The sequence below is a fragment of the Haemophilus haemolyticus genome, from assembly GCF_003493605.1.
Lineage (GTDB): Bacteria > Pseudomonadota > Gammaproteobacteria > Enterobacterales > Pasteurellaceae > Haemophilus > Haemophilus haemolyticus_J.
Genome location: NZ_QQKA01000001.1, coordinates 288358 through 343304, shown reverse-complemented (window position 1 = coordinate 343304; position 54947 = coordinate 288358). Strand labels below are relative to the sequence as shown.

Here is a 54947-nt window from a genome sequence, read left to right as displayed (position 1 = left end):
AACTATTTTTACCATTTTGAAGATAAAATTCGATGACTTGTTGCTTGAAAAGAAAATTGTATTTGGTCATAAAAAATCTGCACCTTAGTGAGTTGGTTATTTAGTCCAACTTTTGGGGTGCAGATCATATACGCCCTTTTTTATTAATAAGAATTCTATGAATTTTGTAAGGTGCCTTAGGTCTTGTGGGGTAGCATAGGTTTTGTAGGGTGGGCGTAAGCCCACGCAGTGTTCTATATTATAGGCTATTATAGGCTGGGCTAAATTATTATATTTCTCCCTTAATCATCAATTTAGGATTACCATCCCAATCTTCGGGAAAAATATCTCTTTTAACATCACGATGAAAAGATGAATACGCCCAATCTTTCACAGCTTGCACATAACCGTGTTTTACGGGATTGTAGTAAATATAATCCCAATGATTTACTAAATCTTGATCATCACGAATTAAATGTTCCCAAAAACGGCGTTGCCAAATACCAGCTTCTCTGCGTTTGATATGACTTGCTGTTGGTTGGCGACATTCTAAGGGTAAACGTTTTGTAAAATTTAATTTTAATAAACGTATTCGTTTAGAAAAATTCATATCATTTTCAGGTAGTTGCATAATCAAATGAAAATGATTGGGCAAAATACAGAGAGCGATAGTTTCAAATGGGCAATGTGATTGTGTTTCTTTATAAGCTGCACGAAATTCATCAATATAGCGGATTAAATAATTCGCTTTACGATTTTGCAAAACCGCTGTGATAAAATACATACCATTTTCAACTTTCATGCGTCGATACCGTGACATATCAAGTTCCTTATATATTTTATATACCCCTAAGGTGGGGGAGGTTTTGTAGGAAATATAGGAAAATATTATAACACAGGTATCAAGATTTTAACGCGTGGGCTTACGCCCACCCTACGTCTGCCATTTGATTTTCCTTAAAATTGTAGGGTGAGCGTAATCCCACGTTGAAAATACAGGAAAATATTTATAACACGAGCATTACGCTTTAACGCGTGGGTTTACACCCATCTTACGTTTGTTATTTGATTTTTCTTAAAATTGTAGGGTGGGCGTAAGCCCACGTTGAAAATATAGGAAAATATTTATAACACGAGCATTACGCTTTAACGCGTGGGTTTATACCCATCTTACGTTTGCCATTTGATTTTCCTTAAAATTGTAGGGTGGGCGTAAGCCCATGCGGGATATATAATAAAACCACTTAGAACCACTAAAAGGCAATCAACATGCTGTTTCCTTTGTCATTATCTTTTCCTCTCACACCAAGTGCGGTCAAAATTGAGCGAGAAAATCTCAAGCAATTTGAGCTCGAGAATTTTTCTCGTTATTCCATTTTTGCGCTTATTGAAAATCGCTGTGATTTTTATGATGCCTTATTGATTCAACTTTGGCATGAAATGGGATTAAGTGAACAACTGGGGATTTCTTTAATTGCTGTAGGCGGTTATGGACGGCGTGAGATGTTTCCTTTGTCGGATTTAGATTTTTTGATTTTAGTCGAGCAAACACCAATCCCAGAGATCGAAGAAAAGATTACCCAATTTATCCAATTTTTATGGGATTGTGGTTTTGAGGTGGGAAATAGTGTTCGAACCTTAGAACAATGCGAATCGGAAGGAAAACAAGATATTACGATTGCCACCAATTTATTAGAAGCAAGATTTCTCACTGGAAATCGACCGCACTTTGATGCGCTAAATGAATTGGTAAAACGTGCTGATTTTTGGTCGAAAGAAGGTTTTTTTAATGCCAAAGTGCAAGAGCAAATAGAACGTTATCAGCGTTATCACAATACGGCTTATAACCTTGAGCCAGATATTAAGTACAGCCCCGGTGGTTTGCGTGATTTGCATTTGTTGTATTGGGTAGCGTTGCACCATTCGGGGGCTTTGACCCTTGAAGCCATTTTACAAAGTGGTTTTATTTATCCTCAAGAATATCAGCAACTACAAGAAAGTCGTGCATTTTTATTTAAAGTGCGGTTCGCTTTGCATTTGATTTTGAAACGTTACGATAATCGTCTGTTGTTTGATCGTCAAATTAAAGTCAGTGAATTGTTGGGTTTTCGAGGGGATGGCAATCAAGCTGTGGAAAAAATGATGAAATGTTTTTTCCAAGCATTGCACCGAATTTCCCTTATTAGTAATTTGCTGATTCAGCATTATCGAGAAAATGTGCTTTCATTAAATCAGGCTACTGTGATTGAACAGTTAGACGATGATTTTCAACTGATTAACCAATGTTTATGTTTGCGTAATAGCCTTGTTTTTCAAGAAAAACCAGAGCGAATTTTAGATCTATTCTTTTATTTAACGCAGTACGAACAGGTCAATATTCATTCTGATACCTTGCGTCAATTACAAATTTCCTTAGAGCAATTACCACAAAAATTATGTGAAATTCCTGCGGCTCGTGAAAAGTTTTTACGTTTATTTAATCAACCCAATGCAATTAAGCGTGCGTTTATGCCGATGCACCAATATGGCGTATTAACAGCGTATCTTCCGCAGTGGCAAGCCATTGAGGGCTTAATGCAATTTGATTTATTCCATATTTATACGGTGGATGAGCATATATTGCGTGTGATGTTGAAATTGGAAAGTTTTCTGTCACAGGAAAGTGCGAAAGAACATCCTATTGCTCATCGAATTTTTAGCCAACTTTCTGACCGCACTTTGCTTTATATTGCGGCGTTATTCCACGATATTGCAAAAGGGCGAGGCGGTGATCACGCAGAACTTGGTGCAGAGGATGTGGCAAATTTTGCACAATTACATAATTTAGATCGTCGAGAAATTGATACTCTTGCTTGGCTCGTAAAATCCCATTTGCTTATGTCAATTACTGCACAACGCCGTGATATTCATGATCCTGAAGTCGTCATGAATTTTGCGGAAGCCGTGCAAAATCAAGTTCGATTAGATTATCTCACTTGTTTAACGGTGGCGGATATTTGTGCAACCAATGGTAATTTATGGAATAGCTGGAAACGTTCGCTTTTTGCCTCTTTATATGAATTTACCGAACAACAATTTGCACAAGGCATGAAAGAATTGCTTGATTACTCAGAAAAATCGGCAGAAAACCGAAAACTTGCACAACAAATTTTAACGCAGGATTATTCCGATATTACGCCAATCTCGATTGAGCAATTATGGGCTCGTTGTCCTGAAGATTATTTTGTGCGTAATACGCCAAAACAAATTGCGTGGCATACAAGTTTGTTGGTGGATTTCGCTGAGGCATTATTAGTGAAAATTAGTAATCGCTTTTCACTTGGCGGTACGGAAGTGTTTATTTATTGCCAAGATCAACCGCATTTATTTAATAAAGTGGTGAGTACCATTGGTGCAAAAAAATTCAGTATCCATGATGCGCAGATTATTACGACACAAGATGGTTATGTTTTTGATAGCTTTATCATCACAGAACTTAACGGGGAATTAGTGGAATTTGATCGTCGTCGAGAACTAGAGCAAGCCCTAACAGTAGCTCTTCAAAGTGAAAAATTACCCGTACTTTCTATTACGCCGAATCGTCAGCTTCAACACTTCACTGTACAAACCGACGTTCGTTTTTTACATGAAAACAAAAAAGAGCATACTGAAATGGAACTGGTTGCGTTGGATAAACCTGGGTTATTAGCGCAAGTGAGCCAGATTTTCACTGAGTTAAATCTCAATTTATTGAATGCAAAAATTACCACTGTGGGCGAGAAAGCCGAGGATTTTTTTATTTTGACGAACCAATTTGGGCAAGCACTTGCGAGAGAGGAAAGGGAAAGATTGAACCGTGTTATTATTCAGCAAATTAGGTAAATATCTCTATTTTATCAATGATATAAAATAACAAAGCAAAGGTTTCTTTTTAATGAATGGAAATAAATAGAGAAGAAAGTAAATTAAAACACATTTTTTATTCAGTTTTATGTTAGAATTCGCAGCCTTATTTTTACTTGACACAGGAAAATTTATTATGAAAATCGAAGCAAGCAAGCAAGCAAGCAAGCAAGCAAGCAAGCAAGCAAGCAAGCAAGCAAGCAAGCAAGCAAGCAAGCAAGCAAATAGTAATCGACTTTTAACTCGTCCACATCAATTATTTTCATTTATTGCAGGTATTTATGCTCTAAGCCTGCCCCATCTCGCCCTTGCTGACACCACAAGTGATTTAACAAAATATGTAAAAATTACCAATGATACTGATGTAACAGCTAGCGGAACAGCTCAAAATAATGACGCTAAAATTGAGAATTCTCGGTTAAGTATTGCTATTGGTCCTAATGCGTTAGTTAAAGATTCAGATACGAAATATACACACCCAAAGGATATGACAACTAATAATCCTGCTGCATCAATAGCTGTGGGGGCAAATGCTAATGTAACAGTATCTCCATACTCAATAGCCTTAGGTAAGAATGCCAAGGTTCTTAATTCTGAGTATAGTTTAGCTGCAGGAACTAATGCAAAAGTAGAAAAATCTGGAAAAATAGTGGCTTTAGGCTTAGATGTTAATGTAACAGACTCTCAAAATTCCGTTGCAATAGGCTGGCAAGCAACTTCTAATAAATCTTCTAATGCCTTTATTGGTGGTTATAACGCAACATCTGTTAATTCTGATAACACTGTAGTAGTGGGGGTTGGAGCTAATATAACAGGCTCTCACAGAGCAATTGCCACCGGTGCAAATGCAACCGTTAGTTCATCAAAAAATGCGATTGCAACTGGTTCAAATGCAACGATTAATTCATCAGAAAATGCGATTTCAACTGGTTCAAATTCAACTATTAGTTCATCAAAAAATGCAATTGCCACAGGTGTAAATACAACCGTTAATTCATCAGAAAAAGCGATTGTAACTGGTTTCAAATCAAAGGCAGATAAATCAGAAAAAGCCATTGTGCAAGGTGTTGAAGCTAATGCAACGAATTCAAATATTTCTATTGTTACTGGTTTCGCAGCAAAAGCAGTAAATTCCCAAAATACGATTGTATTGGGAAGTAAGACAGAATCAGAAAAATCAAACAAAGCGGTAGTTTTAGGGAATAGAGCTAGTGTGACAAGTTCTGATAGTGCTTTTGTTGGTGGCGATCACGCTTCAGCAACAACTTCTGCAGGAGCTTTAGTATTAGGAAATGGTGCTAAAGCGGAAAATGCAGCAGGTTCTGTAGTTTTAGGCGAAGGAGCTAAGAGTTCTATTTCAAATGGGGTGGCATTGGGGAGTGCTTCATCTGCGCAGGTGGATAGGTTAAAAGAGGGTTATGGCTTAACTGATTTAACTAATAATGAAATTCAAACTCAAGTGAAGAAATTTAAAGATGGCGAAGCACAGCTAGTAGCTGATTTACAAACAGCTAAACAAAATTATGAAACTAAAGAAAAAGCTTATGAAAATGAAAAACTGCTAGGATTTGGCATTCAAAATATACCTGGTTTAGGTGGTCTAAATCTAGGTGGACTTTTAGATGGTTTAGGCGTGTCCGCACCAGTAAGTAGCACTGCTAAAGTACAACGTGACGAAGCGAAAGTAACTTATGAAACCAAACAAGCAGAACTGAAAGCCAAACGTAAAGAAGTTAGCACTTGGCTTTCTACTGCTGCGGCAGTTTCTCTCGGCGATGAAGAAGAAGGAATTACTCGCCAATTAAATAATCTTGCTGCAGGGACAAAAGACACCGATGCGGTAAACGTGGCTCAATTGAAATCATTAAAAAACGCAGGTTTAACATTTGCGATGAATGATTATGATAAAACTAAAGATAGCACTCAAAATAAACTAATTAAAACAGAAATTGGTAATATTTTGCAGATTCAGGGCAAAAGTGGTTTGGTTTATAACGATGATAATAAAGCAAAGTACACTTCTGATAATTTAGTGACATTTAACGATAGTGGCGTATTGCGTATTGGAATGTTGAAATCCCCAAGTTTTACTGCTGTTACATTGGGAGAGGGCGATAAAACCGTTTCACTTACCGCTGATGATGGTGTGTTAAAGGCTAGCGGTAAAACCATTTTTACAGAAGATAACTTTAAAACGTTTTTTACAAAACTTTATACTTTTGAAGGCGGTTTGAAAGCAGAAGAAAAAGATGGAAAAACCGTTGTTTCATTAGATAAAGAAGCCATTAAGCAAATGCCTGAATTAAAAGGCGAACAAGGAGAACGAGGTCTTAAAGGCGAACGAGGCGAACAAGGAGAACAAGGTCTTAAAGGCGAGAAAGGAAAATCTGCTTATGAAAGTTGGAAAGAACTGCCTGCTAACCATGGGAAATCCGAAACTGAATTTGCTGAGATGTTAAGTAGCGGAGCGAGTAAAGCAGAGTTACAACAGCTTCGTACTGAACACGATAGTTTGAAAGCGCAAATCCGTAAAGATCAGCAATCTATTCAACAACTCGATCGCAATATGCAAAAAATGAACAAAGATTTGCGGGCAGGGATTGCGGGTGCGACAGCGATTGCTTTCTTGCAAGGGGGAAATTTTGCTGGAGAGTCTGCGGTTTCTGTGGCAGTAGGCACTTATAAAGGCGAGCACGCATTAGCGGTCGGTTATGGCAGACGTTTAACCAATAACAAAATTGAGGTTAAATTGGGAGCGAGTGTCAATAGCCGAAGTGATGTGAATGCGGGGGGAAGTGTAGGATTCCACTGGTAAAATAAAGGATAAAAGTAAAAGTGCGGTCAATTTTGACCGCATTTTTTTATAAAAATACGGGCGTTGAAGTGAAAAATTGTGGTTCTTGAAAAATATATTTCTAGGTAAATTTGCCTTATGTTATCCTTTGCAAAAAATTTTTAGGATCACATTATGTTGAGTATTTTTGTTACTTTTCTTGGCGCGTTTTTAACATTGATTGTGATGCGACCAATTGCCAATTGGATTGGATTAGTTGATAAGCCAAACTATCGTAAACGTCATCAAGGTGCAATTCCGCTAATCGGTGGCGTGTCGCTTTTTGTTGGAAATCTTTTCTATTACCTGATGGAATGGGATCAACTTCGATTACCGTATCTCTATTTGTTCAGTATTTTTGTTTTATTGGCGATTGGGATTTTAGATGATCGCTTTGATATTAGCCCTTTTTTAAGAGCAGGCATTCAAGCAATTCTGGCAATTTTAATGATCGATCTTGGGAATGTTTATCTTGATCATCTTGGTCAAATTTTAGGGCCTTTCCAATTAACGCTGGGGTCTATTGGGCTGATTATCACTGTATTTGCCACTATTGCGATTATTAATGCCTTTAATATGATTGATGGTATTGATGGATTGCTCGGTGGGCTTTCTTGTGTTTCTTTTGCGGCGATTGGTATTTTAATGTATCGAGATGGGCAAATGGATATGGCGCATTGGAGTTTTGCTTTAATTGTGTCGATTTTACCTTATTTGATGCTAAATCTAGGGATTCCATTTGGACCGAAATATAAGGTGTTTATGGGGGATGCGGGGAGTACATTAATTGGCTTTACCATTATTTGGATTTTGTTATTGAGTACGCAAGGAAAAGGGCATCCTATGAATCCAGTAACCGCACTTTGGATTATTGCGATTCCTTTGATTGATATGGTTGCGATTATTTATCGCCGTGTACGTAAAGGTAAAAGCCCATTCCGTCCAGATCGTTTACACGTTCATCATTTAATGGTGAGAGCGGGTTTAACATCAAGACAAGCCTTTTTATTGATTACGTTTGTTTCGGCAGTGTGTGCAACTATCGGTATTTTAGGGGAAGTTTATTATGTGAATGAGTGGGCGATGTTTGTCGGCTTTTTCATTTTATTTTTCCTTTATGTGTATTCAATTACGCGTGCATGGCGAATTACCCGTTGGGTAAGAAGAATGAAACGTCGCGCAAAACGATTGAAGAAAGCATAAAAATAAAGGCTTGTGTTATTAAATTACAAGCCTTTATTTTTTGAGAAAATTCACCGCACTTTAGAGTTTGGTCGATATGTTTTGTAGATAGAAAAAATCCCCAGCCTTTTGGCTAGGGATTGAAATTTGGAGCGGGAAACGAGGCTCGAACTCGCGACCCCGACCTTGGCAAGGTCGTGCTCTACCAACTGAGCTATTCCCGCAATAATGCTTTTATAATGTGAAATTGGAGCGGGAAACGAGGCTCGAACTCGCGACCCCAACCTTGGCAAGGTTGTGCTCTACCAACTGAGCTATTCCCGCAGTTCACATCAGTGAATGAGGTCGCATTATACAAATATTTTTAGGGCTTGCAAGGGCAATTTCATAAAAAGCAATTTTTTGTTGAAGTTTTCGTCAATCTAATTTCATGAAATGTTCGCGATAATAAGCCAACTCTTTAATTGATTCTCGAATATCATCTAGCGCCAAATGCGTATTCTCTTTTTTAAAGCCTTCTAAAATTTCAGGTTTCCAACGTGCAGCAAGTTCTTTTAATGTACTTACGTCTAAATGGCGATAATGAAAATAATCAGCTAAATCAGGCATATATTTCACTAAGAAGCGTTTATCTTGGGCAATGCTGTTACCGCAAATTGGCGACGAACCTTTTGGCACCCATTTTTTTAAAAAGTCTAAGGTTTGCAATTCTGCTGCACGTTCGGTGAGTTTGCTGGCTTTTACGCGTTCAATTAAGCCATTTTCACTATGTGTTTTTTGGCACCAATCATTCATTTTATTGAGTAATTCATCAGACTGATGAACCGCTAATACTGGGCCCTCTGCCAAAATGTTTAAATTTTTATCTGTTACGATAGTGGCAATTTCAATAATACGTTCTTTTTCCGGATCTAAACCGGTCATTTCTAAATCAATCCAAATAAGATTTTGTTTATCGAATGGCATAATATCAGGTATCCTATGCAAAATTTTTTTCATTTTACCAAAAACAAGGGAAAAAACGACCGCACTTTTATGGCTAAACGTAAATTAACTCAAAACCAAACTAGAAGAATTCAATCGAATAATGCGAAAACATTGCATCGCCATAAGAAAAAAGAGGCTGAATGGTCAGATGAAATGCTGGGCGAATCGCAAGAAGGCGTTGTGGTCACACGTTATTCTATTCACGCAGATGTAGAAAATGAACAGGGCGAAATTTATCGTTGTAATTTGCGCCGTACCTTGTCGAGTTTGGTGGTGGGAGATAAAGTTGTTTGGCGTAAAGGCAATGAGCAGTTACAAGGTGTGAGTGGCGTGATTGAGGCGATTCATCCGCGAGAAAATGAAATTTCTCGCCCAGATTATTACGATGGTTTGAAACCCATCGCGGCGAATGTTGATCGTATTATTATTGTATCAGCGGTGTTGCCAACGCTTTCCTTAAATATTATCGATCGTTATCTTGTTGTGTGTGAAATAGCTGAAATCAAGCCATTAATTGTTTTGAATAAAGTGGATTTATTGGCGCAGGAACAGCGTCAAGAAATTGAAGAACAACTTAAAATTTACCAAGATATTGGCTATGAAATTTTAATGCTTTCAGCAAAGAGCGGTGAAAATATGGAAAAATTAACCGCACTTTTGGCACAAGGCACGGCGATTTTTGTTGGGCAATCTGGTGTCGGTAAATCGAGTTTAATTAATCATATTTTGCCTAGCGTAAATGCTCAAGTGGGAGACGTGAGTGAAACATCAGGCTTAGGACAGCATACCACGACCTCATCGCGTCTGTATCATTTGCCACAAGGTGGTAATTTAATTGATTCACCAGGAATTAGAGAATTTGGGCTTTGGCATTTAGATGCGGAGCAAATCACAAAAGGGTATCGAGAATTTCAATATGTATTAGGCACCTGTAAATTCCGTGATTGTAAACATTTGAGCGATCCAGGGTGTGCGTTACGTGAAGCCGTCGAGCAAGGCAAGATTTCGCTTGTTCGTTATGATAATTATCATCGATTAATTGAAAGTTTAAGTGAAACAAAATCACAACGTCATTTTTCAGCAGTTTAACGATTGCGCAAGCTGGATGATAAATAAACAAATCCTGCGTTTTTTTATGATCTAATTCAATTTTTTTAGTGTTTATTCTTGATTATTCGCTTTTGAACAAGGATACTAAGGCGGATTTTATCTTTGTATTTTTTTAACTATTATTTAGTAGAGAGGTAGCATTATGTACTCAAAAGATGTTGAAATCACCGCGCCAAACGGTTTACACACTCGTCCAGCAGCACAATTTGTGAAAGAAGCCAAAGCATTTTCTTCTGATATCACAGTAACATCTGCTGGTAAGAGCGCAAGTGCAAAAAGTTTGTTTAAGCTACAAACACTAGGTTTAACACAGGGTACGGTGATCACCATTTCTGCTGAAGGCGAAGATGAGCAGCAGGCAGTTGAGCATTTAGTCGCTTTGATTCCAACTTTAGAATAATTCTTACTTAGCCATAAAATTGTGAAATTTTATGGCTATTGTTTATCTATTCCTTTTTAATTATTTCGGAAGGTATCTATGATTTCTGGTATTCTCGCATCACCTGGTATTGCCTTTGGTAAGGCACTTGTTCTTAAAGAAGAAAAGATTGTTCTTGATACACAAAAAATTACTGATGATCAAATTGACGCAGAAGTCGCTCGATTTTACGAAGGACGTAGCGCGGCGGTGGAACAACTTAATTCAATCAGAGAGCGTGCATTAATTTCTTTAGGCGAAGAAAAAGCTGCAATCTTTGAAGGTCACTTGATGATTCTTGAGGATGAAGAATTAGAAGAAGAAATTCTTGATTATCTTCGTTCAAATAAAGTTAATGCCGCAGTTGCAGCGAGCAAAATTATTGATCAACAAGTCACAATGTTGTCGGAGATCGATGATGAATATTTAAAAGAGCGTGCTGGTGATATTCGTGATATTGGTAACCGTTTAATTAAAAATATTTTGGGCATGTACATAGTAGATCTTGGCGATATTCAAGAAGAATCAATCCTTGTCGCTTATGATCTGACTCCATCAGAAACTGCCCAGCTTAATCTTGAAAAAGTATTAGGGGTTGTCACTGATATTGGTGGTAGAACATCTCATACTTCTATTATGGCGCGTTCTTTAGAATTACCAGCGATTGTAGGCACAAATAATGTGACCGAATTAGTCAATACGGGTGATTACTTAATTTTAGATGCCATAAATAATCAAGTTTATATCAATCCAACACAATCTCAGATTGATGAATTAAAAACACTTGAAGCTAAAATTTCTCAGGAAAAAGCCGAGTTAGCTAAATTAAAAGATCTTCCAGCAATCACCTTGGATGGACATAAAGTTGATGTGGTCGCGAATATCGGGACAATCCGTGATTGTGAAGGGGCAGATCGCAATGGTGCGGAAGGTATCGGTTTATACCGAACTGAATTCTTATTTATGGATCGTGAACAGCTTCCGACGGAAGAAGAACAATTCATTGCCTATAAAGAAGTGGTAGAAGCAATGAACGGGCGTTTAACCGTGCTTCGTACTATGGATATTGGTGGCGATAAAGAGCTTCCATATTTAGATTTACCAAAAGAAATGAATCCATTCTTAGGATGGCGTGCGATTCGTATTGCGTTAGATCGCCGTGAAATTTTAAATGCACAATTACGCGCGGTGTTGCGTGCTTCAGCATTTGGTAAATTGGCGGTGATGTTCCCGATGATTATTTCTGTAGAAGAAATTCGAGAATTAAAAGCGGTTATTGAAACATTAAAAGCGGAATTACGTGCGGAAGGTAAAGCGTTTGATGAGCATATTCAAGTGGGGGTAATGGTTGAAACACCGTCCGCTGCTGTAAATGCAAAATTCTTAGCAAAAGAAGTAGATTTCTTCAGTATCGGTACTAACGATTTAACTCAATATACTTTGGCGGTGGATCGAGGCAATGAGTTAATTTCGCATCTCTACAATCCGATGCAGCCATCTGTGCTTGGTCTAATTAAACAAGTGATTGATGCTTCTCACGCAGAGGGCAAATGGACGGGAATGTGCGGTGAATTAGCCGGTGATGAACGTGCAACCTTATTGTTACTTGGTATGGGATTAGATGAATTTAGTATGAGTGCGATTTCTGTACCTAGAATTAAAAAGTTAATCCGTAATGTGAATTTCCAAGATGCAAAAGCCCTTGCTAATGCCGCATTACAAAAACCGACCGCTTCGGAAATTGAGCAGTTAATCGAAGAATTTTTGGCGGAAAATGTATTAAATTAAACAAAATTGTTTGATTTTACGTTAAAATAACAGCCATCTATGAATTGATAGGAGATTAAAATGGGCTTATTTGACAAGTTATTCGGTTCAAAAGAAAACAAATCTGTGGAAGTTGAAATTTATGCACCTATCTCTGGTGATATTGTAAATATTGAAGATGTTCCCGATGTAGTTTTCTCTGAAAAAATCGTGGGTGATGGTGTTGCTATTCGCCCTACCGGTAACAAAATCGTTGCGCCGGTGGATGGTGTGATTGGTAAAATTTTTGAAACCAACCATGCTTTCTCAATGGAATCAAAAGAAGGTGTAGAATTATTTGTACACTTTGGTATTGATACCGTTGAGCTGAAAGGTGAAGGTTTTACTCGTATTGCACATGAAGGTCAATCAGTTAAACGTGGAGATACTGTGATTGAATTTGATCTTCCTTTATTAGAATCAAAAGCAAAATCTGTGTTAACTCCCATTGTTATTTCCAATATGGATGAAATTTCTTGCATCGTGAAAAAATCAGGTGAAGTCGTCGCTGGAGAGTCAGTGGTATTAAGCTTAACTAAATAATTTCTTTACGATAAAAAAGTCCGCCTTTGTGCGGATTTTTTATTTATTATAGTACCTAGGGTAAGTATACCCTAGGCTAATTTAAGTGCTACCCCGTTGGGGTAGTGTGAGGTTCCTCAAAGAGGAACGACTATAACTAACCGTGGGTATACTTACCCACGGTAAAAAAATTACGTTAGTTAAAATGGAAATAAACAATGATCTATAAACTCACTGGCTCACTCCAAAATTATGTATGGGGAGGGCATCAATATATTCCTCAATTACTGAATATTCCTGCAGAAGAAAATCAATATTATGCTGAATGGTGGTTAGGCGCACATCATTCTGCGCCTTCAACCATTGAAGTCGATGGTGAAAATGTATTATTTACTGAATTTTTACAGAAAAATCCTACCGCACTTGGTGCACAAAGCCGAGCAAGTTTTGGTGATGAATTACCCTATTTATTAAAAATTCTTGATGTAGCCCAGCCTCTTTCTATTCAACTTCATCCAACAAAAACGCAAGCTGAAATAGGCTTTGCGGAAGAAAATGCGAAAGGCATTGATTTAAAAGCACCAACACGTACTTATAAAGATAACAATCATAAACCTGAAATGATGATTGCTTTATCTGATTTCTGGTTGTTGCATGGTTTTAAAAATAAATTGGATATTATCAAAACTTTAGAGGCACGATCATCTTTAGTCCCGCTTGCAAAAAAATTGCATGAACAAGATTTACATGCTTTCTATGCCGATATTATGCAAGCAGAACAAGCTCAATTACACCAATGGCTTGCTCCAATTCTGTTAGAGAATCAAGCAGCTTATGAGGCTAATAATCTGGATTTAACTAATCCAGATTATTGGGTGCTTTACACCATTGATGCAATGAATATTTCTTTAGATAAATTAGATGCAGGTTTAATTTGTTTCTATTTGTTTAATATTGTGCACCTCAAAAAAGGCGAGGGAATTTACCAAGATGCGGGCATTCCACACGCTTATTTGCGTGGGCAAAATATCGAACTGATGGCTTGTTCAGATAATGTGATTCGCGGTGGTTTAACGCCTAAATATGTGGATATTCCAGAATTGCTTAAAATTGTAGATTGTCGTGAAGTAGCGCCTAAAATTATCCCGTCGGCACCTCAAGACGCGCGTATATTTACTTATGCTACGCCGGCGCAAGATTTCGCTTTGCAAAATATTCAATATGAATGTGGTGAAACTCATCATTTAAAAGCACAAAGTGCGAGTATTTTATTGGTGATGAAGGGGCAGTTAAATCTACGCTCAGAAACGACTGCACTTTCTTTGAAAAAAGGTGAGGCAGCTTTCATTACTGCAGGTGCGGCTTATGAAGTGGAAGGCTTAATTGAAGGCTATGCAGTGGTGGCAAAATTGCCTTAATTTTATACAAAATAGGCTATAAAAGTGCGGGTGGATTTGATAGACTTTTTATACAATCTATCCACTAAAGGAGAAAAATATGCTTGATGGATTTGCTATTTCCACATTAATTTTTGTGATATTAGTCGCATTAATTTTGTTTTCTACAGTGAAAACCGTACCACAAGGCTATAACTGGACAATCGAACGTTTCGGTCGTTACACAAGAACATTAATGCCTGGGCTAAATTTAGTGGTGCCTTTTGTTGATCGTATTGGTCGTAAAATTAATATGATGGAACAAGTTTTAGACATTCCTTCCCAAGAAGTGATTTCTAAAGATAACGCCAATGTTTCTATTGATGCGGTTTGTTTTGTGCAAGTAATTGATGCGCGAAGTGCGGCTTATGAAGTGAATCATTTGGAACAAGCTATCATCAATTTAACCATGACAAATATTCGAACCGTGCTTGGCTCGATGGAGCTTGATGAAATGCTTTCCCAACGTGATTCTATTAATAGTCGATTATTGGCTATTGTGGATGAAGCGACAAATCCATGGGGGATTAAAGTAACCCGTATTGAAATTCGTGATGTTCGTCCGCCTCGTGAATTGATTGATTCAATGAATGCTCAAATGAAAGCGGAACGAAATAAACGTGCTGAAGTATTAGAGGCTGAGGGGATTCGCCAAGCTCAGATTCTCCGTGCTGAAGGTGAAAAACAAGCTAGAATTTTAAAAGCGGAAGGGGAGCGACAAGAAGCCTTTTTACAAGCTGAAGCCCGAGAACGAGCCGCAGAAGCTGAAGCAAAAGCAACGCAAATGGTATCAGAAGCAATTACCAGCGGTGACACCAAAGCGATTAACTACTTTATTGCACAAAAATACACGGAAGCATTGAAAGAGATCGGTAGTTCAGAAAACAGTAAAGTCGTGCTTATGCCATTAGAAGCAGGCAATTTAATTGGTTCTGTTGCTGGTATTGCGGAGTTATTAAAGGGCGATAAAAAATCTTAATTTAGATAAAGTGCGGTGATTTTTTTAATCGTTTATCACCGCACTTTTGTAATGAAAAGCCCTTATAACAAATAGGAGAATCTATGACGGATTGGTTAATAAATTGGACGCTTTGGCATTGGCTGATTTTAGGCTTTATTTTGCTTATTGGTGAAGTGCTTACACCCGGGATATTTTTACTATGGTGGGGATTAGCAGCTTTAGTGACGGCATTTGTACAATTTCTTTTTCCAAGCCTTTCTCTTGCCTCACTTGCTATTTTTTACGCGCTATTAGCTTGCATACTTTCTGTGATTTGGTGGAAATATCAACATGGTAAAGATCGCCATGATCAATCTCATTCAACATTAAATCAACGTGATCATGCCTTACTTGGTAAGCAAGGCATTGTTCAAGATCTTGGCGCAAATGGAATTGGTCGAGGTGCTTTTGGTGATACAACTTGGCGTATTCAAGGCGATAATCTCACGGTTGGCGCATTGATTGAAGTTGAACGTGTGGATGGAATTACGCTAATTGTAAAAAATATTTCTAATTAGTTTAGGATTTTAATTAATAACAAAAAGACAGGCATCAAGCCTGTTTTTTTGTGTATGATCAAAATGATCTTCCAAAATTTACCGTACTTTGGGATTAACCTAGGGTCGCTAAAATAATTTGCTCTTGATCAATATGAATCCAAACCTGTTGCCCGATTTTCCATTGATTTGGTTGGTGGACTGTGGCACAAAATTCAATATCGCTTTCAGCAAATTGAAGGATGGCTTCTTCTTCATTTAGTGATTTGATATTTACAGGGAACTGATTAGATTGATTTCCCAATGGTTGTTCACTAATTTTGACCCAAGGGGCTTTGAACATCAGCATCACTTCTTTTTCTGTAATCAGTTTCAAGCGCGCCGAGCTTTTGGTAGTAATAGAAACTTGCAACGGCGTTGGTAATCCTTGCACATTCACATCCACAACACAACGAGAGTCAATGATTCGTTGTTGTGCCACTCGCCCAAAAAATTGATTGCGTGCGCTACTTTGTAAAGAAAAACGGGCAGTTGCCGTGAGCAAACTATCTAACGGCACGGATTCATCTTGTAGGATATGAAAAGCGTGTTCTTGCGTACGTTCTAATAAATCATAAAGCTGTAGCAAACGCTCGGCATAAGTGGTAAGCGCCGTACCTCCGCCATTTTTTCCACCTGTATTTCGTTCAAGCAATGGGCGAGGACTGATTTTATTCATTGCTTCTAAATGATCCCACGCACTTTTATAACTCACTTTTGCGTTTTTAGCGGCCTGATTAATCGAACCGCATTGTTGAATTTCTTTGAGTAAACGCACTCGTTTTGGATCGATAAAAAGTGCTTGTTGAAGTTTAATGGTGAGTAAGATCTCGGTATTTTTCATTTTGCTGTCCCTAAGTAATCCTAAGTGGTAAGCCTAAGCGTTATATATTTTACTAAATAATTTTTCTTTTGCTATATGATTGTTATTTATTTCAATATATAATTAAGTAAATAACGTTTAATCATAGGAGATGATTTATGAAAAAATTAACGAAAATTTCAACCGCACTTTTAATCGCAGGATTAGGCTTTTCTTTTGCGGCATCCGCTAAAGTGACTGTATTTGCAGCGGCTTCAATGACGGATGCTTTACAACAAGTCGCAAAAGATTACGCAAAACAAAATCCGAAAAATGAAGTAGTGTTTTCTTTCGCTTCTTCTTCAACTTTAGCAAAACAAATTGAAGAAGGCGCGCCAGCAGATATTTTTGTTTCTGCAAGCAATAAATGGATGAAATATCTTTCTGAAAAAGATTTAACCGTGAAAGAAACCGAAAAAGTTTTAGTGGGTAATGATTTAGTCTTAATCGCACCAGCAAAAAGTGCGGTAAATTCTGTGGATATTGCAAAAGGTGAATGGATTAATGCCTTAAAAGATAGCTATTTATCTGTTGGCGATCCTGCGCACGTACCTGCTGGCCAATATGCAGAAGAAGCATTAACCAAATTAAATTTATGGGATAAAGTGCAAGATCGTTTAGCGCGTGCTAAAGATGTGCGTGGTGCATTGGCTTTAGTTGAACGTGCAGAAGCACCTTACGGTATTGTGTACAGCACTGACTCAAAAGTGAGCCAACAAGTTAAAACGGTTGCGGTTTTCCCAGCGGATAGCCATAAACCGGTTGTTTATCCTGTTTCTATTGTAAAAGGTCACGATAATGCGGATTCTCGCGATTTCTTGAAATATTTAGAATCAGATGCAGCGAAGAAAGTGCTTGTAGGGTATGGTTTCTCTGCAAAATAAGGTGGCATTTTAACATTTATTAAGGGCAGATATTTCTGCCCTTTGTTATTAGCGTTATTATATCTCTCGTAAATGTGGGATTTTTCCCATTAATCAGGCATTTAAACAGAGGCTATTTATTTTGCTTACCCAAATTTTTTCATTTTTCAATCTGACGCCAATGGAAATCTCAGCGATTAATTTAAGCCTGAGTGTCGCTGTTAGTTCTATGCTTTGGAGTTTGCCGTTAGCCATTTTTGTCGCGTGGCTCTTAGCGCGCAAAAACTTCTATGGCAAATCCCTTATTACTGGCGTGATTCATTTGCCTTTAGTATTGCCACCTGTGGTTATTGGTTATCTATTGTTAGTTGCAATGGGGCGAAATGGTTTCATTGGTAAGTATTTATATCAGTGGTTTGGCTTATCTTTTGGTTTTAGTTGGAAAGGTGCGGTGCTTTCCTCTGCAGTGGTTGCCTTTCCATTGGTTGTTCGCGCGATTCGACTTTCTTTAGAAAATATTGATATTAAATTGGAGCAAGCAGCGCAAACATTGGGCGCTTCCGCTTGGCGTGTATTTTTTACAATAACCTTGCCACTTTCTTTACCTGGAGTTTTAGCTGGGCTCGTGCTTGGTTTTGCACGATCATTGGGGGAATTTGGCGCGACCATTACGTTTGTATCGAACATTGCAGGCGAAACTCAAACGATTCCACTTGCGATGTATTCTTTTATTCAAACACCGGGAGCAGAAGAACAAACCGCTCGCTTATGTTTATTTGCTATCATTCTTTCATTGATTTCTTTGCTATTGTCAGAGTGGTTGAGCAAGCGAATGCAGAAAAAATTAGGACAAGGAAATGTTGCAGATTAATGTGAAAAAACAGCTCGGGCAACTTGCCTTGCAAGCGAATATACAAGTGCCAGATCAAGACGTAACCGCAATTTTCGGTTTGTCTGGTTCAGGCAAAACATCGCTGATTAATCTCGTCAGTGGTTTGATACAACCAGACGAAGGATTCATCCGTTTAAATGACCGCACTTTAGTGGATATGGAAAGCCAAGAATCATTGCCGACTCATTTGCGTAAAATTGGCTATGTATTCCAAGATGCGCGCTTATTTCCTCACTACACCGTGAAAGGCAATTTGAGATATGGCATGAAAAATGTCTCGCAAGATGATTTTAATTATATTGTCGATCTTCTCGGTATTACTCATTTATTAAAGCGTTATCCGCTCACGCTTTCTGGTGGTGAGAAGCAGCGTGTAGCAATTGGTCGAGCATTATTGGCAGAACCCGACATTTTACTGATGGACGAACCACTTTCAGCCCTTGATGTTCCCCGCAAACGCGAGCTAATGCAATATTTGGAACGTCTTTCTAAAGAAATTAATATCCCGATTTTATATGTTACCCATAGCTTGGACGAACTGTTGCGTTTAGCTGATCGGGTCGTACTGATGGAAAACGGCATTGTAAAAGCCTATGACAGCGTAGAAAAAATTTGGAATAGTCCTATTTTTGCCCCTTGGAAAGGAGAAAGCGAACAGAGTAGTGTACTTGCCTTGCCCGTTCATTTGCATAATCCACCTTATAAAATGACCGCACTTTCCTTAGGCGAACAAGTACTTTGGATTCATCAAGTGCCCGCAAATGTAGGCGAGAGAGTGCGAGTTTGTATTTATAGTTCAGATGTTTCTATCACGCTACAAAAGCCAGAACAAACAAGCATCCGTAATATTTTACGTGGTCAAGTTACACAAATTGAGATACAAGATTCTCGAGTGGATCTTGCCGTATTAGTGGAAGGGCATAAGATTTGGGCAAGTATTAGTAAATGGGCGCAAAATGAACTGCGTTTTGCTGTTGGGCAAGATGTCTATGTTCAAATTAAAGCGGTGTCAGTTATGTAGTAAAAATGACCTCACTTTGTTTTTTTAAATGTTTATGGAATGTTAAGATAATAAGTTTACATTTTAATTGAAATTATGAGAGAATTGCCGAAGTATCAAGGGGGAGAATATGAATAATAACGGTTCAAATATGTCATTACTTAATTCACTTGAAGATAAAATGCTTTGCCAAGATGATATAGTGAAGTTGGAACAGAATTTAAAGGATTCAATTTCATCTATGCTAGATCATCAAATTGAAAAATTAGAAAATAATTTCAAAACATATATTAATGAAAATGTTGTGATGAAATCAGAACTTCATAATTCTACACAGGCTACTATTAAATGGGTTAATGAAAATACAGCAACAAAACAAGATATATTAAAGCTTGAAAATGCATTACTTTGGAAATTATTCGGATTTATAAGTGCCATTGTTGCATTAACAGCATACCTGATAAAACACTAATACGACATAATATAAAAAACGCTTGTAGTTATATTACAAGCGTTTTTTTTTGCTTAATATCTAGAAAAATAAAGAAATTTATTAAATTACCCTGATATTTATACAGATTGCATTTTTTTTTTTTTTTTTAGAATAGTTAAGTTTTCACTCTAAATTATCGGGTTTAAACGTGGTCATCCAATCTAGGATGAAATTTATTCTAAAGTTTTTATATAGGATGTTTAAAATGAAAAAAACAATCTTAGCTTTATTAGCATTAGGGGTGGTTGGTGCTAATAGTGCGTTTGCAACGGCGGTAACAACACAAAACCAACCCGCAACTCATGCAAAAATTACCGTTAATGGTGAAGTTGTGACTCAAACTTGTGAAATTTCTACAAATGATAGAAATAAAGTTGTCACTTTGGATAAAGTAGGCACAAATAGTTTAAAACAAACAGGTGACGTGGCAGCTCAACAATTAGTTACTATTCATTTAGAAAACTGTACCGTTACAAATGGCGTTCATACTCCACATGTAGGTACAGTTCATCAAACTACTCAAAATAAAGTCTCTGTTACTTTTAACCATACTGAAAAAGTAGATACTGCTAATCAGTTTACATTAAAAAATATTGAGACTAATGATCCAGCTACAAATGTTAATATTCAATTTGCTAATATTAACGGCAATGGATTAAAAATTGGACAAAATGATGCTGATGCTAAATTAAGCGTAACTGATCTTTCTACAACGCCAGCGATAAACTTCCTTGCCCGTTACTACGCAACAGGCCAATCTCAAGCAGGTAAAGTAAAAGCAGAAGCTGAATTAGACTTAGCATACGAGTAATCAAAATATTACGTTTATTCCCTTGCCCACCTTTTGGTGGGCTTTTCGGTATCATTATTTATGCTAAGAGAGTGATGTATGTTGTCCTTTTCTAAAAAATCTATTTTTATTTCTGCGATTTTATCCTGTTTATTTGCCACCTTTTCCGCTCACGCTAGTGTGATTATTCTGGGTACGCGTTTAATTTACCCAGGGAATCAAAGCAGTCTCAATGTGCAATTGAATAATCAAGATTCTTCCCCTGCTTTGGTGCAAAGCTGGATTGAAGACAAACAAGGCAGCCAAGCACAGGTGCCATTTATTATTACGCCACCCGTCACGCGTGTGGAGGGGAATCAAGGGCAAACCTTGCGTATCACCTTTACTGGCACACAAGCTTTACCACAAGATCGCGAATCGCTTTATTATTTTAACTTATTGGATATTCCACCTAAACCAAGTAAAGCCTATTTAAAAGACAACCCGAATTATTTGCAGTTTTCGGTGCGTAGCCGTTTAAAACTCTTTTACCGCCCAAGCAATTTGCCTTATCCACCAGCAGAAGCCTACAAAAAAGTGTCTTGGCAAGCCAAAGGCGGCAAACTTTGGGCAGATAATCCAACACCTTATTATTTAACTTTTACACAAGCCACAGTTGGTGGTAAATCCGCCCCTGAAGCCGTGATGGTCGCCCCTTTTAGCCAGGGAGAATTTAATGTAAAAGGTGTAAATAACGGACAAAAAGTGAAATGGTCGTTAATTAATGATTATGGCGGCGACGTAGCAGGCGAATCAACCATCAATTAACCGCTGAGATAGCTAATGTAGGGTGGGCGTAAGCCCACGCGTTTAACTCAAATGGTTATGATTGGTCATATTCACTTTACCGTGGGCTTACGCCCACCCTACGAGGTTTTGAGGGGATGCGATGAAATACATTCATTTTACCGTGGGCTTACGCCCACCCTACGAGGCTTTGGGGGATGCGATGAAATATATTTATTTTACCGTGGGCTTATGCCCACCCTACGAGGTGTTTTGGGTTGATGCGATGAATATATTCACTTTACCGTGGGCTTACGCTCACCCTACGAGGTTTTGCGGTGATGTGATGAATATATTCATTTGACCGTGGGCTTACGCCCACCCTACGAGGTTTTGGGGGATGTGATGAATATATTCAATGTAATGGATATGAGCAATATTCAATGTTGTGAGAGTGATTAATGTAGGGTGGGCGTGAGCCCACGCGTTTAATTCAAATTGTTATCGTTGGTTATATTCATTTTATCGTGAGCGTAAGCCACGTAATTATTGACAAGATATTATGAGAGAATTTTCTTTTAATCCGCATTTAAGTCTAATTGGTTTTTTAATTGGATTGGCTTTTTTCCCCTTGTATACAAAGGCGGAAAACGTACCAAATACACCAGAAAGCTTGAATGTAGAAGATGAAGATGTGGAATTTAGTGCTGGCTTTCTGAATATGGGCGGTAATGGTTCTAACATTGATGTTGCACGTTTTCAACAAAAAAACAGCGTATTACCTGGAGAATACCCCGCTGCTGTTTGGGTAAATGGCAAAGAAAAAGGCGAAATGGCATTGCGTTTTCGTGATAATGAAAATGCAAATATACCTTTTGCACAGCTTTGTTTTACCCCTGAATTAGAAGCCTTGTTGGATTTAGAATCAGCCGCGATCAAACTCTCACCAAGTGAGAATGAGTGCGTGTTTATTCAAGACGCAATTCCTGACGGGAAAGCAGTATTTAACACAGGGCAACAGCGTTTAGAATTTACTATTGCACAAGCTTTAACCATCAATCGTCCACGCGATTATATTGCACCAAGCCGTTGGCAAACAGGCGATGTGGCAGCGTTTGCTGATTACAATATTAACCACAGTCGTTATGCAAACCAAGGTTCGCAATCTTCGCAAATGTTTTTAAATTTGCGAACAGGGGTTAATTTAGGTAATTGGGCATTTCGTCATTCTGGTTCAAAAAGTTGGAGCCAAAGTGAAGGGCAAAGCTACAATACGCCATACCAAACTTACGAAACCTATGTACAGAGAGATTTTGCACCGATTCGTGGGCTGGTTACTTTAGGCGATTTTTATACATCTGGACAAGTGGTCGAAGGGTTTGCATTACGTGGTATTGATATTTCCTCTGATGATCGAATGCTCTCGCCATCACAACTTGGCTTTGCGCCTCGTGTGCAGGGGATTGCAAATAGTAATGCCGTAGTGAGCATTTATCAAAATGGCAATATCATTTATCAAACTAATGTCACGCCTGGGCCTTTTGTGATCGATGATCTTTATTCTAGTGGCTATAACGGCGATCTCACGGTGGAAATCAAAGAGGCAGACGGTAAAGTGCGGTCATTTATCGTGCCGTTTTCTAATGTTGCCCCTCTAATTAGAATGGGACAATTCCGCTATCAAGTCGCTGCAGGGCGTTATCGCAGTGGGGAAGAAATCTATCCTGATAATGTCGCACAAAGTATGTTGCAATATGGTTTGTATAATAATATCACCATTAATACGGGCGTGACTTATAGTAAAAATTACTTGTCAGGTGCGTTAGGGTTAGGATTGAATACCCCGATTGGTGCGTTTTCTGTAGATAGTACTTGGACTCGTAGTACCTTTTTGCCGCACAGTCTTGTGGATGAAAATGGTGCAATGAACACACAGCCAAGCGTGCGAAAAGGTTATAGTTTACATGGTAATTACAGTATTAATTTTAACCGCACTCGCACCAATATTACGCTAGCAGCTTATCGTTATTCTTCTCGTGATTTTTATAGTTTAAGTGACGTGATTAATGCGAATCATTTCATTGGGAAAAGCTTTTTTTCTGTGTTATCGCCTCGCCCTAAAAATCAGTACCAACTATCCATTATTCAAGATTTTGATAAATGGGGAAGTTTATATTTAGTTGGCGCAACACGTAATTATTGGAATAAATCAGGCAGTTATCATCAATATCAACTCTCTTATGCGAATCGTTTTAAATGGCTAAGTTATCAAATCGGCTTTTCACAAACGATTGATCGACAAAGTGGGCAGCGCGATAACCAAGTTTATTTGAGTATGAGCGTGCCGTTAGGTCATAACCATTCACTTTCGTCTAATTACGCACGGAATTCGGCAGGTAATAGCAGTAGCCAAATTGGTATCAATGGAAGTTTTGGTAAAAATAGTCAATGGAGTTATGGCGTATATGGCAACTCTGGGCAAGAGGGATATCGCAATATGTCAGCAAATATGAGTTATCGTAATTCTTATTTCGACTTTGATGCTTCTGCTTCTAGAGATAATCGTGGATCTCGTCAAATGAGTTCTAATTTATCTGGTGTCGTGGTTGCACATCGCCACGGAATAACCTTTGGCGAATCTGTTGGCGATAGTTTTGCAGTGGTGCATGCAGATGGCGCAGCTGGTGCGGAAGTGAATAGCGGACAAGGGCAAATGTTGGATTGGTTCGGTAATGCCATTGTGCCTTACACCCAGCCTTATCGCATTAATGAAATTGGTATCGATCCGCAAAATTTACCGTTAAATATTGAATTTGATGGTACGGAGAAAAAAATTATTCCGCGAGCCAATAGTATTCATGTGATTGATTTTGAAACTAAACGTAATCGCCTCGTACTGTTTAACTTAACCCGTACTAACGGCGAATTATTGCCAATGGCATCCGAAGCTTATGACGAACAAGGGCAATTTGTCGGCTATGTGGTGCAAAATGGTGTGCTGTTTGCTGGTGGTTTACAACAGCCAAAAGGCACAATCAAAGTCAGCTGGGGAAATGGCGAGCAAAACCAATGCCATTTTGATTACAGCGTGAATTTAGACAATGCCACCCAAATGCAACAATATGAAAAAGTGTGTCAATAAATGGAGGATAAACTGATGAAAAAAGTGAAAAAACAGCGTTTATTCCGCCAAATGATAGGATTATTCTGCTTGTTATTTGTGCCACCTTTTGGCTCAGCATCTGATGGTTGGGTGAAATTTACTGTAACGATTAAAAATGGTGGCACTTGTCAAGTGCATAGCGGCTATGAAAATAAACAAGTTGATCTCGGCACAGTGTATGCCAATGAACTTAGCATAGCCAACCATACCGCAGGCGAAAAAGATTTCGATCTTTGGGTGGAAGAATGCGGCGATTTAATCAATGAAACCAATAAACTGAAATTTGTGTTAATGAATACCACAAACAAGCCTAGTTTATTAGTCAAAGGTGTGTTACCAAATCTTGAAACAGGTGCCAATAAAGATAGCGTTGGGGTGCAATTATTAACCAAAACAGGCAATCCTATTGAAATTAAATACAATGCATTACCACTTCCTACTGAAGCACTTGTTTCAAGCCCGAATGGGGATACTCTCGGGGCAGAGGCGGTAACAGGGCAAAAGCACGCTTTTAAATTGCCTTTAAAAGCACGCTTTTATGCCATTACAGATGGCAAAGATGATAAAGCAGGCGATGTGCGAGCAGAAGTGATTTTTGCCGCCTTTTATGAATAAGCAAGGAGTTAAAATGAAAAAAACGAGCTTATGGGCAGGCGTGCTATTTTTGCTATTCGGCTTGCCACAAGGCTATGCTGAAAATCAAGGCAAAGTGACTTTTTCAGGTAAGGTGCTTGCTGCCAAACTATGTAATATTACCACCGAAACCGCAGGTAAAACCGTCGATTTAGGGCGGGTAAGAAGCCATCAGTTTACAGGTGTAGGGACAACTGTTGGTGGAAAAGACTTTACTCTTTCTGTAAGAAATTGTGGCGAAACACCGAATACGAACAAGGCAAATCGCTTGAAATACTATTTTGTTTCGCCTTATTCAAATGTTCAGATAGTTAATGGGGATTTTGCGAATATACAATACTATTTACAAAACACACTCAACTCAGGCAATAAAAATAGTGTAGGCATACAAATTTTTGCCACAGCAGGCAGTGAGGCTGGAAAAGTGATTAATGTAACAAAACAAAATTTGCCACAAAACACTCAAGCAGGTGGTGTCTACACAGGCACAAAACTTGGGGCAAAAGCAAATGGAGACACTTTTGACATTACCCTGACAGCAAAATTCTATGCTGTAACAGCTGGATCTGCAGACAAACCTGGCAAAGTCGCCAGCGAAATGACCTTTGAGGTATTCTATGAATAAATTTGTAAAAACATTTCAAAAATTGACCGCTCTTTGTTTTTTTCTTAGTTTAATACAAGCACCTGCTTTTGCTTCACGAGTAGGAGTGTGGCATCGTGATGGATGTAACACGGGTATCTATTCCGGATGTATTCGTTTCCCTGAAGCGCAAAATGTTGCCACCTATCCTAATAATGCAGTGACATCAGATATTTACCAATTCCCAAGAGATAATCCTAAAAAAGGGATTAATACCATCAATATGACAAAGTTGATTAATGCCTTAGGTAAAAAAGAGATTGCAATGACAGACTACGCCATCACTGCAAATGGAGGAACTGGGGGGATTTCTCAGTGTTTTGAAGGAGCATTCCGGTTAGATTCATCTATTTGGACAAGAGTTAATACGTCTCGAGGTATTGCTTTTCAATTAAAATCTTTCCCTTATCTAGGTTTTCTTTTTAAAATTAAAACAAATATAGGGGGACCTTCAGGACGACTTCCAGCGAATAATTTTTTTAGAGGTTGGCATAATGTTGAAGGATATGAGCTAACTTTTCCTACTGGATGTGCATTTGGATATGATGTTACTATTCAGCCCGTCATGAGTATTGAGCCAATTGATGTGAGGGATCAAGCTCCGAGTGATTTTAATTTCCCAACAGGTGGGGATTTTAGTTTAAACTTAGAACATTCCTTTTTTGGTGCATTTTCCTTGAATGGACGAGATAGTCGAGATACAAGTGGTTTTAGACCTCGTGTTACAGAAGATAGTGGTGCGACTATTAATGGTAAGAATGTTACGCTCAGAATTTCTGCTGCTACTTGCTGGACAGAGGCAGGTTGGCATGAAACCCGAGATTTTGGCACAATTAAAAACAAGGATGTTGGCTTAAAAGATATTACTGCATCAGATGTTACTATTAAGGTAAATTGTGGAGCAAATCGAAACATTGAGCCATGGATTGTGTTTACAGACGATAACAATCTTAATAATAGAACAAGTATTTTAACGATGAAATATACTGGTGATCCTTCAAAAGGTGTAAATGTAGGCGTGAAATTAAAGAAACAGGATAATACATACGTTAGTTTTGGCCCAGACAGTTCAAAAATAAATACGCAAAATCAATTTAGATTAGTTTATGATGGGCTTAATAAATATTCTGTTACTTTGACTCCACAGCTAGTGAAGCTAAATTCAACTCAAAAAGTAGATGGTGGGCAATTAGAAGGTCTTGCGACTTATACCTTGTCGTATCAATAACCAAGCCTGTAGGGTGGGCGTAAGCCCACGAAAAATAAATATGCCTAAGGGTAATCATTTGGGTTAAACGCGTGGGCTTACGCCCACCCTACACTGGATTATATGTTGTCATATTAATAACCAAGCTAAAACAAGTCCGTAGGGTGGGCGTAAGCCCACGAAAAAATAAATATGCCTAAGGATAATTATTTGGGTTAAACGCTAATTCCTACCGCACTTTCAGGCACAAAACCGCCGTCAGTGCCATCAAAAAAGCCGTTTTTGTAGTAGATTGTCATTGTTTTTCCTTTTTGTATACAAGTACTTTACAAGTTATTCGCTATTTTGTATACTTTAGCTATACAGTGGAGTGATTATGATTCTTTCTTTTAAGCACAAAGGGCTGGAACTCTTTTTTAAAACGGGTTCAACCTCTGGCATTCAAACAAAGCATGCTAGTAAACTTAATTTGCTTTTAACCGCACTTGATGCTGCTCAAACCCCTTTGGATATGGCTGTACCAAGCTGGAATCTTCATCCCCTTAAAGGCAACTTGGCAGAACATTGGTCAGTGAAAGTAAATGGAAATTGGCGTTTAACATTTCGTTTCAATGAAGGCAATGTTGAAATTGTTGATTATCAAGATTATCACTAGGAGTAATAATATGAGAATGTACAACCCCGCACATCCGGGTATTATTTTGAGAGAATATCTTAATGGTGCCAGTATTACTGATGTAGCAAAACGCCTAGGTATTAGTCGCGTGGCGTTATCGCGTATTGTCAATGCACAAGCATCGATTACGCCTGAGATGGCAGTTCGCTTAAGTCAATTGCTAAATAATACCTCTCCTAATTTTTGGTTGAATATGCAAGCTAATTATGATTTGTGGCAAATCAAGCAGCATAAAACCTTTAACATTACACCATTATTTCCTGAAGCCTCCTTATCTTCAATGAAAGCAACTGTAACGCGGGCATAAGCCCACGAAAAATAAATATGCCTAAGGATAATCATTTGAGTTAAACGCGTGAGCTTACGCACACCCTACATTGGATTATATGTTGTCATATTAATAATTCAGATTGAAACAAGTATAAAGTGCGGTGAATTTTCACCGCATTTTTACAGCTTTAATCTTCACTAATTTGAAATAATAATCACATTTTGTTATTATGTTCTCACTTTTTGGAAACAATCCTTCAATTCCTACTGAACGTTTCCTTCAAAATCGCACTTCTATGTGCTGTCCTTTGTAGTGGTTCCATTACACATTTTTGCCTTTAGGCAATGTTTATTAAATCTATTTTTAATCTATTCACTTAATCGTTAAGGGGAAAAGTTTGTCTTTATCTCAATTTATGGCAAAGCGAACGTCATTTAATCCTTTGGTAATTGGCGTTACATTATTTTTTGTGTTGTTACTGATAGCAATGATTTTTATTGCACCAGAGCAAACACAGGCATTATTGAATCAAGCTAAAAGTGGTATTTTTGCTAATTTTAGTTGGTTTTATGTACTCACTTTTTCAGTGTTTTTAGGATTTTTATTAATTTTATCAGTAAGTAGTCTTGGCAATATAAAATTAGGGCAGGATGAAGAAGAACCTGAATTTAGTTTCTTATCTTGGCTTGCAATGTTATTTGCCGCTGGAATGGGGGTAGGGCTGATGTTTTTTGGCGTAGCAGAACCATTAACCCATTATCTTTCTGACATTACAGCAGGTTCTGCAGAACATAAACAACAAGAGGCTTTACTTCACACTCTGTTCCACTGGGGAATTCACGCGTGGGCAGTATATGGCACCATTGCTTTAGCATTGGCTTATTTTGGGTTTCGTTATAAATTACCTTTAGCGTTGCGTTCTTGTTTTTATCCTTTATTAAAAGATCGTATTAATGGCAAAATCGGCGATGCGATTGATGTTATGGCGTTACTTGCCACATTATTTGGGATTATTACCACATTAGGTTTCGGTTCATCACAGCTTGGTGCAGGGCTTGAACAAATAGGTTGGATAAGTCAGAACAGCTTTGCTTTACAAGTTGGCGTTATTGTTGTGGTGATGTGTTTAGCGGTGTTTTCTGCCATTTCTGGTGTTGGAAAAGGCGTGAAAATATTAAGTGAAATTAACTTAACTTTAGCATTTTGTTTACTTCTTTTTGTTTTAATTGCAGGGCCTACGTTATACCTTTTATCTGCCTTTAGCGACAACATTGGTAATTATTTCAGCAATTTAGTGCAACTCAGTTTTAAAACCTATGCTTATGAACAAGAACATACTAGCTGGTTTAGTGGATGGACTGTGCTTTATTGGGCTTGGTGGTGTTCTTGGGCTCCGTTTGTGGGTTTATTTATTGCCCGTATTTCTAAAGGACGAACTATCCGTGAATTTATTTTTGGCGTATTAGTTATTCCAAGTTTATTTGGTATTTTATGGTTTACTGTTTTTGGTAATACAGCGGTATGGCTAAATGATGGCATTGCTGCAGGTGGGCTTGGCGAATTTATTTCTTCCCCAGAAATTTTATTATTTAAATTTTTAAATTATCTGCCTTTACCAACAATAACTGGTTTTGTGAGTTTATTAGTGATTTCATTGTTTTTTATCACTTCAGCGGATTCAGGCATTTATGTGTTAAACAACATTGCATCTCGTGATAAAAGTTTAGCTTCGCCTGCGTGGCAAGCCATAATGTGGGGAACTTTAATGTCTGTTGTTGCAATTGTGCTTATGCAGTCTGGTGGACTTGCTAATTTGCAAACAATGACATTAATTGTTGCTTTGCCTTTTGCTTTATTGATGTTGGTAATGTGTTTTAGTTTATGGAAAGGCTTAATTGCGGATAAAAAATATTTTTCTACTAAAGTCAATCCAACTAGCATTTTCTGGAGCGGCGATAAATGGAAATCACATTTAGAGCAAATGATGAACCAAACGCAAGAGAAAGATATTTTACGTTTTCTTAAAAATACGGCGTTACCCGCTATGCGAGAATTACGTCAAGAATTAACAGGAAAATATAATTTAAGTGTAGAAATCAACACATTATTTGAACAAGAAGAGCCAGCTTTGGAATTGGTAATTCATAAAGAATCAATGCGAGATTTTATGTATGGTATTAAATCTGTTGGGCGAGAAGTGTCAGAGCAATTAATTAACGATGAAAATCTACCGCACATTCAGCATAGTGTTACTTACGAGCCTTACACTTATTTCTTTGATGGACGAGTAGGTTACGATGTTCAATATATGGATCAAGATGAATTGATTGCTGATATGTTGAAACAATATGAACGTTATTTAAGTTTGCTTGATGATGTGGGTCAGGAACTAATGGCACACGAGCAAACCGAACTAGCAGAGTAATCGATTTAAAGGTGCAACGTGTGCCAGTTTTTGGGTTATTTAACTTGATTAATCAAAAATTGGGTTAATAGCGAAACAGGGCGGCCAGTTGCACCTTTATTTGCGCCTTGTAGCCAAGCCGTACCGGCAATGTCTAAATGTGCCCAGCGATATTTTTTCGTGAAGTTAGACAAAAATGCACCCGCTGTAATTGCGCCACCCCAGCGACCGCCAATGTTGGCAAGATCGGCGAAAGGCGATTTAAGTTGCTCTTGATATTCTTCGCTTAATGGTAAACGCCACGCTTTGTCAGTGGTTTCTATTGCGGCGTGGAGTAGTGCATTAGCAAGATCGTTATCTGTAGAAACTAAGCCGCTATTGTGTTGGCCAAGGGCAACCACACAAGCCCCCGTCAAGGTGGCAACATCAATAACAAGCTCAGGTTCAAAACGCTCAACATAAGTAAGGGCATCACAAAGGACTAAGCGACCTTCCGCATCGGTATTCAGCACTTCTACGGTTAAACCGTTCATGGTGGTGAGAATATCGCCAGGGCGATAAGCATTGCCATCAGGCAGATTTTCACAACCAGCTAAAACACCAATAACGTTTAATGGCAAATTCAATTCTGCAATGGCTTTCATTGTGCCGAAAACAGAAGCTGCACCGCACATATCGTATTTCATTTCATCCATATCTGCAGCAGGTTTAAGTGAAATACCGCCTGCATCAAAGGTTAATCCTTTGCCGACAAGTACAATGGGTTTGGCGTTTTTATCTGGCGCATTATTGAATGTTAAAACAGACATATAAGCTCTGTTTTCAGAGCCTTTTGAGACGGCAAGATAAGAATTCATTCCAAGTTTTGCCATTTCTTCTTCATCCACAACTTTCAAAGAAAGTGCGGTAGAATTTTCTGCTAAATTTTTTGCTTGTTCAGCAAGATAAGCGGGGTTGCAGATATTTGGTGGCATATTTGCGATGTCGCGTGCTGCTTTTATACCTGAGCTAATCGCATTGGCATGAGCAATGGCTTGTTGTGCTTGCTCACAATCTGTATTGAAGATGAAAGATTCTAAAACAGAGGTTTCTGCTTTTTGAGATTTAAAATGATCAAATTGATAATTGGTGTGTTCAATTGTTTCAATGGCAAAGCGGATATTCCAATAAAGATCGCGATCTTTTAATTCAATTTCAGTTAAATAAGAAACTATTTCACGTGTGTTGGTTTCTTTTAGCGTTTTTAAGACAGCTTGGATGATTTGTTTATATTGACGCTCCGTGAGTTCTCCTTTTTTGCCACAGCCAACGATTAAGACGCGTTTAGCGGATAAACCTTGAAGATCACGAAGTAAAACGGTTTGAGCTAATTTGCCAGTTAGCTCACCTGATTTCACTAAATCGTTTAAATAGCCTTGGGTTAATTGATCGATTTCATTAAAACTTTTTGAAAATTCATTATTTTCATAGACGCCTAAAACAATGCAATCAGTGGTTTGAGAAAGTGCGGTATTTTTTGCTTGATATTTCATTTGTTGTCCTTAAATTTCTGTTTAATTCAGCGAAAATAAGGTATCATACGCGACCGATTTTATCCAGTTTTCCCCCGTTTTAGATTTAGAAAAACAAACGAAATAAGATGATTTTAATTCGATATTTAACGAAAGAAGTATTTAAGAGCCAAGTCGCCATTTTGTTCATTTTATTGCTGATTTTTTTCTCTCAGCAGTTAGTGCGCGTACTTGGATCTGCGGCTAATGGTAAAGTGCCAGCTGATTTGGTATTTTCCTTGCTAGGGCTTGGAATGCCTGCTATGGCGCAATTAATGTTGCCATTATGTTTGTTTATTGCGATTTTACTCACTTTTGGTCGTCTTTATGCGGAAAGTGAAATAACGGTGATGCGTGCTTGCGGTGTCGGACAGCGTGTTTTAGTGCGTGTAGCGTTAATGCTTTCATTGATTACTGCGGGACTTGCTGCTTATAACGTCTTGTGGCTTTCGCCTTGGTCAATTCAAAAACAAGCGGCAATTGTGGAAGATGCCAAAGCGAATCCAACAATGGGGGCGCTTGCTTCTGGTCAGTTTATAGCAACGAATAACAACAATTTTGTTTTATTTATTGATAGTATCAAGGGAAATCAAATCAATGACGTGTATTTGTTCCAAACTGCACCAAAAGGACAAACGAAACCGTCAGTTGTGACTGCTGAAAAAGGCGAATTAAAAGCGCTGCCAAATGGCGATCAAATTCTGAATTTACAAAATACGCAACGAGTTGAAGGTACGTCTGTTTTGCCTGATTTCCGCATTACGCATTTTGATGAATATCAAGCCTATTTAGGTCATCAGGAAACAGAAAATACGAATGATGAAGTAGCGGAATTAACGTTGTCTCAACTTATCGGTTTAGATTCTTCTTCTGCGAAATCTGAATTTCATTGGCGTATTACATTAATCCTGGCGGTTCCACTCATGGCGTTAATTGCTGTGCCATTAAGTCGTGTAAATCCTCGACAAGGTAGATTTGCCAAAATTTTACCCGCACTTTTACTTTATTTAATTTATTTTTTATTACAAAGTTCCTTTAAATCTGCGGGGGCAGCAGGAAAATTAGATGCTGCTATTTTTATGCCTCTTGTTAATATTGGCTTTTTGTTGCTTGGTATCGTGTTAAACGGTTGGGATAGCGCAGCGATGTATAAATTCCGCCATTTATTCAGTAGAAAAGGATAAGCAAAATGATGAATACCCTAGATCGTTATATTGGAAAAAGTATTCTTGGCTCGATTTTTGCTACTTTGCTTACATTAGTTGGGCTTTCTGCCATTATTAAATTTGTGGAACAATTTCGTAGTGTGGGTAAAGGTACTTATGATATTTGGCAAGCGGTGGCTTTTACTGGCTTAACCATTCCAAAAGATATTGAAACTTTCTTTCCTATGGCAGCATTGCTTGGTGCTCTAATGGCTTTAGGTAATCTTGCAAGTCGAAGCGAACTCGTTGTTATGCAAGCTGCTGGATTTTCTCGTTTTAAAATTGGTATGGCTGTGATGAAAACCGCATTACCATTAGTGTTGTTAACAATGGTGATTGGTGAGTGGGGGATTCCGCAAACAGAACAGTTTGCGCGTGATATGCGTGCTCGAGCGCTTTCTGGTGGTTCAATGCTTTCCATGAAAAATGGGGTTTGGGCAAAAGATGGTAATAATTTTGTGTTTGTTCGACGTGTTACTGATGACGCAAAATTAAACGATATTTATATTTATACTTTTGATCAGCATCGTAATTTGACGGAGTTGAAACATGCTAACCAAGCAAGTTATTCGGAAGATGAAAGTAAATGGACTTTACGTCAAGTGAACCATTCTATGATTAGCAAAGATGAAATCACGACAAGTAATCGCTTATCGGAAAAATGGGAAACAAATTTAACGCCAGATAAATTAGGTGCGGTTTCTTTACGTCCTACATCATTGTCTATTTCAGGTTTGTATAATTACATTTCATTTTTACGTGAAACAGGTCAGGATGTGAGTCGCTTTGAACTCACATTCTGGCGGAAAATTTTCCAACCTGTGTCTGTTGGTGTGATGATGTTATTGGCATTATCTTTTATTTTTGGATCTTTACGCAGTGTGACAGCAGGAGCTAGAATTGTAACAGGCATCTGTTTTGGCTTTTTGTTCTATGTAGTAAATGAAATTTTCGGGCAAATGAGCGTTGTTTATAACATGCCTGCTGTTTTCGGTGCGCTAATGCCAAGTTTGCTATTTATCGTGATGATTTGGTGGTTGCTGAGTCGGAAACGGGATTAATTCAGATTGTTCAAATAATTGCGTGTTCAGAAATGGCACGCAATATTTTTATGTGTTGTTTTCAAATGGAAGAAGTTAAAAAATCAATGAAAATTGGCTTGGTATTAGAAGGTGGGGCGATGCGAGGCATGTACACCGCGGGTGTGCTAGATACCTTCTTAGATAAAGATTTTTGGGTGGATGGTATCATTTCTGTTTCTGCAGGTGCATTGTTTGGGGTTAATTATCCTTCTCGGCAAAAAGGGCGTGCAATTCGTTACAACAAGAAATTTATATCAGATAAGCGTTATATCAGTTTTAAAAGTTTGGTGAGCACAGGCAATATCGTGAATAAAGATTTTGCTTTTTATGAAGTACCTTTCAAATATGATGTGTTTGATAATAAAACCTTTAAAGAATCAGATATCGATTTTTATGTGGCTGTAACTAATTTACAAACTGCACAAGCAGAATATGTCAAATTAATAGATCCTTTGGCCCAAATGGAGGTGTTGCGTGCCACTTCCGCTATGCCTTATGTTTCTCGTCCTGTTGAGATAGACGGGATTCCTTATTTGGATGGTGCCATTGTGGATTCTATTCCTGTCGAACAAATGCGGAAGCTAGGATACGATAAAATCATTGTTATTCTTACCCGCACTTTAGATTATAGAAAATCTAAGCCAATGATTTGGATTGCCAAATGGTTTTATCGACGTTATCCACATTTTGCAGATGCCGTAAATCAGCGTTATGCCATGTATAATCGACAAGTTGAAAATGTGATTAAGCTAGCAGAAAAAGGCGATATTTTTGTTATTCGACCTTCTGTTGATTTGAAGATTAAGCGCATTGAAAAAGATCCCAATAAATTGCAGGCAATGTATGAGTTGGGTATAAAAGATATGCAATTACAGTGGAAAAATTTATTGGACTATTTAAATCGATAATAAAAAATGGATTAAACCTTTTACCGTTTAATCCATTTTTTATTTATTGTGGTAATGCGCCGCTTCCCCAAGTTTGTACTTCTTCAGGGCGTTTTATTTGAAGTAAGAAACGTTTGTTTGGCTGCGCCTGTGGTTGAATTTCTTTTTCTGCTGGCGTGGAGAAAGCAATACCACCTTTTAGCAACTGTTGAACACTTCCTGTATTAAATGCCGCACCTTTCCAGCCTAAGGTAAAGTCATAACCTGATGCAATCCAAAACTCTGTATTTTGTCGAACAAGATGGCTATATTTCGGCATTATTGCGATATGCACTAAGACGCGATCACCAAGACTGTTAAGCTCAAATTTTTTCACTGTACCCACTTCTACGCCTCGATAAAGAATTGGTGAACCTTCACTTAAATTCATCGCATCACGTGTTTCTAAAATAAATGGCGTACCATTACTAAATTTATTACGTTGTGGAGCTGTTTGAACTAAATTGAATTGTGTTTTTGTGTTGCCATTCCCAATTTCAATATCGATATAAGGCTGTAATAGGCTATCAAGATTATCTATTCCACCTGCTGAAATTTGTGGTGAGATAATCGTAAAGTTAGAACCTTCTTTTGCAATCATATTCATATAATTCGGGTTTATTAACGCTTTTGCTGTGATGCGTTTAGATTTTGCATCAAGCTGAATACTGTCAATTTGGCCTACGTCTAAACCCAAATAGCGCAGACTCATCCCTTTGCTCAGATTGGTTGCATCATCTGCCGTTAAGGTGATGGCAAGTCCGATAGATTTTGCATAACTTTCATTTGCATAAAGTGTTCGATTATTACCTGATCCGCCATTATCAAAGCTAATCGCCCCTTTTAAGGAACGTGCAAGTGGTGTTGCTTGAATACTGATGCCTTTCGGTGTGACATCAATTTTCGCAGCACTTTCTACCCAAAAGAGGCTTTTATCGGTCAATAAATGTTGATAGGCGGGATAAATATAAACCTCCACATCAAAGCTATTAGTTTTAGGTTTAATATTTAAAATTTTTCCCACTTCAAATTGACGATATAGTACGAGAGAACCTTTATCAATACTTGGTAACGTTTGGGTGTGTAAGGTTATCGTTGGCGTAAGAATATTTCCTGTGATGCCATGTTCAGCATTGCTAATATTTTGATAAAGTGGATAGTTATCTTTCGCTTTTCCTTGACCTTGTTTTGCCAGCACTCGTACACCGCCTTGCAACCATTTTTCTGGTGTTGCTGATTCAAAACGTAATCCGTCTAATCCAACGCTAATATCAAAGTTGGTTGCTGCCACAAATTGGCTATTTTCGTGAATTAAATTGCGATATTCCGAGGCAATCGCCACCTTAAATTGCACACCATTTACATCAATTTTTTGTGAAACAATTTGTCCGATTGGTATGTTGTTATAAAACACATTTTGCCCTTCACTTACACCATAATTTTCTGGTGCGGTGAGTGTTAAAACTAATGTATTAGGTGCATTGAGTAATAACTCATTTTCTTTAATGACATCAAATTGATGCTTAGTTTCACCATCTCCAGCAATGACATCAAAATATTCGCCACGAAAGAATTTTTTGGGATCTGCTAAATGACCAAGATCCATTTTTTTATTGCGAAGTACGATTTTGCTATTCGCTTTAAATAAAGAGGCTTGGTTTGGATCTATCAATAAACTGCCTTCTAAAATTTCATCGTTATTTTCAACCGCACTTATTTTAGAAAGAATCCCGATAGGATTATCTTGAGAATAAACTTCGGTCTGTCCTGCAATGAGACCAGCGGATGCTGGAATATTTACGTTGACCTCAATCCCACGTTTTGCCGCTTTTAAATTGGTATAGAGCGTGAAATGACTATTTTCATCTGCTTTAGGGCTGTCAGCTGGTGAATCAAAGGAAACCGCCCCCTGTACAACCGCATTTAAACTTTCCACATTAAGATTTAAGCCTGACGGGCTAATATTGGCGTTAATGCCACTAATGTTCCAAAAGCGTGAATCCTTTTTCACAAACTGTGCATAGGCTTTATCAATCACCACATCTATTTCTACTTTATTGTCTTTATTAATCCGGTAATCGTAAATTTTTCCTACAGGTAGTTTTTTAAAATAGACGGATGCACCGATGGAAATTGAGCCTAAATCATCAGAAATTAAGTGGATCAACAAATCTCCCGGCGAAACTTGGGCAATAGGGCCTTGTTCTTCCGCAATAAATTCATCTTCGCGATCGCCATCACCCGGTTGAAGAGTGATGTAATTGCCTGATACGAGAGAATCTAAACCTGAAATGCCTGCAAGTGAAACATTTGGTTGAACAAGCCAGAATTTTGTATTTTCACGCAAAATACTTGATGCTTCAGGATTGATATTGGCAACAACTTCCACTTTTTGCATGTTATCTGTGAAATTTACTTTTTTCACCACACCAATTTGCAAACCTTGGTAGCGAACTTGTGTTTTATCTGCAACGATACCAGAACCATTGGTAAAGGTAATCGTGATGCTTGTCCCACGTTCCTTAACAATTTGGAAGAATAAAATTGCTCCAATACATAATGCAATGAAGGGAAGTAACCAAAATGGAGAAATACGACGAGTTTTTCGAACTGCCGCTGTCATTTCTGTATGTTGATCTTTCATTGAAGAACTATTTTTCTCTGTCATAAATTTTCCAAATTAATCGACTATCAAATTGTGAGGTTGAAATCATGCTGCAGAATACGGCAGCGCCGAAGTAAAATGCGCCGGGACCAACGGTAAAATTAATAATTTCACCGCGTGTTACTAGTGACATCATTAAGGCTAATACAAATAAATCGAGCATCGACCAGCGTCCAACGAAATGCACAATATGTAATAAACGTATTTGCCATTTTATAGAGTGTCGCCATTTAAAATGAACACAACTTAGTAAATAAAGTAAAATTGCAGCTTTACTGATTGGGATAAAAATACTCGCAAAGAATACCACGAAAGCAACAAAATAACTGCCCATGTTAACAAAAGAAATTACACCAGATATTAATGTATCTTCAGAGAGTGCTCCTGTTAAATAAATGCCTGATATGGGTAATAAATTTGCTGGGAAGAGCATAATAATCCCTGCAATCAAACTTGCCCAAGTGCGTTGTAACTTAATATTATCTGAAATATGAACCGGAGATAAACAGCGCGGACAGCGTGGGTTGTTCTTTTTATCGTAATGAATACCGTTTTTTGAAAATGTATAGTTACAAGCATCACATAATTCAATGTTGTTTGCATCATAAGCGGGTTCATTTTCGGGATAAAACTCTTTCCATAATGCTTTAAGGTTTAATTTGATAAAAAGTAAGGTTGTCAAAAGTGCGGTGAAAATAAAGGGAATTAAATAAACATTAATTTCAAGTGTTGCATATTCACGCACTTTGAACATCGTCACGCCTAGCGCAACTAAATAAACATCAAACATAACCCAAGGTTTTATATAACCTAAAAAAAGCAAAACACTGCGTGGTTTAATATGCAAAATTTTTGCAATCCAGAGAATGATGACTAAAATTGCAAAGGTAATAGGCATCACAACGGCACAGATAAACACCATAAAGGCAGTGTATTCATAGCCTGCCACTGACATTTTCCAAATACCTTCCCAAATAGATGCGTCAATTTTTACACCTAATAAATGAAGACTTAATAGGGGATAACCCAAGGCAAATGGCATCAAAATAAGGATCGACAAAGCAACCATTGCGCAACGATGAACAGACCAACGCCCACCTGTCGCTAAATGGTGATGACAACGTGGACATTCAGCTTGTTCATCTTTATTTAATACTAAAGGTGTTTCTACACTAGCATCACATTCTTCGCATTTTATAATTTGAAATGATTTTTGTGTGAGGTTTGATTCTTGCACGAAAGATTATCTTTTATTCAGTTGTTAAAAACGGCGCATTTTAGCCTTGTTTCAGCTTGTATGTGAAGTGATCTTGATTATTTTTGTGCGAAATTTATTCACAATGTTTTGATTCATTGTAAATTTTGTAAAAAGTGCGATAAACTAAGTCGGTTTATATTTACCCTAGGATAACTAACATGACTGATTCTCAATCTAGCGTTCAGGTAGCTGATGCGCAAGTAAATTCACAAAAATTAACCAATACAAAAGATATTATTGCGTATTTGGCTGAAAAATTCCCACTTTGCTTTATTTTAGAAGGCGAAGCAAAACCATTAAAAATTGGTCTGTTCCAAGATTTAGCGGAAGCATTACAAGATGATGAGCGTGTAAGCAAAACTCAGTTGCGTCAGGCTCTTCGTCAATACACATCAAATTGGCGTTATTTACATGGTTGTCGCGAAGGCGCAGTGCGCGTAGATTTACAAGGTAATCCAGCCGGCGTGTTAGATGCTGAACATGTAACTCATGCAGCTCAACAGCTTGCAGATGCAAAAGCTCGTGTTGCTGAAAAACGTAAAGCAGAGGCTGCTGCAAAAAAAGCACAACAAAAACAACGCCCACGTAAACCTGCAAATAAAAATGCTAAACATTTCAATAAGCCCTCATTAAGTGCGGTTGATTTTTCACAAATTTCTGTTGGTTCTGTGGTGAAAGTGAAAGCTGGTGATCATGCGAAAAAAGCAACAGTAGTGGAAGTTCTAAAAGATTCAGCTCGTGTTCAGCTTGAAAACGGTTTGGTTATGAGCGTAGCTGCAGATCGTTTATTTGCATAATGATTTAATTTTTACTCGGGAAAGGTTATGAGATCTAATATTTCAAAAAATGTGATTACTCGCGCATTGTTATCGGCATTGTTAATCGGTTCTGTGCCTGCTTTTGCTGTGCAACCCAAATTAAAACTGAGCGATATTACTATTCCAACAGCAAGCGAAGCGAATCAGTTGGCGACTAAGCGTGCAACGACTCGATTGACCCAATCGCATTATCGAAAGATCTCATTGGATGATGCTTTTTCTGAGAAGATTTTTGATCGTTATATTAAAAATATTGATTTTAGCCATAACACCTTTTTGCAATCTGATGTAGATGAACTTCGTCAAAAATATGGCACTAAGTTGGATGACCAGTTAAATCAAGGTGATCTTTCTGCTGCTTTTGATATTTATGATGTAATGATGAAGCGTCGTTATGAACGTTATGCTTATGCCTTGTCTTTATTAGATAAAGAGCCTAATTTGAATGGACAGGATCAAATTGAAATTGATCGTGAAAAAGCGGCATTTCCGAAAAACGAAGAGGAAGCCAACAAACTTTGGGAAGAACGAGTAAAAAATGACATTATTAATCTTAAATTAAAAGATAAAAAATGGTCAGAAATTAAAACAAAACTCACCAAACGTTATAATTTGGCAATTCGCCGTTTAACTCAAACGAAGGCAGATGATATTCTTCAAACTTATTTGAATGCATTTGCTCGAGAAATTGATCCACATACCAGCTATCTTGCACCAAGAACCGCGAAAAGTTTTAACGAAAGCATGAATCTTTCTCTTGAGGGGATTGGGGCAACGTTACAATCAGAAGATGATGAAACTAGCATTAAGTCGCTTGTTCCTGGCGCACCAGCGGAGAAAAGCAAAAAATTACATCCCGGAGATAAAATTATTGGTGTGGGCCAAGCAACAGGTGAAATCGAAGATATCGTTGGCTGGCGTTTAGAAGATATTGTTGAGAAAATCAAAGGTAAAAAAGGCACAAAAGTGCGGTTAGAAATTGAGCCGTCTAAAGGTGGAAAATCACGCATTATTACTTTAGTGCGCGATAAAGTGCGTATTGAAGATCAAGCTGCAAAATTAACCATGGATAAAGCCGATGGTAAAAATATTGCGGTAATCAAAGTGCCAAGTTTTTATATTGGTTTAACTGAGGATGTTAAAAAATTATTGGTTAAAGCTGAGAAACAAAAAGCCGATGCGTTAATTATTGATTTGCGTGAGAACGGTGGTGGCGCATTAACAGAAGCGGTTGCTTTAAGTGGTTTGTTTATTACGAATGGTCCCGTTGTGCAAGTACGTGATGCTTACCAACGAATTCGTGTACATGAAGACGATGATGCTGAACAACAATATAAAGGACCTTTGTTTGTAATGATTAATCGTTATAGCGCTTCGGCATCAGAAATTTTTGCAGCAGCAATGCAGGATTACAATCGAGGTATTGTCATTGGACAAAATACTTATGGTAAAGGTACCGTTCAGCAAAGTCGCCCTTTGAATTTTGTGTATGATTTGGATCAGACACCGTTAGGTTTATTGCAATATACTATCCAAAAATTCTATCGAATTAATGGTGGATCAACCCAATTAAAAGGTGTCGCAGCAGATATTAATTTCCCTGAAATTATTGATGCGAAAGAATATGGTGAAGATAAAGAAGATAATGCATTGCCGTGGGATAAAATTCCATCTGCAACTTATACTGAAGTTGGCAATGCTCGCAAAGATGTTGATGTATTAAATCAAAAACATCTTGAGCGTATTGCTAAAGATCCTGAATTTGTTGCATTGAATGAAGATTTAAAAATTCGTAATGAGCGCCGTGATCGCAAATTCTTATCGTTGAATTATCAAACACGTAAAGCCGAAAATGATAAGGATGATGCAAGACGTTTAAAAGATATTAATGAACGTTTTAAACGTGAGGGCAAGAAAGCGTTGAAAGATATTGATGATTTGCCGAAAGATTATGAAGCACCAGATTTCTTCTTAAAAGAAGCTGAAAAAATGGCAGCAGATTTTGTTACGTTGAATTTGAGCAAACAGGATATTGGTAAAGAAATTCAGAAACCAACAGAAACGGTAGAAGAGAAAAAATAAAATTATTTTAACCGCACTTTGTTTTAGCATTTAAATAAAGTGCGGTTGTTTTTAGGAAATGTTTAAGGAATGGCTATGTTTAAAACCACTGCAAAGCTCTCAGTATTTGTATTGTCATTATCAATGATGACATCGGGATGTGCTTTAGCAGATTTTGCAAAAAATGGGCAATCGGAGAAACTTCATGGCGTTGATGTTTCGCATTTATCTCCAGAAGAAAAACAAAAGCTTGAAGAAGAAATTAAATTTGATCAATCTCGTCTAGCGCAAGAAAAGCAAGCGATTCTAGAGATGTCGCTAACCCATGAAATCGGTGAGCATGCTTTACAGTTTAAGCCTTTGTTAGCTCGTTTATATGCAGAACGTAAATATACACCATTATGGAAAGATAATACTGCGGCTCGCCAATTATTACAGGATTATGCTGCGATGGTGGCTAGCGGTATTTCTAAACGTTCAGCAAAATCCTTAGAATCCTTTGAATTGATCGAGCAACAAGGCGGATTAGCTTATGATGTTTTATTAAGCGATATATTGCTAGATTATTTGTATTATACTCAAAATGTAGGCGCGCAAGCTCAACGTTGGCTGTATTCGCCTAGTGCCTATCAATCTCAACAACCTGCAGATGAGCATATTCAACGTTGGTTAAGTGCGGTAGAAAATGATCAACTTTTAGGTTTCATACAAGGTTTATCAGGCGATAATCACTTATATCATCAAACTGTTAAAGCGTTATCATCAATGGTATCTGCATCAGGCTTATCAGAGATCGGGCAGAAACTTGCAATTAATGCACAGCGTTTGCGAGTAATTCCTGATTTTCACAATGGTATCTTTGTAAATATTCCAAGTTATAAATTACAGTATTATCGGGATGGTGAGCTGATTTTAGAGTCTCGGGTGATTGTTGGAAAAAATTCGCGCAGAACACCAGTAATGTATAGTAAATTAAGCAATGTAGTCGTTAATCCCCCTTGGAATGCGCCAACTCGTTTAATCAATGAAGATTTATTGCCAAAAATGAAAGCGGATCCAAATTATATTGCGGAGCATAATTATTCAATTTTAGATAGTCAGGGAAATGTCGTTGATCCAGCTTCTATTGATTGGGAATCTATTAGTAATAAATTCCCTTATCGTGTTCGACAAGCCGCTGGCGATAGTGCATTGGGTAATTATAAATTTAATATGCCAAGCTCAGATGCCATTTATTTGCATGATACGCCGAATCATGGACTGTTTAGCCGTAAAGATCGCGCATTAAGTTCTGGTTGCGTGCGTGTGGAAAAATCTGATCAACTTGCTAGTATTTTATTAAAAGAAGCAGGTTGGACAGAAACTCGAAAAAATACAGTATTAGCAAGTAAAAAAACCACTTCTGCGCCGATACGCTCGGATAATCCTGTCTTTTTATATTATGTTACTGCGTGGATTGAAAACGGAAATATTGTAAATTTACCTGATATTTATGGTTATGATCGTCAGATTAATCTTGCTGAGATTAATTGGGATCTTGTAAAAAAATATCTTCAATAAAATAAGGGAGCTATAATGAATTATGTGGATCAAAATAAACGAAAATGGTTATCGCTGGGCGGTATTGCGTTAGGAATATCTATTTTACCCAATTCTGTATTAGCAATGGTTTCAACGCCTAAACCTCGTATTTTAACTTTCCGCAATATTAATACGGGCGAAAGATTAAGTGGCGAGTTTTCTTTAGCAAAAGGTTTTTCGCCTGCGATGTTAAAAAAATTGGATTATTTAATGCGTGATAAAAGAACAAATCAAGTGCATAAAATGGATCCAAATTTATTCCATAAATTTTATAATATTCAAACTAATTTAGGTTTACGTAATGCTGAAATTGAAGTCATTTGTGGTTATCGTTCAGCTGCCACTAATGCAATGCGTCGTCGCCAAAGTCGCGGTGTAGCGAAAAATAGTTATCACATTAAAGGAAAAGCCATTGATTTTCGTATTGCAGGTGTGCCTTTGATTAAAGTGAAATCTTCTGCGGAAAGTCTTAGAAATGGTGGCGTGGGTTATTATCCAACCAGCAATTTTATTCACGTAGATACAGGCCCTGTGAGAACTTGGAAAGGCGTGTAAAACAAATGTAAAATTAACCGCACTTTTGTGCGGTTTTTCATTGGAAAGATATGTTATTTGACAGCCATCTTCATTTAGACCAACTCTCTGACGAGAATATTCAGCAAACACTTGGTCATTCAAAGATTATAGGTATGCTTGCGGTAAGTATGAATCTTGCAAGTGCTAAAAAACTGCTGAATTTAAAACAGACTTACCCAGAGAAACTTTATATTGCAGCTGGTTTTCATCCTGAACAGCAATTACCTAGTTTAGAAGAACAAAAAGAATTATTTCAATGGATTGACGAACATCATTCCTTAATTTCTGCCATTGGCGAGGTGGGCTTGCCACATTATTCTAAACGAGAAAATCCGAATTTAGATTACGTGCCTTACATTGAATTACTGGAGCGGTTTATTCTGATCGCGAAAAAATGGGATTTGCCGTTAAATTTGCATATTGTACATAACGATGTAGAGATTGCCCTTGAATTATTGCAGAAACATAATATTCAATTTGCCCATTTTCATTGGTTTAAGACAGATGAAAAATCTTTTCAGAAATTTTTATCTACACCCTATTTTGCAAGCCTAACGCCTGATATTTTATGGAACCCTAAAACCCAATATGTCGCACAACATTTACCCTTAAATCGCTTGATGATTGAAACGGACAGCCCTTGGCAACACGAGGGATTTGAAAGTGCGGGCATTTCTGAACAATTATTTGCAGTATTGCAAAAACTAGCTGAATTAAAATCTTTGCCATTACATTCTGTTCAAAATCAACTGTTTTTGAATACTCAACAATTTTATCGATTATAAGGAGCAAAAATGAATATCGAAATTATCCCCGTTACCGCATTCCAACAAAATTGTTCTTTGATTTGGGATGATGAAAAAAATGCCGCAATTATTGACCCAGGTGGCGAAGCCGAACGCCTAATTCAACGCATTGAAGAACTGAATTTAAATCTCAAAGTGATTTTGATTACTCACGGTCATTTAGATCACGTTGGTGCTGCAATGCAATTAAAACAACATTTTGGCGTTGAAATTTGGGGTTCTCAAGAAGAAGATAAATTTTTATTTGAAAGTTTACCCGAGCAAGCCCAACGTTTTGGCTTACCAAATATTGACGCTTTTTTGCCTGATCGTTGGTTTAATCAAGAGGGCGAAATTTTAAAATTAGATGGCTTTAATTTCGAGATTTTACATTTACCAGGACACACACCAGGGCATATCGGTTTTATTGAACACGAGAAAAAAGTGGCATTTACAGGCGATGTATTATTTCAAGGTGGTATTGGTCGCACTGATTTTCCTCGAGGGGATTATGAAACATTGATTTCTTCAATCAGAACAAAACTATTACCGTTGAATGACGATCTTATTATTATCGCTGGACACGGATCTTACACAACCATTGGGCAAGAAAAGAAGACCAATCCATTTTTAAATCCTAAATCTTAAATCCTTGGAGGTTATTGATCACTCAAGTGCAAAATAAATGATCAATTAGCCTAAAAGTGCGGTAAATTTTTTCCACGTTTTTTATTTGATTTCCAAAAATGTGAAGTGGATCACATTTTTGGAAATTATATTCTGTTAAAATCGACGACCTCAATTATTTTCTTGACAAAGGAGCAAAACCATGAAAATTATTAAGCAAGCAAGCAAGCAAGCAAGCAAGCAAGCAAGCAAGCAAGCAAGCAAGCAAGCAAGCAAGCAAGCAAGCAAGCAAGCAAGCAAGCAAGCAAGCAAGCAAGCAAGCAAGCAAGCAAGCAAGCAAGCACTAATAAAAGCTTAACCCGCCTTTCTTTAATCAGTCTAATTATTTCCACTTCTTTTTATTCTATTCAATCTTTTGCTGCCGATCCAAAATGGACACCAGAGTATGGAACTGTCCCTAGAAATACAGTTTTTGGCGTGGCATTGGGGGATGAAAGTCAAGTATTAAATCAATCTAACGGGCAACCGTCTCACGCTTCCGTAGCAATTGGAGGTTTGGCTAAAGCTCAAAATTTGGGTTCAATAGCAATTGGTTATAAATCTGAAGCAGGACTGGATAATGCGACCACAGGCGAACAAGGCGATGCATTTAGTTATGCTATTGGGCGTGAAGCTAAAGCACCAAAAAGTGGTTTAGCATTTGGTAGTGAAGCTGAAGCTCTAGGTAATGAAGCTATTGCTATTGGTACATATTCATATAGTAAAGATGGGATTGGTGCAATGGCTATCGGTGTTGGTAGCCGAGTGGCTGTTTTGGAAAAAGGAAAAAGTAATAAAATTGATAATCAAAACAGTAAAGTGTTAGAAGTAGATGCAGAAGGTCGTGTAAATAAAATTAGTGTAGATCGAACTTCTGAAGCTGATATTATCAAAAAAAGTGGAGCAACTTACGGCGCATTAGCATTTGGTTGGAAAGCATCTTCGCATAACTTATTTGCTACCTCAATAGGTGCATTTTCTACGGTTGCTGCAATTGAAGGCACTGCTGTCGGCGGCGGAACTCAGGTAACTGGCTATCGCGGTTCTGCTTTCGGAATGCACAGCAAGGCACAAGCAGAAAAAAGTTTGGCTTTGGGTTATGAAAGTGAAGCAACCGCTTACAACTCTGTTGCTTTGGGTGCAAGTTCACTTGCCAACCGCCCTAACACCGTTTCTGTAGGCGATGGCAATTATAATCTTTACCGTCAAATCACTAATGTCGCCGATGGTACTGAAGATTATGATGCAGTGAATGTTCGTCAGTTAAATGCACTAAAAGCTGAAACTCAAAAAATCACTCCACGTATTGAAAAGATTGAACAACGTAATGATGCGATGACACAGGAATACCGTACAGGTATTGATAAACTTGAAAAACGCAGTGATGCGATGACACAGGAATACCGTACAAGTATTGATAAACTGGAAAAACGCAGTGATGCGATGACACAAGAATATCGAACAGGCATTGATAAACTTGAAAAACGCAGTGATACAATTGTAAAAGAGCATCGTTCAAGAATTGAACATATTGAAAAACGTAATCAACAAATGACAAAAGAATACCGCTCAGGGATTGCGAGTGCGATTGCAATTGGAGGGTTGCAATCTGCTTCCATACCCGGTAAACAAGGTGTTTCTGTCGGGGTAGGGAATTTTAAAGGGGCAAATTCACTCGCAGTGGGGTATTCACGTTTATCTTCTGATGGTTCAGTGAGTTTGAAAATTAACGCTGCTCTTTCATCAAGTGGCTATTCTGGCGGTGGAGCAAGCGTAGGATTTATGTGGTAATTTAAAAACACAAGTAAAAATAACCGCACTTTGTTTAAGAGATGAAGTGCGGTTTTTTATTGTTTGAAATTCAAAGAGTTTGAACTAGATCACAAATTTGTAACAATTTCTTATAAGAGGCTTATTTCCTTTTTAATCCTATGTATAATGCGTAAAAAAATGGAGCGAAAATATTGCTTCAAATATCATAATAAAGAGGTAATTATGCAGCAAAACAAGGCATTTGATGATTGGTTAGCCAGCACAGCGTTAGGCGGTGCAAATCAATCTTATATAGAAGAACTTTATGAAAGCTATTTGAGTGATCCTCAGTCGGTGGAGGAAAGTTGGCGAACAACTTTTGATTCTTTACCAAAAACGACCGCACTTGAACAGCCCCATACACCAGTGCGAGATTATTTTCGTCGTTTAGCGCGGGAAAATCATAATGAAGCAGTGACAGTAATAGATCCTGAAGCTGGCGCAAAATTAGTGAAAGTTCTACAATTTATCAATGCCTATCGTTTTCGTGGCCATTTAGAGGCTGATCTTGATCCCCTCAATTATTATCGTTGGAAAGTGTCTTCTGTTCCTGAATTAGATTATCGCCATCATGGTTTTACTGAACAAGATCTCAATGAAACTTTCAATATTAATCAGTACGTTTACAAACGAGATACCATTAAACTTGGCGAATTAGCTCAAATGTTGAAAGAAACATATTGCGGTTCAATTGGTTTGGAGTTTATGCACGTACAGGATATGGAGCAGAAAATGTGGCTTCAGAGTAAGATGGAAAGTGTGTTAGAGAAACCGCTTTTTACATCTGAAGAACGCGTGAATTTTCTGCGTGAACTGACGGCTGCAGACGGTTTAGAACGTTATCTTGGTGCGAAATTCCCTGGGGCGAAACGCTTTTCTTTAGAAGGAAGTGATGCGTTTATTCCATTGATGAAAGAAATTATTCGCCATTCTAGTCGCCAAGGGGTAAATGATGTGGTAATGGGAATGGCACACCGTGGGCGTTTGAATATGCTCGTGAATGTATTAGGTAAAAAGCCTGAAAATTTATTTGATGAATTTGCAGGTAAACATTCCAGTGAACGTACGGGGGATGTGAAATATCATCAAGGTTTTTCTTCTGATTTCGCTGTAGATGATAAGCGAGTTCACTTAACTTTGGCATTTAATCCCTCCCATTTGGAAATCGTAAGCCCTGTTGTGATTGGTTCTGTTCGATCTCGACAAACTCGTATGAATGATACAGAACATAGCAAAGTGCTTGCTATTACTGTTCACGGAGATTCAGCTGTGGCAGGACAAGGAGTTGTTCAAGAAACATTGAATATGTCAAATGCCCGTGGGTATAGTGTGGGCGGTACTATTCGAATCGTGATTAATAACCAAATTGGTTTTACCACATCTAACCCGAATGACACACGTTCCACAGAGTATTGCACCGATATTGCGAAAATGATTCAAGCACCGATTATTCACGTTAATGGCGATGATCCTGAAGCGGTGGCGTTTGCTGCGCGTATGGCGGTGGAATATCGTAATTTATTCAAACGAGATATTTTTATTGATTTAATTTCTTATCGTCGCCACGGTCATAACGAGGCAGATGAACCATTAGCCACTCAACCAATGATGTATAGCATCATTAAAAAACATCCTACACCTCGTAAAGTTTATGCTGATCGTTTAGTTTCAGAAGCTGTAATAACTGAAGAACAAGTTATTGAAATGACAAATAATTATCGTGATGCGTTAGATAATGGCGATCGAGTGGTATCTGAATGGCGTGAAATGGACGCGGCAAAAATGGATTGGTTGCAATATCTTAATTATGATTGGACTGCACCTTATGAAAGTAAATTTTCGCAGGAACGTTTTTTAACCCTTGCCAAACGTGTGTGTGAATATCCTGAAAGTTTACGTGCGCATCCTCGCGTAGAAAAAATCTATAATGATCGTAAAGCAATGTATCAAGGCGAAAAATTGCTCGACTGGGGTATGGCTGAAACCATGGCTTATGCAACCTTACTTGATGAAGGTGTTAATGTTCGTTTATCAGGCGAAGATGCGGGACGAGGTACTTTTTTCCATCGCCATGCCGTTGTGCATAATCAAAATGATGGTACGGGGTATGTGCCATTAACACATTTGCACGCCAATCAAGGTCGCTTTGAAGTATGGGATTCTGTACTTTCAGAGGAGTCTGTACTTGCTTTTGAATATGGTTATGCAACGACAGATCCAAAAACTTTAACTATTTGGGAAGCTCAATTTGGCGATTTTGCTAATGGTGCGCAAATTGTTATTGACCAATTTATTAGCTCTGGCGAACAAAAATGGGGCAGAATGTGCGGTTTGGTAATGTTGTTGCCACACGGCTATGAAGGACAAGGCCCAGAACATTCTTCTGCTCGTCTTGAACGTTATTTGCAACTTTGTGCTGAACAAAATATGCAAGTTTGCGTGCCATCAACGCCAGCGCAGGTGTACCATATGTTGCGCCGTCAGTCTTTACGTAAAATGCGCCGTCCATTGATTGCCATTTCCCCAAAATCTTTACTACGTCATCCATTGGCAGTGTCCAGTTTAGACGAGTTGATTAATGGAACTTTCCAAACGGTAATTGGAGAAATTGACGAGCTTGCTCCTAAAGATGTAAAACGTGTGGTAATGTGTTCAGGTAAAGTTTATTACGATTTACTTGAACAACGTCGTGCAAATAATCAGAAAGATGTAGCGATTATTCGTATTGAGCAGCTTTATCCATTCCCGCATGAGGATGTGAAGAAAGCGCTTGTGCCTTATGCGCATGTCACGGATTATGTATGGTGCCAAGAAGAACCACTTAACCAAGGGGCTTGGTATTGCAGCAAACATAATTTTGAATCAGCAATTCCAGAATCCGTTAAACTCAAATATGCAGGGCGTCCAGCTTCAGCTTCGCCTGCTGTGGGTTATATGTCGCTTCACACTAAACAGCAAAAACAGTTAGTGGAAGATGCGTTGAGTTTTTAAAGTGCGGTTAATTTAATAAAGGTTTTTATATCTTTGCTTTCCTCTGTAAATAGGGGAGCAAAGATAATTAAGATATAGAGTAAAAAAGAAGAAAAGGAAAAATAAAATGACAATCGAAATTCTTGTTCCAGACCTACCTGAATCAGTTGCTGATGCAACTGTTGCCACTTGGCATAAAAAACTGGGCGATACTGTGAAACGTGATGAGGTTATTGTGGAAATTGAAACGGATAAAGTCGTGCTAGAAGTTCCCGCACTTTCTGATGGCGTGTTGGCAGAAGTTGTTCAAGCTGAGGGCGAAACAGTGGTGAGTAAACAGTTGCTAGGAAAAATTTCTACGGCTCAAGAAGGAGATGTCAGTTCAGCGACGTTAAAAGCAACGAATGAACCCACACCATCAGATCGTCAAAATGCAGCGATTGAAAATAGTCATAATCATAATGCGGATCAAAGCCCAGCAATTCGTCGTTTATTAGCAGAATATGATTTACAAGCAGATCAAATTCAAGGTTCGGGTGTAGGCGGTCGTTTAACGCGTGAAGATATTGAACGTGAAATCGCAAAACGACAAGCTCAGCAAGTGAAACAAGAAGCTGCCACTGAGCAAAATACAATTAGTACGGTGGCTTATAGCGCACGCTCTGAAAAACGTGTGCCAATGACCCGTTTGCGTAAACGTATTGCTGAACGTTTACTTGAAGCCAAAAATAGTACGGCGATGCTTACCACTTTCAATGAAGTGGATATGCAGCCGATAATGACTTTGCGTAAAACCTACGGCGAAAAATTTGAAAAACAACATTCAGTACGTTTAGGCTTTATGTCTTTTTATATCAAAGCCGTTGTGGAAGCATTAAAACGTTATCCTGAAGTTAATGCTTCTATTGATGGCGATGATGTTGTTTACCATAACTATTTTGATATTAGTATTGCGGTTTCGACTCCTCGTGGATTAGTCACACCAGTGCTTCGCGATTGCGATAAGCTCAGTATGGCAGAGATCGAAAAACAAATTAAAGTATTAGCCGAAAAAGGTCGTGATGGTAAATTGACAGTAGAAGATCTCACTGGCGGCAATTTTACTATTACAAATGGCGGTGTGTTTGGTTCTCTTATGTCCACCCCAATTATCAACCCACCACAAAGTGCGATTTTAGGGATGCACGCAATTAAAGAACGCCCGATTGCGCTTAATGGTCAAGTGGTGATTCGTCCGATGATGTATCTTGCCTTATCTTATGATCATCGCCTAATTGACGGTCGTGAATCTGTTGGTTTCTTAGTGACAATTAAAGAATTATTGGAAGATCCAACAAGATTATTATTGGAAATCTAAGAAATAAAAGGCTTTCTGTGTTAGAAAGCCTTTTAAAATGAACAAAAAATTAACCGCACTTTAAATATTTAAAAAGAATATTCCAAAGTGCGGTTATTTTCTTATGTGTTTTTAATTAGAGATCGAAATCCCCAAAATCATTCGTATCAACTTTTGAGTCAATTTGACCAACAAGGTAAGAACTCACTTCCACTTCTTGTGGTGCCACTTGTACGTTGTCAGAAACAAGCCATGCGTTAATCCATGGAATTGGATTAGAACGCGCACCAAATGGCAATGGAAGACCGACCGCTTGCATACGGATATTGGTGATATATTCCACGTATTGCACCAAAATGTCTTTGTTCAAACCAATCATCGAACCGTCTTTAAACAAATAATCTGCCCAGTCTTTTTCTTGTTCTGCAGCCGCTAAGAATAAATCATAGGCTTCTTGTTTACATTCTTCCGCAATTTCTGCCATTTCTGGGTCATCTTGACCTGCAGCCATAATGTTTAAAATGTGCTGTGTGCCGGTTAAGTGTAAGGCTTCATCTCGTGCGATAAATTTAATGATTTTCGCATTACCTTCCATTAATTGACGTTCAGCAAAGGCAAAGGAGCAAGCAAACGATACATAAAAACGAATCGCTTCAAGTGCATTCACACTCATTAAGCAAAGGTAAAGTTGTTTTTTCAAATTACGTAATGTGACAACACATTCTTTGCCATCTACCGTGTAAGTGCCTTCGCCGTATAGGCTATAAAGTTGGCTGTCGCGGATTAAATCGTCGTAATAAGAAGAAATATCGCGCGCACGTTTAATGATTTCTTCGTTAGTTACGATGTCGTCAAACACGATAGACGGATCGTTCACGATATTGCGAATAATGTGCGTGTAAGAACGAGAGTGGATGGTTTCAGAGAATGTCCAAGTCTCGATCCAAGTTTCTAATTCAGGAATAGACACTAAAGGCAATAGTGCCACGTTCGGACTACGGCCTTGAATGGAATCTAACAAGGTCTGATATTTTAAGTTACTGATGAAAATGTGTTTTTCATGCTCAGGTAACGCGGCATAGTCGATACGGTCTTGTGACACATCCACTTCTTCCGGACGCCAGAAGAAAGAAAGTTGTTTTTCAATGAGCTTTTCAAAAGTCTCATATTTTTGTTGATCGTAGCGCGCAACGTTAACGTTTTGACCAAAGAACATTGGTTCTTTTAATTGGTCGTTTTTGTTTTGTGAGAAAGTGGTGTATGCCATATATTGTTCCCCGTTTTGGCAACCTTAATTTTGCCAATAGTAATTAATAGGTTACAAGTAGCGGACTAAAGCCCGCTAATAATTTGAAAGTAAATAGTTAGATTTTACAAGCCCCACCAGCACAGCCGTCATCAAGATCTTCTTGAGCATCTTCGGCACCATCGCGAGTGTTTTGGTAGTAAAGGGTTTTTAAGCCGTATTTGTAAGCGGTTAAAAGATCTTTTAACAACACTTTCATTGGTACTTTACCGTCTTCAAAACGTTTTGGATCGTAGTTGGTGTTGGCTGAGATCGCTTGGTCTACGAATTTTTGCATAATACCGACTAGATGTAAGTAGCCATCATTGCTTGGGATATCCCAAAGTAATTCGTAGTTGTCGCTTAAGTTTTCATATTCAGGTACAACTTGTTTTAGGATACCATCTTTTGATGCTTTAATACTTACATGACCACGTGGTGGCTCAATACCATTAGTCGCATTGGAAATTTGCGATGACGTTTCCGATGGCATTAAGGCGGTTAATGTTGAGTTACGTAAACCAAATTCTTGAATATCTTTACGCAAACTTTCCCAATCATAATGTAATGGCTCTTGTGTTAAGGCATCTAAATCTTTCTTATAGGTATCAATAGGTAAAATGCCTTTTGCATAAGTGGTTTCATTGAAGTATTCGCAAGCACCTTGCTCTTTTGCTAAGTTCATAGAGGCTTTCAATAAATAATATTGAATGGCTTCAAAAGTGCGGTGAGTTAAATCATTAGCTGAACCATCAGAATAACGAACACCATTTTTCGCAAGGTAATAAGCATAGTTAATGACACCGATACCTAATGCTCGACGAGCAAGTGAACTACGTTTTGCCGCCACAACAGGGTAATCTTGATAATCTAATAATGCATCAAGTGAACGAACGGCAAGATCAGCAAGTTCTTCTAATTCATCTAAGCTTTCAATCTTACCTAAATTAAATGCGGAAAGGGTACAAAGTGCGATTTCTCCATTTTCATCATTAATGTGCTCAAGCGGCTTAGTAGGTAACGCGATCTCTAAACATAAGTTAGATTGGCGAACTGGTGCCACTTGTGGATCAAATGGAGAGTGAGTATTACAGTGGTCTACGTTTTGAATGTAGATACGACCTGTTGATGCACGTTCTTGCATTAATAAAGAGAAAATCTCAACAGCTTTGACAGTGCGTTTGCGGATAGTTGGATCTTGTTCGTATTTTACGTACAGTTCTTCAAATTTATCTTGATCCGCAAAGAATGCTTCATAAAGCCCAGGTACATCAGATGGACTAAATAAAGTAATCTCACCACCTTTAATTAAACGTTGATACATTAATTTGTTTAACTGGACGCCATAATCCATATGACGAACACGGTTGTCTTCTACACCACGATTATTTTTTAACACAAGTAAGCTTTCTGCTTCTAAGTGCCAAATTGGGTAATAAAGTGTCGCAGCACCGCCACGAACGCCACCCTGCGAGCAAGATTTCACCGCAGTTTGGAAGTATTTATAGAATGGAATACAACCTGTATGGAATGCTTCACCGCCACGAATCTCACTACCTAATGCACGAATTGCACCTGCATTGATACCAATCCCCGCACGTTGTGAAACATATTTCACAATAGCTGATGCTGTTGCATTAATTGAATCTAAGCTGTCATCACATTCAATTAGTACGCAAGAGCTGAACTGACGAGTTGGTGTGCGAACTCCCGCCATAATTGGCGTTGGTAAGGAAATTTTGAAGGTAGATGTTGCATCGTAGAAACGTTTTACATAATCCAAACGCGTTTCTTTTGGATATTTAGAGAATAAACTTGCGGCAACCAGTAAATAGAGGAATTGTGCTGATTCGTAGATTTCTCCCGTCACACGGTTTTGAACTAAATACTTACCTTCTAATTGTTTCACGGCAGCATAAGAGAACGTCATATCACGCCAATGGTCGATGAAGCCGTCCATTGTGTCCCATTCTTCACGAGTATAATCATCCAACAACGCATGATCATATTTGCCCATA

The 54947-nt window shown here is 38.1% G+C and carries 44 protein-coding genes and 2 tRNA genes (1 of these 46 running past the window's edge); 36 read left to right on the top strand and 10 right to left on the bottom strand.

What is annotated here, in order from left to right; genetic code table 11:
* Nucleotides 1–268 precede the first annotated feature (268 nt).
* Nucleotides 269–799: an REP-associated tyrosine transposase gene (locus DV424_RS01580; RefSeq protein ID WP_118858828.1), complete on the bottom strand. Its 531-nt coding sequence runs from the start codon at nt 797–799 to the stop codon at nt 269–271.
* Nucleotides 800–1248: 449 nt separating this feature from the next.
* Between DV424_RS01580 and glnD the strand changes: the two genes are divergently transcribed.
* The 3 genes from glnD to wecA all read left to right on the top strand — a co-directional run bounded on the left by glnD (nt 1249) and on the right by wecA (nt 7897).
* Nucleotides 1249–3840 carry a bifunctional uridylyltransferase/uridylyl-removing protein GlnD gene (gene glnD / locus DV424_RS01575; protein WP_118858827.1) on the top strand — a complete coding sequence of 864 codons (2592 nt, stop codon included), beginning with the start codon at nt 1249–1251 and terminating at the stop codon, nt 3838–3840.
* A 109-nt stretch (nt 3841–3949) separates the two neighbouring features.
* Nucleotides 3950–6676 (top strand): YadA-like family protein, encoded by a 2727-nt coding sequence (locus DV424_RS01565; RefSeq protein WP_275045362.1) that lies wholly within the window; start codon nt 3950–3952, stop codon nt 6674–6676.
* Between the two features lie 153 nt (nt 6677–6829).
* The gene (gene wecA, locus DV424_RS01560; RefSeq protein ID WP_118858824.1) at nt 6830–7897 is read left to right on the top strand and encodes a UDP-N-acetylglucosamine--undecaprenyl-phosphate N-acetylglucosaminephosphotransferase; all 1068 of its coding nucleotides are present in this window, start codon (nt 6830–6832) and stop codon (nt 7895–7897) included.
* A 127-nt stretch (nt 7898–8024) separates the two neighbouring features.
* Here wecA and DV424_RS01555 read toward each other — a convergent pair.
* The 3 genes from DV424_RS01555 to orn form a co-directional block, all read right to left on the bottom strand.
* Nucleotides 8025–8100 (bottom strand) — tRNA-Gly (locus DV424_RS01555).
* 24 nt (nt 8101–8124) lie between these two features.
* Nucleotides 8125–8200: transfer RNA gene (locus tag DV424_RS01550), tRNA-Gly, on the bottom strand.
* A 93-nt stretch (nt 8201–8293) separates the two neighbouring features.
* Nucleotides 8294–8842: an oligoribonuclease gene (orn, locus tag DV424_RS01545; protein WP_114908912.1), complete on the bottom strand. Its 549-nt coding sequence runs from the start codon at nt 8840–8842 to the stop codon at nt 8294–8296.
* Nucleotides 8843–8911: 69 nt separating this feature from the next.
* Here orn and rsgA point away from each other — a divergent pair, with 69 nt between their 5' ends.
* The 7 genes from rsgA (at nt 8912) to DV424_RS01510 (ending at nt 15673) form a co-directional block, all read left to right on the top strand.
* Nucleotides 8912–9952, top strand: a complete 1041-nt coding sequence (rsgA, locus tag DV424_RS01540; protein ID WP_118858835.1) for a small ribosomal subunit biogenesis GTPase RsgA — start codon at nt 8912–8914, stop codon at nt 9950–9952.
* Between the two features lie 163 nt (nt 9953–10115).
* Nucleotides 10116–10373, top strand: a complete 258-nt coding sequence (gene ptsH / locus DV424_RS01535) for a phosphocarrier protein Hpr (protein WP_005628404.1) — start codon at nt 10116–10118, stop codon at nt 10371–10373.
* Between the two features lie 78 nt (nt 10374–10451).
* Entirely contained in the window at nt 10452–12179 is a 1728-nt protein-coding gene (gene ptsI / locus DV424_RS01530; protein WP_118858823.1) for a phosphoenolpyruvate-protein phosphotransferase PtsI, read from the top strand.
* A gap of 60 nt (nt 12180–12239) precedes the next feature.
* Entirely contained in the window at nt 12240–12740 is a 501-nt protein-coding gene (crr, locus tag DV424_RS01525) for a PTS glucose transporter subunit IIA (RefSeq protein WP_118781615.1), read from the top strand.
* 197 nt (nt 12741–12937) lie between these two features.
* Complete coding sequence (gene manA / locus DV424_RS01520) at nt 12938–14137, top strand: mannose-6-phosphate isomerase, class I (RefSeq protein ID WP_118858822.1); 1200 nt, start codon at nt 12938–12940, stop codon at nt 14135–14137.
* Nucleotides 14138–14216: 79 nt separating this feature from the next.
* On the top strand, nt 14217–15134 hold the full coding sequence (locus tag DV424_RS01515) for an SPFH domain-containing protein (RefSeq protein ID WP_118858821.1): 918 nt from the start codon (nt 14217–14219) through the stop codon (nt 15132–15134).
* Nucleotides 15135–15217: 83 nt separating this feature from the next.
* Complete coding sequence (locus DV424_RS01510) at nt 15218–15673, top strand: NfeD family protein (RefSeq protein ID WP_114891784.1); 456 nt, start codon at nt 15218–15220, stop codon at nt 15671–15673.
* 94 nt (nt 15674–15767) lie between these two features.
* On the opposite strand, the gene DV424_RS01505 is transcribed toward DV424_RS01510, so the two are convergent.
* Entirely contained in the window at nt 15768–16535 is a 768-nt protein-coding gene (locus DV424_RS01505; protein ID WP_118858820.1) for a TOBE domain-containing protein, read from the bottom strand.
* A gap of 137 nt (nt 16536–16672) precedes the next feature.
* Here DV424_RS01505 and modA point away from each other — a divergent pair, with 137 nt between their 5' ends.
* From modA to DV424_RS01440, 13 genes are all read left to right on the top strand, one after another.
* Nucleotides 16673–17437 carry a molybdate ABC transporter substrate-binding protein gene (gene modA, locus DV424_RS01500; protein ID WP_118858819.1) on the top strand — a complete coding sequence of 255 codons (765 nt, stop codon included), beginning with the start codon at nt 16673–16675 and terminating at the stop codon, nt 17435–17437.
* Nucleotides 17438–17558: 121 nt separating this feature from the next.
* Nucleotides 17559–18287: a molybdate ABC transporter permease subunit gene (gene modB, locus DV424_RS01495; protein ID WP_005628423.1), complete on the top strand. Its 729-nt coding sequence runs from the start codon at nt 17559–17561 to the stop codon at nt 18285–18287.
* Nucleotides 18274–19329 carry a molybdenum ABC transporter ATP-binding protein ModC gene (modC, locus tag DV424_RS01490; protein ID WP_118858818.1) on the top strand — a complete coding sequence of 352 codons (1056 nt, stop codon included), beginning with the start codon at nt 18274–18276 and terminating at the stop codon, nt 19327–19329. The genes modB and modC overlap by 14 nt, the downstream gene beginning before the upstream one ends.
* Before the next feature lie 109 nt (nt 19330–19438).
* Entirely contained in the window at nt 19439–19780 is a 342-nt protein-coding gene (locus DV424_RS01485) for a hypothetical protein (RefSeq protein ID WP_118858817.1), read from the top strand.
* Between the two features lie 226 nt (nt 19781–20006).
* The gene (locus tag DV424_RS01480; RefSeq protein ID WP_239993561.1) at nt 20007–20612 is read left to right on the top strand and encodes a fimbrial protein; all 606 of its coding nucleotides are present in this window, start codon (nt 20007–20009) and stop codon (nt 20610–20612) included.
* Nucleotides 20613–20690: 78 nt separating this feature from the next.
* Nucleotides 20691–21398: a fimbria/pilus periplasmic chaperone gene (locus tag DV424_RS01475; RefSeq protein ID WP_118791714.1), complete on the top strand. Its 708-nt coding sequence runs from the start codon at nt 20691–20693 to the stop codon at nt 21396–21398.
* A 520-nt stretch (nt 21399–21918) separates the two neighbouring features.
* Complete coding sequence (locus DV424_RS01470) at nt 21919–24498, top strand: fimbria/pilus outer membrane usher protein (RefSeq protein WP_118858815.1); 2580 nt, start codon at nt 21919–21921, stop codon at nt 24496–24498.
* Nucleotides 24499–24513: 15 nt separating this feature from the next.
* Complete coding sequence (locus DV424_RS01465) at nt 24514–25134, top strand: fimbrial protein (protein ID WP_239993560.1); 621 nt, start codon at nt 24514–24516, stop codon at nt 25132–25134.
* 13 nt (nt 25135–25147) lie between these two features.
* Nucleotides 25148–25777 (top strand): fimbrial protein, encoded by a 630-nt coding sequence (locus DV424_RS01460; RefSeq protein ID WP_239993559.1) that lies wholly within the window; start codon nt 25148–25150, stop codon nt 25775–25777.
* Nucleotides 25770–27023, top strand: coding sequence for a fimbrial protein (locus DV424_RS01455; protein ID WP_118791710.1), 1254 nt, complete (start codon nt 25770–25772; stop codon nt 27021–27023). The genes DV424_RS01460 and DV424_RS01455 overlap by 8 nt, the downstream gene beginning before the upstream one ends.
* Nucleotides 27024–27378: 355 nt before the next feature.
* Nucleotides 27379–27657: a type II toxin-antitoxin system RelE/ParE family toxin gene (locus DV424_RS01450; protein WP_013525440.1), complete on the top strand. Its 279-nt coding sequence runs from the start codon at nt 27379–27381 to the stop codon at nt 27655–27657.
* A 16-nt stretch (nt 27658–27673) separates the two neighbouring features.
* Nucleotides 27674–27985, top strand: a complete 312-nt coding sequence (locus DV424_RS01445) for a HigA family addiction module antitoxin (protein WP_239993564.1) — start codon at nt 27674–27676, stop codon at nt 27983–27985.
* Nucleotides 27986–28346: 361 nt separating this feature from the next.
* Nucleotides 28347–30374 carry a BCCT family transporter gene (locus DV424_RS01440; protein WP_118858811.1) on the top strand — a complete coding sequence of 676 codons (2028 nt, stop codon included), beginning with the start codon at nt 28347–28349 and terminating at the stop codon, nt 30372–30374.
* Nucleotides 30375–30409: 35 nt separating this feature from the next.
* Here the strand turns inward: DV424_RS01440 and DV424_RS01435 are convergent, their stop codons facing one another.
* On the bottom strand, nt 30410–31885 hold the full coding sequence (locus DV424_RS01435; protein ID WP_118858810.1) for a leucyl aminopeptidase: 1476 nt from the start codon (nt 31883–31885) through the stop codon (nt 30410–30412).
* Between the two features lie 107 nt (nt 31886–31992).
* Between DV424_RS01435 and lptF the strand changes: the two genes are divergently transcribed.
* From lptF to DV424_RS01420, 3 genes are all read left to right on the top strand, one after another.
* Complete coding sequence (gene lptF / locus DV424_RS01430; protein ID WP_118858809.1) at nt 31993–33087, top strand: LPS export ABC transporter permease LptF; 1095 nt, start codon at nt 31993–31995, stop codon at nt 33085–33087.
* 5 nt (nt 33088–33092) lie between these two features.
* Complete coding sequence (lptG, locus tag DV424_RS01425; RefSeq protein WP_046942840.1) at nt 33093–34169, top strand: LPS export ABC transporter permease LptG; 1077 nt, start codon at nt 33093–33095, stop codon at nt 34167–34169.
* Nucleotides 34170–34255: 86 nt separating this feature from the next.
* Nucleotides 34256–35098, top strand: a complete 843-nt coding sequence (locus DV424_RS01420; RefSeq protein ID WP_118858834.1) for a patatin-like phospholipase family protein — start codon at nt 34256–34258, stop codon at nt 35096–35098.
* 43 nt (nt 35099–35141) lie between these two features.
* Here the strand turns inward: DV424_RS01420 and DV424_RS01415 are convergent, their stop codons facing one another.
* Both DV424_RS01415 and DV424_RS01410 read right to left on the bottom strand, forming a co-directional pair.
* Nucleotides 35142–37784 carry a PqiB family protein gene (locus DV424_RS01415; RefSeq protein WP_118858808.1) on the bottom strand — a complete coding sequence of 881 codons (2643 nt, stop codon included), beginning with the start codon at nt 37782–37784 and terminating at the stop codon, nt 35142–35144.
* The gene (locus DV424_RS01410) at nt 37768–39018 is read right to left on the bottom strand and encodes a PqiA/YebS family transporter subunit (protein ID WP_118858807.1); all 1251 of its coding nucleotides are present in this window, start codon (nt 39016–39018) and stop codon (nt 37768–37770) included. The genes DV424_RS01415 and DV424_RS01410 overlap by 17 nt, the downstream gene beginning before the upstream one ends.
* A 179-nt stretch (nt 39019–39197) precedes the next feature.
* On the opposite strand from DV424_RS01410, the gene proQ reads away from it, so the two are divergent.
* The 10 genes from proQ (at nt 39198) to odhB (ending at nt 51665) form a co-directional block, all read left to right on the top strand.
* Nucleotides 39198–39836 (top strand): RNA chaperone ProQ, encoded by a 639-nt coding sequence (gene proQ, locus DV424_RS01405; protein WP_192880620.1) that lies wholly within the window; start codon nt 39198–39200, stop codon nt 39834–39836.
* Between the two features lie 27 nt (nt 39837–39863).
* Nucleotides 39864–41939, top strand: coding sequence for a carboxy terminal-processing peptidase (gene prc, locus DV424_RS01400; protein WP_118858806.1), 2076 nt, complete (start codon nt 39864–39866; stop codon nt 41937–41939).
* Nucleotides 41940–42014: 75 nt separating this feature from the next.
* Nucleotides 42015–43478, top strand: coding sequence for a L,D-transpeptidase family protein (locus DV424_RS01395; RefSeq protein ID WP_479682621.1), 1464 nt, complete (start codon nt 42015–42017; stop codon nt 43476–43478).
* Between the two features lie 15 nt (nt 43479–43493).
* Complete coding sequence (gene mepK / locus DV424_RS01390; protein ID WP_005632553.1) at nt 43494–44054, top strand: peptidoglycan L,D-endopeptidase MepK; 561 nt, start codon at nt 43494–43496, stop codon at nt 44052–44054.
* 50 nt (nt 44055–44104) lie between these two features.
* Nucleotides 44105–44860: a TatD family hydrolase gene (locus DV424_RS01385; protein ID WP_118858804.1), complete on the top strand. Its 756-nt coding sequence runs from the start codon at nt 44105–44107 to the stop codon at nt 44858–44860.
* Between the two features lie 9 nt (nt 44861–44869).
* The gene (locus tag DV424_RS01380; protein WP_118858803.1) at nt 44870–45508 is read left to right on the top strand and encodes an MBL fold metallo-hydrolase; all 639 of its coding nucleotides are present in this window, start codon (nt 44870–44872) and stop codon (nt 45506–45508) included.
* 181 nt (nt 45509–45689) lie between these two features.
* Nucleotides 45690–45845, top strand: coding sequence for a hypothetical protein (locus DV424_RS08900; protein ID WP_192880619.1), 156 nt, complete (start codon nt 45690–45692; stop codon nt 45843–45845).
* Nucleotides 45846–45964: 119 nt separating this feature from the next.
* On the top strand, nt 45965–47317 hold the full coding sequence (locus DV424_RS01375) for a YadA-like family protein (RefSeq protein WP_118858802.1): 1353 nt from the start codon (nt 45965–45967) through the stop codon (nt 47315–47317).
* Between the two features lie 204 nt (nt 47318–47521).
* Nucleotides 47522–50329, top strand: a complete 2808-nt coding sequence (gene sucA, locus DV424_RS01370) for a 2-oxoglutarate dehydrogenase E1 component (RefSeq protein WP_118858801.1) — start codon at nt 47522–47524, stop codon at nt 50327–50329.
* A gap of 106 nt (nt 50330–50435) precedes the next feature.
* A complete protein-coding gene (gene odhB / locus DV424_RS01365; RefSeq protein ID WP_118858800.1) occupies nt 50436–51665 on the top strand; it encodes a 2-oxoglutarate dehydrogenase complex dihydrolipoyllysine-residue succinyltransferase in 1230 nt (409 codons plus the stop codon).
* Between the two features lie 115 nt (nt 51666–51780).
* Here odhB and nrdB read toward each other — a convergent pair whose 3' ends face one another.
* Nucleotides 51781–52911, bottom strand: a complete 1131-nt coding sequence (gene nrdB / locus DV424_RS01360; protein WP_005628461.1) for a class Ia ribonucleoside-diphosphate reductase subunit beta — start codon at nt 52909–52911, stop codon at nt 51781–51783.
* A 97-nt stretch (nt 52912–53008) separates the two neighbouring features.
* On the bottom strand, nt 53009–54947 hold the 3' portion of the coding sequence (gene nrdA / locus DV424_RS01355) for a class 1a ribonucleoside-diphosphate reductase subunit alpha (protein ID WP_118858799.1). It continues 332 nt past the right edge of the window; the window shows 1939 of its 2271 coding nt (coding positions 333–2271); its start codon lies off the right edge, out of view; it ends in the stop codon at nt 53009–53011.

Excerpts from the sequence above, each read along its gene's own strand:
- nrdB (WP_005628461.1), bottom strand. The coding sequence starts at position 52,911 with ATGGCATACACCACTTTCTCACAAAACAAAAACGACCAATTAAAAGAA.
- DV424_RS08900 (WP_192880619.1), top strand. The coding sequence starts at position 45,690 with ATGAAAATTATTAAGCAAGCAAGCAAGCAAGCAAGCAAGCAAGCAAGC.
- ptsH (WP_005628404.1), top strand. The coding sequence starts at position 10,116 with ATGTACTCAAAAGATGTTGAAATCACCGCGCCAAACGGTTTACACACT.
- DV424_RS01385 (WP_118858804.1), top strand. The coding sequence starts at position 44,105 with ATGTTATTTGACAGCCATCTTCATTTAGACCAACTCTCTGACGAGAAT.
- DV424_RS01415 (WP_118858808.1), bottom strand. The coding sequence starts at position 37,784 with ATGACAGAGAAAAATAGTTCTTCAATGAAAGATCAACATACAGAAATG.
- rsgA (WP_118858835.1), top strand. The coding sequence starts at position 8,912 with ATGGCTAAACGTAAATTAACTCAAAACCAAACTAGAAGAATTCAATCG.
- glnD (WP_118858827.1), top strand. The coding sequence starts at position 1,249 with ATGCTGTTTCCTTTGTCATTATCTTTTCCTCTCACACCAAGTGCGGTC.
- DV424_RS01505 (WP_118858820.1), bottom strand. The coding sequence starts at position 16,535 with ATGAAAAATACCGAGATCTTACTCACCATTAAACTTCAACAAGCACTT.
- manA (WP_118858822.1), top strand. The coding sequence starts at position 12,938 with ATGATCTATAAACTCACTGGCTCACTCCAAAATTATGTATGGGGAGGG.
- DV424_RS01450 (WP_013525440.1), top strand. The coding sequence starts at position 27,379 with ATGATTCTTTCTTTTAAGCACAAAGGGCTGGAACTCTTTTTTAAAACG.
- DV424_RS01475 (WP_118791714.1), top strand. The coding sequence starts at position 20,691 with ATGTTGTCCTTTTCTAAAAAATCTATTTTTATTTCTGCGATTTTATCC.
- modC (WP_118858818.1), top strand. The coding sequence starts at position 18,274 with ATGTTGCAGATTAATGTGAAAAAACAGCTCGGGCAACTTGCCTTGCAA.
- DV424_RS01445 (WP_239993564.1), top strand. The coding sequence starts at position 27,674 with ATGTACAACCCCGCACATCCGGGTATTATTTTGAGAGAATATCTTAAT.
- sucA (WP_118858801.1), top strand. The coding sequence starts at position 47,522 with ATGCAGCAAAACAAGGCATTTGATGATTGGTTAGCCAGCACAGCGTTA.
- prc (WP_118858806.1), top strand. The coding sequence starts at position 39,864 with ATGAGATCTAATATTTCAAAAAATGTGATTACTCGCGCATTGTTATCG.
- DV424_RS01465 (WP_239993560.1), top strand. The coding sequence starts at position 24,514 with ATGAAAAAAGTGAAAAAACAGCGTTTATTCCGCCAAATGATAGGATTA.
- modA (WP_118858819.1), top strand. The coding sequence starts at position 16,673 with ATGAAAAAATTAACGAAAATTTCAACCGCACTTTTAATCGCAGGATTA.
- DV424_RS01460 (WP_239993559.1), top strand. The coding sequence starts at position 25,148 with ATGAAAAAAACGAGCTTATGGGCAGGCGTGCTATTTTTGCTATTCGGC.
- DV424_RS01420 (WP_118858834.1), top strand. The coding sequence starts at position 34,256 with ATGAAAATTGGCTTGGTATTAGAAGGTGGGGCGATGCGAGGCATGTAC.
- ptsI (WP_118858823.1), top strand. The coding sequence starts at position 10,452 with ATGATTTCTGGTATTCTCGCATCACCTGGTATTGCCTTTGGTAAGGCA.
- DV424_RS01510 (WP_114891784.1), top strand. The coding sequence starts at position 15,218 with ATGACGGATTGGTTAATAAATTGGACGCTTTGGCATTGGCTGATTTTA.
- crr (WP_118781615.1), top strand. The coding sequence starts at position 12,240 with ATGGGCTTATTTGACAAGTTATTCGGTTCAAAAGAAAACAAATCTGTG.
- lptF (WP_118858809.1), top strand. The coding sequence starts at position 31,993 with ATGATTTTAATTCGATATTTAACGAAAGAAGTATTTAAGAGCCAAGTC.
- DV424_RS01395 (WP_479682621.1), top strand. The coding sequence starts at position 42,015 with ATGTTTAAAACCACTGCAAAGCTCTCAGTATTTGTATTGTCATTATCA.
- DV424_RS01435 (WP_118858810.1), bottom strand. The coding sequence starts at position 31,885 with ATGAAATATCAAGCAAAAAATACCGCACTTTCTCAAACCACTGATTGC.
- lptG (WP_046942840.1), top strand. The coding sequence starts at position 33,093 with ATGATGAATACCCTAGATCGTTATATTGGAAAAAGTATTCTTGGCTCG.
- DV424_RS01565 (WP_275045362.1), top strand. The coding sequence starts at position 3,950 with ATGTTAGAATTCGCAGCCTTATTTTTACTTGACACAGGAAAATTTATT.
- DV424_RS01580 (WP_118858828.1), bottom strand. The coding sequence starts at position 799 with ATGTCACGGTATCGACGCATGAAAGTTGAAAATGGTATGTATTTTATC.
- DV424_RS01515 (WP_118858821.1), top strand. The coding sequence starts at position 14,217 with ATGCTTGATGGATTTGCTATTTCCACATTAATTTTTGTGATATTAGTC.
- DV424_RS01470 (WP_118858815.1), top strand. The coding sequence starts at position 21,919 with ATGAGAGAATTTTCTTTTAATCCGCATTTAAGTCTAATTGGTTTTTTA.
- mepK (WP_005632553.1), top strand. The coding sequence starts at position 43,494 with ATGAATTATGTGGATCAAAATAAACGAAAATGGTTATCGCTGGGCGGT.
- odhB (WP_118858800.1), top strand. The coding sequence starts at position 50,436 with ATGACAATCGAAATTCTTGTTCCAGACCTACCTGAATCAGTTGCTGAT.
- DV424_RS01485 (WP_118858817.1), top strand. The coding sequence starts at position 19,439 with ATGAATAATAACGGTTCAAATATGTCATTACTTAATTCACTTGAAGAT.
- orn (WP_114908912.1), bottom strand. The coding sequence starts at position 8,842 with ATGCCATTCGATAAACAAAATCTTATTTGGATTGATTTAGAAATGACC.
- proQ (WP_192880620.1), top strand. The coding sequence starts at position 39,198 with ATGACTGATTCTCAATCTAGCGTTCAGGTAGCTGATGCGCAAGTAAAT.
- wecA (WP_118858824.1), top strand. The coding sequence starts at position 6,830 with ATGTTGAGTATTTTTGTTACTTTTCTTGGCGCGTTTTTAACATTGATT.
- DV424_RS01455 (WP_118791710.1), top strand. The coding sequence starts at position 25,770 with ATGAATAAATTTGTAAAAACATTTCAAAAATTGACCGCTCTTTGTTTT.
- DV424_RS01380 (WP_118858803.1), top strand. The coding sequence starts at position 44,870 with ATGAATATCGAAATTATCCCCGTTACCGCATTCCAACAAAATTGTTCT.
- DV424_RS01480 (WP_239993561.1), top strand. The coding sequence starts at position 20,007 with ATGAAAAAAACAATCTTAGCTTTATTAGCATTAGGGGTGGTTGGTGCT.